A 55,087-nucleotide genomic window follows, 5' to 3' on the forward strand; every position below is an offset into this window, starting at 1 on the left:
GAGTCGCGCGAAGAAGATGAGACGACAATGCGGTCCATAATGCTCTCTCTTATCAAGCCATAACAAAATAATCCCGATAATAGGCAGCGCAAGCGGTTGATTAAAGTTTGTTTACCAATCTTTACCCTTAGTTATCATTACGGCAACAGCGGGGATGCGGACGCGTGTTTGTTCGCCGTTTGCCGCGCCTTCGCTGATTTTTCGCGCGGTTGAACGCGCCCGGGCTTTACAAGCGAATAAGGTCTGTTTATAGTGCGCGTCGTTGCGGAGGGGTGGCCGAGTGGCTGAAGGCAACGGTCTTGAAAACCGTCGACGGGAAACCGTTCCAGAGTTCGAATCTCTGCTCCTCCGCCATACATTCTGACCCCGTGCTCTCTGAGCACGGGGTTTTTTGCTTTTGCGTGCGGAGAAAACGGCAAGCCTTTCCAGGAAACGCGATCGGCTATTGATAAGGGCCACGCATCGGTGAGATTATGCGTTTATCAAGGTCGGCTGCTCGTGTCAGGCGTGACCGGCGCGATAATCAACGCCGCCTTATCTATTTTCGCTTAATGCTCTATGGAGACAGAGATGAACTGGTATCAAGTCGCCTTATGGACCATGATCTTTCTGAAGTCCGGCGCTTTCCTGGTATTCGTGTGGTGGTGGATGTTCAAACGTGCGACCAAACCTTATGTGCGTCCGCAAGACGTCGTGGTGGATGAGACGCCGTATGACGATAGCCTTACGATGGAAGAAGTGATGAAGAATCACGGCATTGTACGGACTGAAAAGCCGCTCTGATCGTCAAATGTGTGTTTTGCTATAAACCCGAGCCTGTGGCGCTCGGGTTTTTTATTCCTGCCGTTACTTGAGATGCAGCCCTTTTCCCCTATCTTGCTTTACCCTTACGGCGATTTATTTAAATGAATTACCTTTCGGTATATTTTAAAATCTACTTTAAAAGTGGGATTTATATTTATATGGGAGGGTATATTTTTCTCTGAAAGAATTCAGCCTTATCGACTGAACGAAGAAAAGTGTGGGCGCTGTTTTTTGTGTATCTGGATATTGATATGCAAAGAGTGTCGCATTTTCGGGCTGCTCCTATAGCGGTGGGTCGGAAAATTTTTAAGGTAGAGGAAAACTAAACTTTACGTGGGAGGAGAAGGGGGGAAGGAATCTAAGATTTTTCTTTATGTGTTTTTTTCTTTTTATTTCAATGGTTTTTTGTTTTTATGCCACAAGCGCTTTATGAGGAAACGGCGACATTTATTTAACCTGCGCAGCAAGTATCCTGTCGTACTCACTCTTTTAAGGCGCGTATCTTTCCGCTCATTGCGCGATTCGTTTTTTTATGGTCATGAAAATTATTTGATTCGATGTTGCATTTTTTTTGTCTTTGGAATTAATATGTTCTGCATCTGGCGGTGAATGAGATTTTTCCCATTGCCGGATATCTTTTAGAATACACTTGGATATATATAAATATATACCGCCACATATAAACTTTTAGATGGCAGGATGCTGTCAATACTCTGCTATTGCCTAAGCTTCGTTAGCCTCTAAACGGTTTAATGGTGTAGGTCATTTTATATATGCTCTCTCAGCGAAGAAAGTAATGGGGTTTATTATGATTAAGCAAGGCATCTCTTTGGCGGTATTGGCTGCCGCGTTAACATCTGTGGGCGCAACGGCGGCAGATAATTCCGCCGGTGGCGTTATTTCGTTTAGCGGTGCCGTTACGGATACCACTTGTACCATCAATGGCGGGAAAAGCGCCGATTTTACCGTTGCGCTCAGCCCGATTTCCGTGACGGATGCGGGCACCGTTGTCGGCCCCATCACCAAAAACAAGAAATCTTTCTCGCTGACGTTCTCCGGCTGCACGCCGGCGGCGGGAACGGCCGGTACGCCGCTGAAGATCTATTTCTCTTCGGCGAATAATATCTCTACCGACGGAAAATATCTGCTGAACAGCTCCGTGAATGAAAGCGACGCCGCCGTAGCGAAAAACGTCGGTTTTTCTCTGGCCGAGCCGGGTTCATCCACGCCGATTCCGTTGAACGTGCCTTATGTCACCAAGATCAAAGGCGATAAAACGGCGCCAGATGCCGAAACGCTGACGCTGGATGCCTATTACTACAAGACCAATGCGTTGGAAGCAAAAGTGGGGGAATTGAGTTCCAACGTGACGTACACCATTTCTTACCTGTAATTGCAATTAAGCCAGGCCTGTGCCCAAGGCAAAGGCCTGGCATCTGGGGTGACTATGAAACAGTGCTTAATCTTTGCTGGATTGTTTCTCAGCAGCTTTTGCGCCGATGCCAATATTGTAATTAATGGAACGCGCGTTATTTATCCGGAAAAAAACAAGGATGTTATCGTTCAGTTAGTCAACAATGGTGACGATCCGGCACTGGTGCAGGCATGGATTGATGATGGTGATATCAACTCGACGCCTGAAACGGCAAACGTGCCGTTCTTGTTATCCCCGCCGGTTGTAAAAGTTGCCGGAAATAATGGCCAGCAATTACGCATACAAAAAATGGGCGCGGCGCTCCCCGGCGGTCGTGAGTCGGTATTTTATTTGAATGTGCTGGATATCCCGCCTACGCCGGAAAATTTGCAAGGGGTCAATACGCTGCAATTAGCCATCAAATCGCGCATCAAGCTATTTTATCGCCCGGCAGGGTTAACCGGCAGCGCAAATAACATCACCGACTTCATTGAACTCCAGGCGGCAGGGAAGGGATTTAAGGTTATCAACAAAGGTCCTTACTTTTTTACGTTGGCCAATGTTGATCAGAAAGGCAAAAAGAATCTGTTGATTGACTCAGTGATGGTCGGGCCATATTCCAGCCTCTTTGTTCCGACCAAAGTTGGTGTGAGCCGGAACATTCCCTACACCCTGCTCTATATCGACGACCTGGGGGCTTATAAATCTAAAGCCATTACAGCCCGCTAACGTGAAGAACGGCCATGAAGCTTAAACTAAAATTGCTTTCGATACTGACCGCATCTGTATTCATACCGTTAAATAAAGCCTCGGCGATGAAATTCGACACTTCTCTATTGGCCGGCGCGTCCAGCGAATCCGACCTGTCGCGTTTTTACCTCAATAATGACATGCCGGCAGGCACGCAAACGGTCGACGTGTATGTCAACCAGAGTTGGAAAGGGCGGTTCTCGTTGCAGTTCGGCGAACATAAAGGCGATATTCGCATCGCCCATCGTGACGCCGCCCTGTTGGGCATCGATATGAGTAGTTTGTCCATCGGGGGGGACAAGGAACCGATCCCCGTCCAAACGTTGGTGCAAGGAGGAAGGGCCGACTTCGACGTGGGGACGTTGAGCCTTAAGCTGACGGTGCCTCAGTCGCGAGTGATTCGCGCAGAGGCCGGCTATGTTGACGCCAAATTTTGGGATCGCGGCGTGCCTGCGCTGCTGCTGGCCTATAACGCCACCTATTACCACGTGCAGTCGTTGCAGGGCGACAAGGCGTCAAACGACGATTTCTATACCGGTTTGGAATCGGGGATCAATCTGGCGGGTTGGCAATTCAGAGACAGCAGCAATTTCCGCAGCAGTTCGCGACAGGGCAGCGATTGGCAAAATAATACTCGCTATGTGCAGCGTGGCTTCGCCGCCATCAAATCGAACCTGACGATGGGCGATTTCTATTCGCCGGGGGACTTGTTCGACTCGATTCGGGTGCGGGGCGGCGCTTTAGCCTCGGATATCAACATGCGGCCCAATTCGCAGCAGGGTTTTTCGCCGATAGTGCGGGGCGTGGCGCAGAGCAATGCCCTGGTGAAAGTATTGCAAAACGGCAACCTCATCTATCAGGAGAACGTGCCGCCGGGCTCCTTTACGCTGGATAACATATTGCCGACCGGCTCTGCGGGGGATCTGTTGGTCGTGGTCAAGGAAGCCGACGGGCGGGAACAATCCTTTACCGTACCGTTTTCCGCCGTTCCCAACATGTTGAAGCAGGGGGTCAGCAAATACGGCCTGGTGGCCGGTAAGGTCAATCAGGCGGATACCGACTATGCGCCCGCTTTCGCGCAGGGCACGCTGCAGTATGGCTTCAATAACCTGGTCACCGGTTACGTCGGTACGATCCTCAGCGAGGACTATCGCGCCTGGCTGCTGGGCAGTGGCTGGAATCTGCCGTTCGGCGCGGTATCCGTCGATGTGACTCAGGCCTCGACGCATTTGCAGGATCGCAATGAAAATGGGCAAAGTTTTCGGATCGCCTACAGCAAGTTTTTGGACGCTACCGCAACAAACTTCACGCTGGCGGCATACCGTTATTCGACCAAAGGTTATTACAGCTTTAACGATGCCATCTACACCCATCAAGGTTACCGCGAGCGTGACAAGCGTTTTCACGATTATTGGAACGATCGGGATGACGATGAGCTTGCCCCGTTGGATTTGAATACCTGGGACGCCGTTCGCGCCGCTCGTCCACGCAATACCTTCAATTTGAACCTGAACCAGAGGCTCGCAGACGGGTGGGGCACGCTCTATTTCTCCGGCACCCAACGCGATTATTGGTCGGATACGAATAAAAGCCGGGAATACCAGCTCGGGTATTCAAACGCCTTCTCGCGCGTCAGTTACAACATTTCCGCGAGTCGCGTGAGAAATTCCGATCGCAAAGAAGAGACGCGGTTTTATCTCTCTCTGAGCGTGCCGCTGTCGATGTTCGACAACAATGCCTATCTCAGCACCAGCTTATCCGCCACCGATTCGCACTATCAGCAAAGCTCGCTGAGCCTGAGCGGCAATGCGCTGGAATCAAACCGTCTGAGTTATGCGCTTGCCGGCAGCAATCAAAGCGGCGGCAACAGCATGGCGAGCGGGAATGCCGCCTATCGCGCCAACGCAACGACCGTCGGCGGCTCCTACAGTGAATCATCAGACTATCGACAATTGGGCATGAGCGCCCGCGGCAGCCTGGTGGCGATCCCTTGGCATTTGCTAGCGTCCAACGAAATGGGCAACACCATGATGGTGGTGGACGCGCCCAAGGCCAAAGGGCTGATGGTGAACGGCGACGAGAGCATCGTCACTAACGACGAAGGGCTGGCTTTGGTGCCTTACGCCACGCCTTACCGGCAAAACTCCGTGACATTGTCGGATACCGGCAACAGCTCCGGCGCCGAGATCGTCGGCAATATCGCCAACAGTGTGCCCTATGCTGGCGCCGTCAACTATTTGAGATTTGAAACCGATCAGCGTCGGCCTTATACGCTGCGCGCCTTTAAGCGCGGCAATAAACCCCTGCCATTTGGTGCGGAGGTGGCGGATCAAAGTGGGAATGCCATTGGCTTCGTCGGGCAGGCCAGCGTCCTGTATCTACGGGTTGAACAGCAGCCAACGTCGCTGGAAGTCAGGCTGAATGACGGTGTCTGCAAGATTGAACGCCCGAAAATATCGATGGACAGCGCAGCCAACACATGTCGATAAAGGATAATTACACCATGCTCAGGATACTCGCACTGACGCTGTCCCTATTGTTCAGCGGTTACAGTTACGCTTCATGCTACGGCAATGGCATCCAATATGCGCCGCCGATCTACGTCGATTTGTCGGATAAGCTCAGCGATAAGACACCGGTCTGGGAAGGCAGTTTTTATACGCAATACAGCGGTTCATTTAGCTGTTCAACCTCGAGCAGCGAATTCGGCTATACGCGTATCCTGTCAACCGACAGCACGAAGGCGACCATTCTGGGATTCAACAGCGGTAAATATTGGATACGCGCGGAAATAACCAACGACATCGCCAACAAAAAGCTTAGCGGTTGGGGATCGCACTCCGCTTCGGAATTGAATCAGCCGATGAATATCCGTTTCAGTCTGGTCAGCAAGACGGGCACATCGATACCCGGCGACACGGTTAGCCTTAAGGACGTGATGTTCGTGACCGATCTGAGCGGGATGTCTTTGCTGGAGATCATTTTGTGGCCCGCCAAGCAGTTGGTGAAGATCTTGACCTGGCTGCTCAACGGCTTCAATTGGCCTTACGATCAGCGCGACATGTACGGACAGCCGATGACCATCAAGTATGCGCCCAAGATGACGACCTGCACTTTCGACAATGCCGGCCTGGCAGTGAAGTTGCCGACGTTGGGGATATCGCAGATTACTCAGGGGGCGCAAAATGGCCTGACGCCCTTTACACTGAATTTCAGCTGTCAGAATCGGCAAAGCGGCGGCACGGCCGATCGGGATATCAATATGTTTTTATCCAGCAATAATCTGTTGGCTTCAGATAATACGGTTTTGATAGATAAAAGCCCTGAGGCGGCAAAAGGCATTGGCATCCGGCTGGTCAAGACGGCTTCGCCTAATAATCCCGTCACGCTGTCGCTTTCCAGCGTGGCACCAGGTGCGGCGACTTCATTATTTCATGTGGGAACCGGCAATGCCTTGGATGCGCAATTTTCCATCGGTATGGCGGCCTATTATTATCCTTACAGCCCCACCACAATGAGCAGTGGAGGAATTAATACATCGGCCACGCTTAACATTATATATAAATGATTCTTTTGTTATTTTTAATAATAAAAAACAGGTTGCCACATATAAGAAAAATCTTAACATGGTAATTGGTGGCGAATATTATTTACTTGAATAATATTGGTGTTTAATCCGGATCTCTATGTTGAGGATGAATTGTATGACGGAACAAATCCAGATCGGTGTCAAAGTGGAAAAATCGCTAAAAGATGAGGTTGACGTCATTCTTCGCGGTTTGGATATTAAGCCGACGACGGCGATAAATGGGCTTTATCAATATATTTCACAGCATGGAGAGCTCCCTTTTGTCATATCAACCAGCGTGAAAACACCGAAGGATATCGCCGGCGGGTTGTTCAAGAGCCTGTTTTCCTTACAAAGCACGCTCAGCGTTTTCTTGGATAAAGTGCAAATGAAGCGGTGTGTCAGCAGGGAGGAAGTATTGATTGTGCTCGATATACTGCGCGATTTTATCGTTGCTTTTCGCCAAAGCGCGCAATATCTCGGCGCTTCGCCTTTCGGGCGGCGTGTAGTTTGGAAGGATGCCGTATGCGCCGTCGAGAGTATTCATGAAATTCTAGATAATAACGTAAAATACAGTGAAGATGGCATTATGAATTTGGATGAAAAATATCTTTCATCGCTGTCTGCATTGCTGATCTCATTATGTTCTTCACTTAAGTAAGTCGAACCAATAAAGTTAATTGGCATGACTGCCATGGGGGCGTTGTTAAAAACGCGCCCATGACAAATAGCAATGGGGTGATCCTGTGCGAGTGGCTATATTTTCTGATGATTACTATTTATTCTATGGCATATCGCAGATCTTGAAGTCGTTGGAGGGCGTTGAAGTTATTGGTCTGCATTCATCTGCACGTCGTGGATTACATGCCATGTCTTGTCATGCAGAAGTGGTCATCGTCTCTTTCTCGTCTATCTGTCGGGTTATGAATTTCTTATCGCATATTATCGACAGGCCTGACAATACGATCGTCTTAACCGGCGTGGAAACGCCGCGCCTGGCGAATTTTAACTGTCTGAAAAAAAACATCGGTCTTACGACGTTCGTTGAGGCGATAAAAATGTTCACCGCGAGCTGCAAAGGGCAGAGCCTGTCGCCGCGCGAGCTTTCGGTGTTGGCCATGCTGCTGGCGGGAAAACCGAATACCGGCGTCGCTAAGGCGTTGGGTATTTCCGAGAAAACCGTCAGCCAGCATAAAATGAACGCCATGCGTAAGCTGGAGATTCAACGTTTTCATCAGTTCATTTTGGCAGCGGATGAGCGAGTGTAATCGCTATTCCACAGGCGGGTGCGTTGGCCCGCAGGGAGAGCGTCTGCTCACCCATGATCGGCCGGGCGTTCGAAAATATGCGCGCCGGCCCCTTGCCGGCCCAATATATCGTTCGGGTTGCGCAGCGGGCAGTCGGTGAGCGACAGGCAGCCGCAGCCGATGCAGCTGTCGAGATGGTCGCGCAGCACCGTTAGCCGTTGAATACGCTCATCCAGCGTTTTGCGCCAGGCGGAGGACAGCACTCCCCATTGTTCTGAGGTCAGCTTGCTGCCGATGGGGAAGCGGCTTAGTGCGGCGCGGATTTCTTCCAGCGGAAGGCCCGCGCGCTGCGCGATCTTGATCACCGCGATATAGCGTAATACCACCGACGGATAACGCCGCTGATTGCCGGCGTTGCGCGTCGCCTGAATCAACCCTTTACTCTCGTAGAAGTGCAGTGCGGATACCGCCACGCCGCTGCGTTTCACCACTTCCCCGACGGTCAATAGCCGATTGGCGTCAATCGGTTCATTTCTTGCCATTTTATCTTTCCTCAACTTGACCTCAAGTTAACCTGAGGTTTTATAGTTCAGCCTGCCGGGCTTGGCAACCGGCATCTCTCAAGACCTGCCCCCGTCTTATCGGGGAGAAGGATGGCTCGGCTGTAAAATCAGGAAGAAACCGTTATGCAACGCTTTATCAACACCGCTCTGGACAGTTATTGGCTTTGGCTGCTCGCACGTCTGTGCTTGATGGTGATTTTCATCTCGTCGGGGCTCGCCAAGCTGTTCGACATCGAAGGGAGCCTGGCGGAGATGCGCGCCGCCGGTTTGCATCCGGCCTGGCTGTTCAACCTGGCGTCGGCGTCGGTGCTGCTGACAGGTTCGGTATTGATCTTGCTGAACCGCTGGGTGTGGCTGGGCGCCGGCATGCTGTCGGCGTTCCTGATCCTGACTATCGCGATCGTACACACCTTCTGGAATATGTCCGCTCCCAACATGCAGATCTCCCTCTACTTCGCGCTGGAACACATCACGGTGATCGGCGGGCTGTGGGTGACGGCCATCGCCAGCCGTTTGCGTCAACGGCTGGCCAACACGCGTGAGGCTGCATGATGAAACGATACCTCATTATTGCCGCGCTGCTGGCGGCACTCGCCGTCGCCGCCGTTGCGATGCGTTCCACCGCGCGACAAAGCGAAGGCGCGCCGGCCTATCCGCCGGTTAAAGTGGCGCTGGCGCCCGCCCTGCGTGAGCAGGCGGCACGCAGCTATGCCGGCGTGGGCGAGCTGGAGGCGGCCAGCCAGGTGGAAGTGGCGGCAGAGACCAGCGGCCGCATCACGCGCATTCTGTTCGAATCCGGCCAAACGGTGCGGCAGGGGCAACTGCTGGTGCAGCTTAACGATGCGGTTGAACAGGCTGAGCTGGTGCGCCTGCAGGCGCAATTGCGCAATGCCGATCTCCTGCTGGCGCGCATGCGCAAGCTGATGAACCTCAACGCTACCGCGCGGCAACAGCTGGACGATGCGCTGGCCGAGCGGGATATGGCGTTCGGTGCGGTGCAGGAAACGCAGGCCAAAATTGCGCAAAAGGCGGTCCGAGCGCCGTTCTCCGGCACCATCGGCATTCGCCGCGTGCATGAAGGGCAATACCTCAACGCCGCCGAGGCGGTGGCGAACCTGGTGGACGCCGATACGCTGCGCGTCAATTTCTCGCTGGACGAACAAAGCAGCGCCGGGCTGGCGTTGGGGCAGGCGGTGTCGGTGCAGGTTGGGGCGTATCCCGATCGCGCTTTCCCCGCCGCCATTACCGCTATCGACCCGATGATCGGCAAATCCCGCACCGTGCAGGTACAGGCGACGTTGAGCAACAGTGAGGGATTGCTGAAGGCGGGCATGTACGCGGGCATTCGCGTCACGCAGCGGCAACGCGTGGCGGTGCTGACGGTGCCGGAAACGGCGCTGACCTATACGGCGTACGGCGATACCGTGTTTCTGGCGCAGCAGGGTGAAAAGGGCATGACGGTCAAGCGCGCCTCGGTCACCGTGGGGGAGCGCAACGACGGGCGCGTCGAGATAGTCAGCGGCCTGCAGGAAGGCGATCGGGTGGTGACTTCGGGCCAGCTCAAGCTGAGCGACGGCATGGCGGCCGAGCCGGTGGCGCAGGATACCCTGAACGCCGCCCCGGCCGGTTCCTGAGGAGAGACCGATGACATTTACCGATCTGTTCGTGCGCCGGCCGGTGCTGGCGCTGGTGGTCAGCACCCTGATCCTGCTGTTCGGCGCGCTGGCGCTCAGCAAACTGCCGATCCGCCAATACCCGTTGCTGGAAAACTCCACCATTACCATCAGCACCGACTATCCCGGCGCGTCGTCCGAGCTGATGCAGGGCTTTGTCACGCAGCCGATCGCCCAGGCGGTGTCGTCCGTCGAGGGCGTTGACTACCTTTCTTCCTCGTCGGTGCAGGGGCGCAGCGTGGTGACGGTGCGCATGGCGCTGAACCGCGATTCCACCCAGGCGCTGACCGAAGTGATGGCCAAGGTCAACCAGGTGCGCTACAAGCTGCCGGAGCAGGCTTACGATCCGGTGATTGAGCGCTCCGCCGGTGAAGCTACTGCCGTGGCCTATGTCGGTTTTTCCAGCAAAACGCTGTCCACGCCGGCGCTGAGCGAATACCTGACGCGGGTGGTGGAGCCGATGTTCACCACCATCGACGGCGTCGCCAAGGTGGAAGTGTTTGGCGGGCAAAAAATGGCGATGCGCCTGTGGCTGGACAGCGATCGGCTGGCTGGCCGCGGCCTGACTGCCGCCGACGTGGCCGACGCGGTGCGGCGCAACAACTACCAGGCGGCGCCGGGCAAGGTAAAAGGGCAGTACGTGGTTGCCAACGTGCGGGTGAATACCGATCTCACCAGCGTGGAAGAGTTCCGCAATCTGGTGGTGCGCAACGACGGCAACGGCCTGGTGCGCTTGAAAGACGTTGGCACCGTGGAGCTAGGCGCCGCGGCCACCGAAACCAGTGCCCTGATGGATGGCGAACCAGCGGTGTTCCTCGGCGTCTTCCCTACGCCGACCGGCAACCCGCTGGTGATCGTCGACGGCATTCGTCACCTGATGCCGGCGATCGACAAGATGCAGCCGCCGGGCGTGAAGATGGCGCTGGCGTTCGAGACCGCGCGCTTTATTCAGGCCTCGATCGATGAAGTGGTGCATACCCTGCTCGAAGCGCTGGCGATCGTGGTGGCGGTGATCTATCTGTGTCTGGGGTCGCTGCGCACCGTGTTGATCCCGGTGGTGACCATTCCGCTGTCGATCCTTGGCGCTGCAGGGCTGATGCTGGCCTTCGGCTTCAGCGTCAATTTGCTGACGCTGCTGGCGATGGTTCTGGCGATCGGTTTGGTGGTGGACGACGCCATTGTGGTGGTGGAGAACGTACATCGCCATATCGAAGAGGGGAAAACGCCGCTGGCGGCGGCGATGATCGGCGCACGCGAGGTGGCGGGGCCGGTGATCGCCATGACGCTGACGCTGGCGGCGGTCTATGCGCCGATCGGCCTGATGGGCGGGCTGACCGGCGCGCTGTTTCGCGAGTTCGCGCTGACGCTGGCCGGGGCGGTGGTGGTGTCCGGCGTGGTGGCGCTGACGCTGTCGCCGGTGATGAGCTCGCTCCTGCTGCCGGCCAAACAGAGCGAAGGGCGCGTGGCGCACGCCGCCGAGTGGTTCTTCGGCGGCCTGACGCGGCGTTATGCGCGCGCGCTGGACTTCTCGCTGCACCACCGTTGGTTGACTGGGACGCTGGCGCTGTTGGTGATGATCAGCCTGCCGCTGTTGTACCTGATGCCGCAGCGCGAGCTGGCGCCGACCGAGGATCAGGCCATCGTACTGACCGCCATCAAGGCGCCGCAGCACGCCAACCTGAACTATGTCGAACGCTTCGCCTACAAGCTGGATGAGGTCTACAACCGCATGCCGGAAACCGAAAGCCGCTGGATCATCAACGGCAGCGACGGCACGGCGTCCGGCATTGGCGGCATCAACCTGACGCTGTGGCAGGCGCGCCAGCGCTCGGCGTCGGTGGTGCAGGCCGATCTGCAACGGGCGGTGAACGATGTCGAAGGCACCAGCATTTTCGCCTTCCAACTGCCCGCCTTGCCGGGTTCCACTGGAGGGCTGCCGGTGCAGATGGTACTGCGTACGCCGCAGGACTACCCGCAGCTGTACCGCACCCTGGAAGAGGTGAAGCAGAACGCCAGAAACAGCGGCCTGTTTATGGTGGTGGACAGCGATCTGGACTACAACAACCCGCTGGCGGAGGTGCATATCGACCGCGCCAAGGCCAACAGTCTGGGGATCCGCATGAGCGACATCGGCGAATCGCTGGCGGTGCTGGTGGGGGAGAACTACCTCAATCGCTTCGGCATGGACGGGCGCGCCTATGACGTCATCCCGCAAAGCCTGCGCGAACAGCGGCTGACGCCGCAGGCGCTGGCGCGGCAGTACGTCCGCACCCAGGACAATACGCTGGTGCCGCTCTCCACCGTAGTATCGGTGGCCGTTAAGGTCGAACCGAACAAGCTGACTCAGTTTAACCAGCAGAACGCCGCCACCCTGCAGGCCATTCCCGCCCCCGGCGTTTCGATGGGCGAAGCGGTGGCCTTCCTCGAACGGCAGGCGAATGCGTTGCCGGCCGACTTTAGCCATGACTGGCAAGGGGATTCGCGCCAATATACCCAGGAAGGCAGCGCGCTGGCGTTCGCGTTCCTGGCGGCGTTGGTGATCATTTACCTGGTACTGGCGGCGCAGTACGAGAGCCTGAAAGATCCGCTGATCATCCTCATCACCGTGCCGCTGTCGATCTGCGGCGCCTTGCTGCCGCTGGCGTTGGGTTACGCCACGATGAATATCTATACCCAGGTCGGGCTGGTGACCCTGATCGGGCTGATTAGCAAGCACGGTATTTTGATGGTGGAGTTCGCCAACGAACTGCAGATGCATCAGGGGCTGACGCGGCGCGACGCGATTTTGCAGGCGGCGCAAATTCGCCTGCGGCCGGTGCTGATGACCACCGGGGCGATGGTGTTCGGTTTGATCCCGCTGCTGTTCGCCAGCGGTGCCGGTGCCGCCAGCCGCTTCGGGCTGGGGCTGGTGATCGTCTCCGGCATGCTGGTGGGCACGCTGTTTACCCTGTTCGTGCTGCCGACGGTGTACACGCTGTTGGCGCGCGATCATGCGGTGGCGTCGCCCCGGCAGCGTGAGTTGGCCGCCGCGCAAAAGGCGCTGACGGAATAAACCGCCGGCGCCCGTATGAAAAATAAACCCGCCTCGGCGGGTTTTTTCGTCAGTTTTTGCAGCCCATCAACTCCGGCAGGACGCCGGGCTTGCTCTTCAGCGAAGCCTGCACGTCGTCCGGCAGACCGGCCCAGATGATCAGGCCAGTACGCTTCTCGATCTCGTCCACCGTCACGCGGAACTGGCAGAAATCGGCGCCCTTCGGCGTGTTCTGATCGAACAGGAAGGCGGCATAGTGGTTCACCGCCGGGCTGTTGTTGATGAAAATCACCTTCCAGTAGGCGCTGGGGATGGTATGCGCTTTCTGGGTGCCCGGCAGTTTGCCCATATCGCGTTCATACAGCGGCCCGGTCACGGTATAGACCGAGGAGATATCGGCGCGATCGATCAGCTTGCGTTCCTGATCTTCCAGCCGCGCCCAGGCGCCCTGGTTAAGATCGGACTTTTGCGGCGTGATGTTGGACAGGTAGTTCAGCGATTCCCAGTCGGAAACGCCCGCCAGCGAAGCCAGCGGCGCCTGATGACCGCGATCGACCTTCAGCGCCGCATTGGCGCCGGTGTAATCGGCGGGCGCTAACGTGTCCGCCGGGTTGAGCGCCGGATCGGTTTTCCAGTTGCGCGTCTTGCCGCTGGCCGGTGTGTCTTTGGTGATGTGATAGGCCACCCAGTTGGCGAACTTGGTGGTGCTGTTGTTGTTCAACGTATAAGCATGACGCACGATAGACACGTTGCTGCTGCCACCAGTCGGGCAGCCGACCGCGCAGTTGTCGATGGATTCGAGCGTGTCGGCCGACGCCTGAGCGGCGAACAGCAGGGCGGCCAGGGCCAACATCTTGTTGTTAAAGCGCATATTCATATCCTCAATAAGTTAAAAAGTACTGTATATATTTACAGTAAAATAAACTTATCGCAGTGAAACGAATACAACAATGCAACATATTCATGTTGCGAATGTGTCAGTCATGGTACAGCCAAGCCGCACGTGAAATGCGGCAGAAATGAAAACGGCGTCCAACAGACGCCGTTCCAAAGGGGGGAGGATTACTCCAGCAGGTCGTTGACCGTGCGGCGAACGTAATGCGTCATCTGCGCCAGATCGTCCGGTGATACCGGGCCGCCGCCGGCGCGCACCACCTGCTGTTCGATCTGCGCGATTTCCTGCTCGACCTTGTTGGCGATCTGTACTTTGACTATCTTGTCCACCGAAGACAGCAGCACCTTCAAGACCACTTTTAGCGCGATGTTTTCGCAGAACGAGTCGTAGTGATGAACCGGCGGCGGCGGGGCCGGAGCCGGCTCGGGCGCGCGCGGAGCCAGAGCCTTGAAGCTGTCTACATTTTCAATAATAAGATCCATGTCTCTTATTAGTTCATCAAAATCTTTAGACACTGACTTATTCCCTTCGCTGTGCGCAAAAAACAGAACGCCCGTCCTCGGGCTGAAAGCGGATGAGCGACGGGCAGAACGAATTCGGGCCTGGCCTTCAGACGCTGAATGGCCGGGGGAGGGGCATTCTAACCTTGCGGCGGGTTGGCAACAAGATGGGGCCGTGCGAATGCGCGGCCCTTTGGATCACGGGGGCTGGAGGGTGCTTAACTTTTCAGCTTGGCGGTGATTTTAGCCACGTGTTCGCCCTGGTAGCGGGCAATGGTCAGCTCTTCGTTACTCGGCTGCCGCGAACCGTCGGCGCCGGCGATGGTGGTGGCGCCATATGGAGTGCCGCCTCGCACCTGCGAAACGTCAAACAGCTCCTGCGTCGCATAGCCGATCGGTACGATGATGAAACCGTGGTGCGCCAGCGTGGTCCAGGTCGAACTGATGGTGTGTTCCTGGCCGCCGCCGGTGCCGGTGGAGGAGAAGACGCTGCCTACCTTGCCGTACAGCGCGCCGGAAGCCCACAGCCCGCCGGTTTGATCGAGGAAGGTGCGCATTTGCCCGGCCATATTGCCGAAGCGGGTTGGCGTGCCGAAGATAATGCCGTCATAGTCCGCCAGTTCTTGCGGGCTGGCGACCGGCGCCTGCTGGTGTTGCTTGCCCCCGGCTTTGGCGAAGGCCTCCGGCGTCATGGTTTCCGGCACGCGTTTAATCGTCACGTCCACGTCGTTGACACGGTTCGCCCCTTCAGCCACCGCCTGCGCCAGGCGTTCGATGTGGCCGTACATTGAGTAATAAAGCACCAACAGTTTCGTCATGTTTCGTACTCCCGCTCAGATGATTAACAAAAACCCCTGATAAGCATAGAAGCGAATGACGAACTTGGCGTCGTGGCGTTACCTGATGCCGGCGATCGCCAACAGGGCGCCAAAGACAATCAGCAGCCCGCCAAAGGTGCGGTCGATGCCGCGGCGTAAACGCAAAAAGCGCGCATTGACGCCAGGCGCGGAAAACAGCAACGCAACGGCAGCGAACCAGAACACATGGACGGCGGCAATAAAGAGGCCATAGCCAATTTGTACACCGAGCGGGGTGTGCGGAGAGACGACCTGCATGAATAGGCTGACGATGAAAATGGTGGTTTTCGGGTTTAACGCGTTGGTGAAAAAGCCGGTTTTCAGCGCGCCGAAATCGCTGATGGCGGCCGGCGCGATGCTGGGCGTGGCATCCTGATGCGCCGCGTTGCGCAGCAGCGTAAAGCCGAGATAGATCAGATAAGCGGCGCCGATGCCTTTGAGCAGGTTAAACAACCAGGGCGATTGTTGAATCAACACGCCGACGCCAATCAGCGTATAGCTGACATGGACCAGTACGCCGGCGCCGATGCCGCAGGCGGTCAAGATGCCGGCGCGGCGTGAGAGCAGCAGGCTATTGCGCGAGACCATGGCGAAGTCTGGCCCCGGGCTTATCACGGCGAGTAAAGTAATGGTGACGACAGCGATGAGTTCAGTCATAGTAATCCTTGCGATGTTTATCAATAGAGTGACTGATTTATAAGAGTAATTTTTATCGGTGACAAACGATGAATAGTGACAATATCGGTGAGAAAAACTCACGCAAAACCGGCAGGCCATTGCCACTGGGCGGGCTGCGCTGCTTCGAGGCCGCTGCGCGGCTGGAAAGTTTTACGCAGGCGGCGCAGGGGCTGAATTTGACGCATGGCGCCGTCAGCCGGGCGGTGCGGGCGCTGGAAGAGGAACTGGGCGTGGCGTTGTTTGAGCGCCGCCATCGGCGGGTACTGCTCACGGCGGCGGGGCGCAAGCTGTTTCAGGCGACGCAGCAGGCCTTCGGCATTCTGGATCATACCGCGCTGGAACTGCGTCAGCAGGCGCTCGACGCGCCGCTGGTCTTGTCCTGTGAACCGACCTTATTGATGCGTTGGCTGATCCCGCGTCTGCCGGCTTTTCAGCAGGCGCATCCGGACATCAACTTACAGCTGGTGGCCGGTGGCGGGCCGTTTTCGTTCCATGACGGCATTACGGCGGCGATCAGGCGCAATGACTTCGATTGGGGAAAGGAGGTGCATAGCCTGGCGCTGTTCAGTGAAAAGGTTGGGCCGGTGTGCCAACCCGGGGCATTGGCAAGGATGACGATCGCTGAGGGCAGCCTGCTGAGTTTGCGGCCCGGCGCGAAGCTGCTGCATGCCGCCACCCGGCCGGATGCCTGGTGGCATTGGGCGCAGCAACAGGGGATGGCCTTGGTGGGGCATCCAGAGCAGCGCTTTGATCATTTCTATTTCAGCCTGCAGGCGGCGGTCGCCGGTCTTGGCATTGCGATGGGCCCGTGGCTGCAAGTGCGAGACGATCTGGCCGCCGGCTTGTTGAGCGCGCCGTTCGGTTTTATGCCCGACGGCAGCGGCTATTACCTGCTGTCGCCGCAGCCGATCGTGCCCGGCAGCGCGCTGGCTCGGCTGGCCGAGTGGTTGAGGCTCACGGCAGACGCCTGAGTTTTTGCGCCAGCCGCTGTTCCTGCCAGCGGCTGAAGACGTTACGAAGCAGCAGAGTGCGCACCGCCCGCATGACCAGCGCGAGGCTCATGCCGCCGATCGCCCACAGCGACCAGAGATAGTGCGGATGGGTAAAGACGTTGACAGCGAGCAATATCGCACCGATGACGGCGAAACGCACCGCCATGCTCAGCAGTTTGCCTTCTGCCGCGACCTGGCGACGAAGACGTTGTTCGTCAGGCGTCTCCTCCCCCATTGTCGTCTGTTGCGGCTGTGCGTTGAGATTGCTGACCTGCACGCCCAGCGCGGCGGCGATCGCGGTCAAGGTTTCCAGGCTGGCCTGTTCGCCGTTTTCAATCCGCTGTACGGTGCGGGTGCTGAGGCCGGCGATGGTCGCCAGCTGCTCCTGCGACCAGCCTTTTTCCAGACGTAATGGCCTGATGCGATACTTTTGCATGGTGCACTCCTGAGTTCGCTGTCACTGTCATTCAGTGTAGGGCGGGCGGGGTAGCTGCGCCACGACAGCGGCACGACAGCGACACGACACCCGCCGCCGGCGCGGGCTGGCGAGCAGTCAGAAGGCGACGTTGCGGATAAAGCGCAGCGGGAGATCGCCGTGGTTGGCGTAGGCGTAGCGTTGATCGCTGTTGAAGGTTTGTGCGGTGCCCGCGCTGAGCGTCAGCGTGCCTTGTTCCAACTCCAGCGTCAGGGTACCGGCAATCACGTAGATCATTTCATTCCAGCCTTCCGCGTCCGGCGCAGAGTCATAGCGCTCGCCCGGCATCAGCGTCCATTCCCACAGCTCGGCCCGTTGGCGCGCCGGCACGCTGGCGGCGAACAGCGCCTGGCTGCCCGGTTGCGCGCCTTGCCAGGCCAGTTCCCCCACCAGATGGTTGCCGCGCGCTTCCGGCGCCTGGATCAGATCGGTGAACGAAATCTTCAGGGCAGCGGCGATCTTGTCGAGCACCGCCAGGCTGACGTTGCGATCGCCGGCCTCGATGCCCGCCAGCATGCGGCGGCTGACGCCGGAAAGTTCGGCCAGCGCCATCTGGCTCAGGCCCGCCTGTTGGCGGTAGCCGCGCAGATTGCTGCTCAGGTACTGCAGCACCTTGGGGGGATCGGTTTTCGCGTTATGCGCCGTATTGCTCATCGCCGGACTTTATCTCATACTGGCAGGATCTGTGCATTATATTGCACTCAGCAGGAAGGGCAAGCCGGTGTCAGCAGCAAAAAAATCCTTTATTTCCGCCGTGGTTCCGCAAATCAGGTTGCCGGAAGCGGTGTTGATTTTCATCACCATGATCTGGGGCGGCACCTTTTTGGCGGTGCATCACGCGATGCAAGTCAGCGGGCCGTTCTTTTTCGTCGGTCTGCGTTTCGCCACCGCCACGCTGGCGTTGACGCTGTTTTCGCTGCGCGTGCTGCGCGACCTGACCCTGTATGAACTGAAGGCGGGCGTACTGATCGGGCTGGCGATCATGTTCGGCTACAGCATGCAAACCGTCGGTCTGCAGACGATTACCAGCAGCCAATCGGCGTTCATCACCGCCATGTACGTGCCGATCGTGCCGCTATTGCAATGGCTGGTACTGGGGCGGTTCCCCGGCATCATGTCGTGGATCGGTATTCTGCTGGCCTTTACCGGCCTGATGCTGCTGGCGGCACCGAGCAGCACGGACATGACGCTGAGCCTTGGCGAAATGCTGACGCTGGCCGGCACGCTGGGCATGGCGGCAGAGATCATTCTGATCGGTGCCTTTGCCGGCAAGGTGAATATCCGCCGGGTGACCATTGTGCAGCTGGCGACCGCCTCACTGGCCTCCTTTTTGATGATGGCGCCGACCGGCGAGTCGCCGCCGCCGTATTCGGATTACCTGCTGTACAGCGCCATTGGGCTGGGGCTGGCCAGCGCCTTGATTCAGCTGACTATGAACTGGGCGCAGCGCAGCGTTTCGCCGACGCGGGCCACGGTGATTTACGCCGGCGAACCGGTCTGGGCGGGCATTGTCGGGCGGCTCGCCGGTGAACGTTTACCGGGCGTGGCGTTGTTGGGGGGCGCGTTGATCGTGATTGGGGTGGTAGTCAGCGAGCTGCGCATACGGCGCAAGGGGAAAGCAGCGGTGGCGACGGAAGCGGATTAGCGCAGAGGCGTAGAAAGAAAGGGGCGGAGAGATCCGCCCCTTTTTGCATCACGCGGTTTTCTTCTTGCGCAGGAACACGTAAGACAGGCCGAGCACGATGAACCACAGCGGGGTGACGATCAGTGCCTGGCGGGTGTCTTCGCGCAGCGACAGCAGCACCAGCACGAACACGAAGAACGCCATGCATACCCAGCACATCAGCTTGCCGGCAGGCATCTTGTAGATCGATTTCTGGTGCAGCGCCGGGCGCTGTTTGCGGTAAACCAGATACGAGCACAGGATGATGGTCCAGACGAACATGAACAGAATCGCCGACACGGTGGTCACCAGGGTGAAGACCGTCATCACGTTCGGGATCAGGTAAATCAGCACCACGCCGCCCAGCAGGCAGATGCAGGAGAAGGTGAGGCCGTTGGCCGGCACCGCGCGCTTGGACAGGTTGGCGAACGATTTCGGCGCGTCGCCTTCCTGCGCCAGCCCGAACAGCATGCGGCTGGTGGAGAACACCCCACTGTTGGCGGAGGAGGCGGCGGAGGTTAGCACCACGAAGTTGATCACGCTGGCCGCGGCCGGCAGGCCAATCAGCACGAACAGTTCAACGAACGGGCTCTTGTCCGGCACCACGGAGTTCCACGGCGTCACCGACATGATGACGATCAGGGCGAACACGTAGAACATGATGATGCGGATCGGAATCGAGTTGATGGCGCGCGGCAATGACTTCTCCGGATCCTTGGTTTCCGCGGCGGTAGTGCCCACCAGCTCAATGCCGACGAAGGCGAATACTGCGATCTGGAAGCCGGCGAAGAAACCGCTGATGCCTTTCGGGAACATGCCGCCGTCATTCCACAGATGGGTGAATGAGGCCACGGTGCCGGTCGGCGATTGGAACTGCATGGCGATCATCACCAGCCCGGCGACGATCAGCCCGACGATGGCGACGATTTTGATCATCGCAAACCAAAACTCCATTTCGCCGAACATTTTCACCGTCGCCAGATTAAGGCCGAGCAGCAACAGCACGCACAGCAGTGAAGCAATCCACTGTGACAGTCCGGGGAACCAGAACTGGGCGTAGGCTGTGATCGCCACAACGTCGGCGATGCCGGTGACCACCCAGCAGAACCAGTAGGTCCAGCCGGTGAAGAAACCCGCCCACGGGCCGAGCAGATCCGCGGCGAAATCGCTGAACGATTTGTATTCCAGGTTAGACAGCAGCAGCTCACCCATGGCGCGCATCACGAAGAACAGCATAAAGCCGATGATCATGTACACGAAGATGATCGAAGGGCCGGCCAGGCTGATGGTTTTACCGGAGCCCATAAACAGACCGGTGCCGATGGCGCCGCCGATGGCGATCAGTTGAATATGTCGGTTAGTAAGGTTTCGCCGTAGATGATCTTCTGAAGCGGGCGTCGCGTCAGTCGCTATTTTAGAGTGATCTACCATCTGATGATGTCCTGTTTTACCTGTCATTAGTGAAGTCGTGAGCTCTGAAGTGGCTCTTTTTTATACATTTATCCGGTTGGTCCGGCTTTAGTAAGGTAGTGCAATAACGCCACCTTTGTGCAACATGTTTACAACATTTATACGTGGGATAAAAGTCGATCAATCTTTACACGGAGGAGGCAAATCGGACGTTCAGGGAGCGGAAGATTACTCTTCAAAAGGTGGGATTAACAGACCTTATGCGGCTTATCTCGTTGATTAAACAAAGAGTTGTAAAAATCGCATGAGAAAAAGTAATGAGTGGAAGCGTTTGACAGCGGCACTGGCGAGGAGGACAATTTATCGCGTTGGGTCGTTAGCTCAGTCGGTAGAGCAGTTGACTCTTAATCAATTGGTCACAGGTTCGAACCCTGTACGACCCACCAACCAAATCAGCGTGTTACGCACAGACTTTTCTCTGTTTTTTCCCTCATGGCGCCGTTTTAAGCGTGCATTCTGCAAAAAAATTCGCATTTTTCGACTGATGTTCAGAAAGGTGATCTGGCGCAAACTGCGATGTTGCACCGTACTTTATACGGCAAGGGAGGCTGTGCGCTGGCGCAACGTCGGCGCAGGGATGGGGTATTTGCCCAAGAATCTTTCAGGTCAAGAAGCGGGGAATAAATGCGCGGCCGACATCAAGAGGAGTGCCCAAACGGCGGCTGAAAGCGCGGCGGTGGCATAGACGTGCCTCGCCGGCAGTTGCAGCATGCCGGCCATCAGCGGCACGGTGTAGCGCATCACCGCCAGGAAACGCGAGGCGAACAGCAGCGGTAGCCCGCGCTTTTGCAAGGAACGTTGCGCTTTGTGCAGCGGAGTGTGAAAGCGTGCCGGCAGCCGGCGGCCAAGATCGTGGCGGCACAGCAGCGCGCCGCCGTGGAACGACAAGATCGATCCCAACGTGGCGCCGAGGGCGATGGCCGCCCAAACGGCACCGAGGGGCAGCGTGTGTTTGCCTGCAAGGATGCCTACCAGCAGCGTCACCGAGGCGGGCGGCAAGGCGGAAGACACCACGATCACGGATTTTCCTAGCGCGAACAGGAAAATCAGCAGCAGCAACATCTCCGGTTCCGGGCTGTATTTAGCGATAATGTGCGTCAATTCATCCATTTAATACCTGCGGGGGAGAGGGCTGAGTGCCAGTGTCCCATCCGCAGGTTCAATAATGGCTAAATAACGCGCCGCTATCCGGCAATCTCTGCGTCTTGCTTGCTCACGTCGGCGCGCCGGTTTCTGAGCGCCCACAACAGCGTGGCGCACAGCAGTGAAAAGGCGGCCAGCACCAGCGGCCCGGCATGCGGGCTGTGAAAACGCTGTTCCGCCTCCGTGCGGATCAGCGGGGCTAAGAAGCTGAATGCGGCGCCGAGCGTGGTGCAAAAACCGATGCCGGCCGCCAGCGCCGGGCCGGTGAGCACCTGCGCGGGAAACGTCCAGAAAATCGGCTGTACCGCCAGGAAACTGACTGCGCAGCAGCTCAGGGCGACGATAGCGAGCAGAGGGCCGGCATAGGAAGAAACGACCAACCCCAGCGCTGCCGCGACCATGCACCCCACGGCGATCGGTAATCTTCTGGCGGTTTTTCTGTCGGCATAGCGCGGCAGGAAATAGACGCCCAGCGCGGAGAACGCCCAGGGAATGGCGGCCACCAGCGAGGCCTTGAAACCGAGATGGGTGCCCATCAGCGAGGCGACCTGCGACGGCAGGAAAAACATCAGGCCGTACACGCCGATTTGCAGGGTGCCGTAGATCAACGCCAGATGCCAAACGGTGCCGCTTCTCATTGCCGCTTTGACGCTGCTGGTTTCGGTCTGCTGCTGTTCGTCAGCCAACTGTGTGACCAATGCCGTGCGTTCTTCCTCGGTCAAAAAGCGAGCCTGCCGAGGGTTATCGTCGAGATAGAAAAAGGCGAAGACGCCGAGGGCGACGGCCGGCAGCCCTTCCAGCACGAACATCCAGAACCAGCCGGGTTTACCCAACACGCCGTGCATCTCCAGCAATGCCCCCGACAGCGGTGAGCCGAGCGTCAGGGCCGCCGGCACGCCGAGCACGAAAATGCCAATGACCGAGGCGCGCACCTTATTGGGAAAATAGATCGACGCCAGCAACAGGATGCCAGGGTAAAAGCCGGCTTCGGCGATCCCCAGCAGAAACCGCAGGATGATAAATTGCTGTTCGTTGGTCACCAGCCCGGTACAGGCCGACAGCGCCCCCCACAGTGCGGTGGTGGCGCTAAGCCAGCGTTTGGCGCCCCAGCGGTTCATCAGCAGATTGGCCGGGATGCCGAACAGCGCATAGGCGGCAAAAAATATCCCGGCGCCCAATGCGAAGGCGGATTGCGACAGCGCGATGTCGATAGCCATCGCGTCCTTGGCAAAGCCGACGTTAACCCTGTCGATAAACGCGATGAAGTACATGGCGAACATTAAGGGCACCAGTCTGCGCCAGGTTTTGCGGATGGCGGCGTTGAGCGCTGGAGCGGCATAGGTGGCGTGATTCACTGGCGATAACCTCTCTTCTGAGAATGACAAGCGTCGGTCATAAGGACCGTCCTGGCGCCGTTGCCCTCAACACGACGGTCACAGCGGATTTTCTTCGTGAGATATAAAGGTCTAAAGGACTAATGGTCAGGCCTTTAAGGGCGAAAAAAATGCCGCGTATCGGGTCGGCAGGTTGATGCAGACATCACCATAGTGAATGGTGTGTTGCTTTTTTGTTAATCAAACGTTCACACAGGGCTATGGCGCGTTCAAGCGTTTTGATCGAGATCTGTGTGCGTTATCACCGAATTGGCAACCCGGTGATAGACCTGGAGTAGGGCGCTTTCATCTCGGGAGTGAGGACGATAAGGTGAAGCACGGCAAAACAGAATGCAGGAGCGCAACATGCTGAAGGTCATCGCTGAAGATTTTATCCATCCGGAACACATTGACACCGTTATGCCATGGTATCGCGAGCTGGTGGCGAAAACCCGTCAAGAGCCGCTGTGCATCAGTTATGAACTGTGCATCGACCAGCAGGATCCCGGGCACTTTATTTTTATCGAAAGCTGGCCGGACCGCGCCGCCCTGGACGTGCATTGTCAGACCGAGCATTTCACCCGGCTGGTGCCGCAGATCAATCAGTATCAGCGCAAGCCTTGCACCTTCTTGTTTATGCAGGTGTTTCCTGAAACAGGCGATAAATAGGCGAAAAAATCCCCGCAGGGGGCGGGGTTAATGGCTTCTCAACACTATCTTGTTGTGATTAAAAAATAGGCTGATAATGATTTTCATTCTCTAAGAATGCTCTTAAATTAATCAATCAGGTGAATGATTCGCCGTCTGCTTTTCGCTGGCGGCTTTAATGGCGCGCAGCATGCGGCGTCTTATCAACCCACTCACCAGGCGAATCGCATACCAGTAGGGGGTAAACCGCCGCCGGCTGGCGCTGTCGGGGCAGAAGATGCGCGTTTCCGTTACCAGGCGGCAGCGCCCGCCCTCCAGCGGGCTCGCGGCATACCCCAGCGCCAGTTTGGCAACGCCGGGCTGAGCGAAGGCGAGAAAGCCCGCCCCGTCAGCGACCTGCTCCAGACCGTATTCAGCCTGCCAAAAGCGGCCGATCAGGCCATAGACCAACGCGCTGTCATCTTGCTCAAGCAGGCAAAAGTTATGCAGGCCAAACGGCGGCGGGCTGGGCTTATCGCGTGGCATCAGCCGCGCGGGCAATTCGCGCAGCGCTATCATGCTGCGGAAGAAACGATCGTGCTTGGGATCGTAGGCGGCCACGGCCGCCAGGATCCGCGCCTGCGGCGCGGCGATGGCGATCGCATGCCGTTCCGAGAACTGGTATTGCCCAAGGTATTTATTCAGCAGCGTCATGCCTTGCATTCTCCCGCCATTCGCTTTGCAGCAGGGCAAAGCCGAATTCGTCGCCCCATGCGCCTTTGAAAAACACGTTTTGCCGCCAATAGGCCTCGCGGCGAAAACCCAACTTGCCGAACAGTGTGGCGGCGCCAAGATTACGCGTGTCCACCACCGCAGTAATACGGTGCTTCGCCAGCGCCCCGAACAGCAGAGCGATGACGGCGCTCAGCGCCTCGCGCGCCAGCCCTTGCCGCTGGTGGCTGGGCGCGAAGGTCACGCCCAGTTCAGCCTGGCGCCCCTCATCGAAGAAATGCACCGCGACATCGCCGAGCAACGCGCCGTCCTCACGGCGCTCGACCGCCAGCTGGAACCAGCTGTCGTCACGGTTGAACGCGAGCTGCCGTTGCCGTTCGAAAAAGGCCTGCGCATCGGTGGCGCTGTAGTCGCTCCAGCTTTGATAGCGCGCCACGTCAGGGTGACTGCGGTAGGCGGTAAAGTGGGGCAGATCGTCGGCCGTGAACGGGCGCAGGATCAGTCTGGGGGTCTGCAGAGGCAAAAGGCGCATTATTTTTCCTTATCAGCGCATTAGGACTACCGGCAGTGTAACCCAGCGCCGAGAAGCGGGCTGCGTAAAATGAGCGGTGGAGGACAAACGGGAAATGCCGGTTCAGACGAACCGGCAGGGGCATTATCGGCGGGCGGCGGCCTGACGCAGGCGCTCGACCGGGCCTTGTTGAAAATCGAATGAGGGGGCTTCTTGCCGTGCCAGCCCCTGGCGCACGATGGCCTTCACCGCTTGGCTGGCAGCAAGATCTTTTCCGGCGATCTGTTCGGCGATGCGCAGCGCTTCTTCCCGGGCCGTCCCCTCGCTGATACGGGAAATGGCGCCGTGTGACAGCGCCTCCTGTGCGCCGACGGTTCTGCCGGTCAGCAGCCAGTCGAGCGCGACATAGGGGGAGATACGCGTCGGCAAGCGCGCGCACCCACCTTGTGCGGCGACTAACCCGAGCCCGGTTTCGGGGAAGCTGAAGCGTGCGTTCTGGCCGGCGACGATCAGATCGCACGCCAGCGCCAGCTCAAATCCGCCTCCGTACGCGATGCCGTCAACGGCGGCGATGATCACCTTGGCAATCTGTGCATGGATCAGCCCGCCAAACCCCTCCGGCGTGACGATGGGCAGTTCACCCTGATGAAAGGCGTTGATATCCATGCCGGCGGAAAATACCGCCGGTTGGCCGGCCAGCACGATCGCTCGCACCGAGTCATCGTTATCCGCCTGCCGCAGGTAGGTGCGGATCAACTCGGCCATCTGCAGGTTGATGGCGTTCTTTTTTTCCTGCCGATTAAGGGTGATGACCGCAACCTGCGCGCCATGGCGCTCATAAAGCACTGGAAGAACTTCACTCATCGCTGGCTTCTCCCCGGAAAAACAACAGCGTCAGCAGCAGGGCGATGGCGCCGAGCGGCAGCGAAAACAGCGGCAGGTAATAGGCCGGCAGCGCGTAGAGCGTCAGGCCGCCCAGCATCCCGCCCGCCGCGATGCCGGCGTACAACACCGAGCTGTTGAGCGACACGGTCAGCGCGCCAAAGCGTTTCGATAGCGACAACAGGTGATGCTGGATCGGTACTAGGTACATCCAGCCGGTAATGCCCCATACGAGGAAGATGGCCAGTACCCACCAGGGCGAGGTGACATAAAAGGCCAGCAAAAACAGAGACAGCGTCTGGATCGCCACGGAAAACAGCAGCACGAACTTGCTGCCGAGGGCATCGGTTAACGCGCCGGAGGCAAAATTGCCGATCACCGCGCCAATGCCGAACACCAGCAGCGCGAGGGGCAGGATCGCCTCAGGGCCGAACTGGGTGTTTTTCAGCAACACGCTGACGTAGCTGTAGACGATGTGTTCCGAGCAAACGGCAAAAAAGGTGATCAGCAGCGTAGTCAGTACCGCCTTTTGCCGCAGCGGGGCGAGCCGCTCTTTCAGCGAATGCTTGCCCGATGGCGCAATGGCGCGCAGCGCCAACGACAGGCCCAGCAGCGCAATCGCCCCCAGCAGGGCGATGAACAGAAAGATTTCACGCCAGCCGATCAGTTTGGCGAGAAAGGTACCGAACGGAATGCCGAGCGCAATAGCCAACGTCATGCCGCCATAGACGATGGAAATAGCCAGGCCGCGGCGTTTTTCCGTCACCAGCCCCACCGCGGCGGCGGCGGCCTGCGGCGTGTAACAGGCCGCCCCCAATGCCGCCAGCACTCTGCCGAACGCGATCTGCAGATAGCTGGTGGCCCAGGCGCAGGCCAGGTTGCCGGCGATGAACAGCACCAGCGCCAACTGCAGGATATGCTTGCGGTTGACGTTGCCCAGCAGCCAGGCGGTGAGGGGGGCGAACAGCATATAGGCCAGCGCGAATACCGATATCAACTGCCCCGCTTGCGCGGGGCTGACGGCAAAGGTGTCGGAAATATCGCTGAGTACGCCGGCGACGATAAAAGCGTCGGTGCCGATGGCGAAGGTACCGGTCGCCATCAGGCAGAGCGTGATCAGATGGCCGTTATAATCCGCTAACTTCATCCTGCCCTCCGCAGATCGTTCGCTGCCCAGACCCGGCCTAGTGCCGCCAGGAAGGTCTCCACGTCGGCATGGGAATGTGCCGAGGTCGGCGTTACCCGTAGTCGCTCGCTGCCTGCGGGCACCGTCGGGGCATTGACCGGTTGCACGTAAATATCATGCTCATCGAGCAGCACTTTACTGATGTGTTTGTTGCGGTGCGGATCGCCGACCAGCAGCGGCAGGATATGGCTGTCTGCCGACACCAGCGGGATGCCGGCGGCGCGCAGGCCGGTCTTCAGGTGATCGACGATCGCCAGCAGGTGCTTGCGCTGGGTGTCATGCTCGAGGTTGTATCTAAAACTGGCCAACGCGGCGGCTACCACCGGCGCCGGTGACGAGGTGCTGAAGACGAATGCCGGCGCCCAGCTGCGCACCGCTTCCACCACCGAGCGGGGCGCGGCGATATAGCCACCCGCCGCACCGTAAGACTTGCCGAATCCGCCTTGGATAATAGTGATTTTATCCAACAGGCCCAGCTGTTCGGCATAGCCCAATCCCCGTTCGCCATACACGCCGGCCGAATGAATTTCGTCGAGATAGGTCAGCGCCTGATACTGTTCCGCCAGCGCCACGATCTGCGCCAGGGGAGCAAAGTCACCGTCCATGGAATACAGCGACTCGAAGGCAATCAGCTTTGGCCGCGCCGGATCGGCGGCCTGCAGCAGCTCGGCGAGGTGTGCTACATCATTGTGGCGGAAGATTTTTTTCTCCGCTTTACTGTAGCGAATCCCGTAAATCATCGAGGCGTGATTCAGTTCGTCGGAGAACACGATCAGATCGGGAATGGCGTCGCACAGGGTGGATAAGGTGGCGTCGTTGGCGCCGAAACCGGTGGTGAACAGCAGCGCCGACTCTTTGCCGTAGGCGCTGGCCAGCAGCGTTTCCAGCTCGCTGTGGTAGACCGAGGTGCCGGAAATGCTGCGGGCGCCGCAGGTGCCCAGCCCGACCCGGTTAACCGCGTCGGTGGTGGCCAGCAGCACTTTGGGGTGGTGGCTCATTGCCAGATAGTCGTTCGAGCACCAGACGTTGAGACGGCGCTCGCCGTGGTGCCCGTGGCTGGTGGCCCAGGGTTTGTCCTGCACGCCGCGTTCAAGGTTGAGAAACTCGCGAAAACGCCCCTGTTTTTTGGTTTCCGCCAGCTTTTCTTCAAGAATGTTCAGTACGCTCATCGTATGTTCCTTGTGTTAAACGGCTTTAAGGTTTAATGACAGGCCCTGACCGACGCCGACGCACATCGTCACCAATGCGTTGCTTGCCTGTCGGTCGCGTAATTCCAGCGCCGCCGACAGCACCAGGCGCGCACCGGACATCCCCAGCGGATGACCGAGCGCGATGGCGCCGCCGTTCGGGTTGACCCGCGCGTCGTTGGCGTCGATGCGCCAGTGTTTCAGCGCCGCCAGAACCTGTGAGGCGAACGCTTCGTTAATCTCGATGATGTCGAAGTCGTTCAAGGTGAACCCGCCGCGCTGCAGTAAGCGCTCGGTGGAGGCGATCGGCCCCAGCCCCATCAGCGCCGGTTCAACGCCGGCGGCCGCGCTGTCGCCGATCTCCGCCAGCGGTTGCCAGCCCTGGCGTTTCACGTAGCGACCGGAAGCCAATAGCAGCGCGGCGGCGCCGTCGTTGATGCCGGAAGCATTGCCCGCCGTGACCGAACCGCCGGCGGAGAACGCCGGTTTCAGCGCCTGCAGCTGTTGCAACGTGCTGAGCCGGGGAAATTCATCCTGCGCGAATGTGCGGGTGGTTTTACGATCCGCCGGCACGTCCACGGGCGTGATTTCCCGCGCCAGCCGACCGCTGTCGATCGCCCGGCGGGCCTTTTGCTGCGAGGCCAGCGCGAACAGGTCCTGTTCCTCGCGTGAGATATGTTGCCGTTGGGCCACGTTTTCCGCCGTGATGCCCAGCGGGTCGCTGCCGTAGCGCTCCGCCAGCCGCGGATTGACGAAGCGCCATCCCAACGTGGTGTCATACAGCTTCACGCCTTTGTCGAACGGCGTTTCGCCCTTGCTCAGCACATAGGGTGCGCGGCTCATGCTTTCCACACCGCCGGCCAAAACCAGTTCGCTAAGACCGCTGCGGATTTTCGCCGCGGCGTAGATCACCGCATCCAACCCGGATGCGCAAAGGCGGTTGAGGGTGATGGCCGGCACCGACGGGTCCAACCCGGAAAGCAGCGTTGCCATGCGGGCGACGTTGCGGTTGTCCTCGCCGGCCTGGTTGGCGCAGCCCAGAACCACTTCGTCCAGATTCGCTTCCGCCGCCGGATAGCGCTGCAGCAGGCCGCGAAGGATCGTCGCCGCCATGTCGTCGGGGCGGGTATGCGCCAGGCTGCCGCCATAGGCGCCGATCGCCGTGCGCGTGCCGTCGATCAGATAAACGCCGTCATCGTTAATGTTCATCATGGCTCCTCAAGGCGTGGTCGTCAGCGCCGGTTGCGCGGCGTGCAGAAGGGTGTAATGCGGCGCATAGCGCGCTGCGTGCAGCAGCTGCGCCAGATTGCTCAGCGTCGTCCTGACGTTTTTCTCCCCCAGTTTGCCGAGCCAGTCGAAAATGCCGCCGGCGTAGTTAACGCCCGCGACGGCGGCGACATCAATGTCTTCCCGGCTGCAAACGCCGCTTTCCACCATGATCACCGACTCATTGATCAGGCTGCTGAGGACACGAGCGACGATCAGCGCCGGGGAGTCTTTGATAAATTCAACCTGCGGGATCGCAGTGTGCAGTAGGCGTAAAAACAGCGCCTTATTGGCCGCAGAGGCATAGCGATTGTGCGCCGCAACCAGATACGCCGTGTCGGCGTAGTTCAGGGCGATGTCGATCACAAAAGCGTCAGCCGTCGTCTGCTCGGCTAACTGGCTCGCCGTGCGGCCATCGGTGATGCTGACGGTGAATGCGCCATTGATCTGGACGGCCGGCCCCAGGCTCGGTAAGGCCGGCCGTTGTTCCACGCGCAGCTGTGGCCACTGACGTGCGGCTTGCTGTTGCAACAGGGTAAAAAAAGGGTGTTCGCCGTAAACGCGCAGCGTCTCGACGTCTGCATCGATGGCGGCCGTCACTGGCGGGGCGGTTTCTTCGGCGGCAAAATAGGAGCGGCCGTTCTTTTTCCCCAACAGACCGGCATCGACCAGCGAACGCTGCAGATGGCCGGGGGTATAGCGCGGGTCGTATTGCATGTCCTGCCAGATTTGCCGGCTGACCTGATAGTTGATGTCCTGGCCGATAAAATCGGTCAGCTCGAGCGGCCCCATGCGGAAGTGTCCGCCGGCCTTGAGGGCACGGTCGATCTGCGGCGCGCGCGCCACGTGTTCTTCCAACAGGCGGAACCCTTCCAGGTAGTAGGGGCGGGCCATGCGGTTAACGATAAACCCCGGCGTGGCCTGACAGACGACATCGCGTTTCCCCAACGCGGCCACCAGTTGACGGCAACGTTCCGTGGTGGCGTGTGCGGTAAAGTAGGCCGGGATGATTTCAATCAGTTTCATCAGCGGCGCAGGGTTGAAAAAGTGCAAACCGATAAACCGCTCGCTGTGCGTCACCGCGGTTGCCAGCTTGTTAAGCGACAGTGAGGAGGTATTGGTGGCGATCAGCGTATCGGGCTTGACCACCGCGGCGATGGCCGCCAACACCTCAAGTTTGGTTTGTTCATGCTCGGCGATGGTTTCTATCACCAACTCGCTGTCGGCGATAGCCTCAAGCGCCGTCGAGAACACCAGATTGGCCAGCACTGAGCTTTTATCCTGCAGCGCGATCTTGCCCTGTTCGACTTTCTTGTTCAGGTCTTGCGCGATATATTCGCGAGCCTGATTGAGGGTATTGCCGTTGCGATTATAAAGCACCGTACGAATGCCTTTTTGCGCGAAAAGATAAGCGATGCCTCTGCCCATCGTTCCCGCGCCGATAATCGCAGCCGATTGAATTGCCGCATTACTTTCTGCCATAGAAAATCCCCGTCACTGTATGCCATGCGAAATTCGCAAATGCTTATTATCTCTTTGGATTTACGGCGGCACCGGGTGCCTGTTTGGAAAGTAATTGGCGGTGTCCTGGCTGTCTAACGGTAGAAATGACAGGTTTACGTCCTGAAGGGATTATGCTATTCGCGTAGTTTTCCTGTTCGGCGCAATAAAAAGGCTTATTTTAAGGGGAATAGCTGTTTTCGTTATAGCGTTGGTATTTTTTATTATATGAAACGGCTACTGGCGCCGGGCGGCGATATTCTATAGTGAGTCTGACCTATCGATAATCGGCATCGCTATATGGAGAACCTGCGTTATGGATACCCGCACTCAACGGCTCATGGCGGAGGTGATTGGCAGCCTGGCCGATCGCGAATGCTTTCTGACGCAACTGGGGCCCTGCGCCGAGGCGTTGGGGTTTGATTATTTCTCCTACATCGTGTTTTCCTGTTATCCGGCCAGCCGCCCCAAGATGCTGATCGAAGGTAATTTTTCAGCAGAGTATCTCGAAGATTATCGGCGGCAGCGGGTGTATTTGCAGGATCCGGTCATTGAGCGCGCTCACCATTCCACGCTGCAGTTCCAGTGGGACGAACGTTTTTATCACGATCGGCCGACGCTTTGGCGACGTATGGCGCAGTTTGGCCTGTGCGCCGGTTGGTCGCAGTCGGTCAAGGATTGCTATGGCAGGCTGGGGATCCTGACGTTTGCCGGCACAGCGCTACCGGAGCAAACGCCACAAGCGCGTGCGGCAAATGAAACCTTTTTCCTTTGGCTGGCGCAAACCGCCCATAAAACGCTGCGTGAAGCCTTGATATCGGTGAACGACGACGCGATAAAAGACGTGCTGACGCTGCGCGAAAAAGACATTTTACGCTGGTGCAGCGAAGGGAAAACGGCGGAAGAGATCGCGCTGTTGATGGGGGTGAGCGAGCGCACGATCAATTTCCACATAGGCAACTCGATTAAAAAACTTTCTGTCGCCAATAAGACCGCCGCCACCGCCAAAGCGGTTTATTTACAGCTGATTTAATCTCGAGAAATAAATAATTAATCGCCTATCCGTTATCGGTGTGATGTTTATATTTTGTTAAATTAAAAGCTATCCTTATCAGTATTTACCCCCCGATCACAAAAGCGTGATAAAGCGATTCACCGCGCCCGTGCGCGGCAGTATTCTGTTGGCACCCGGTTTACATAGAAAGGATGTGATATGTACAAGACTATTTTAGTGCCGATCGATATTGAAGAGGATCTGTTGACCGAGCATGCGCTGAAGCATGTGGAATATTTGGCGAAGATGTCCGGCGCTAAAGTGCATTTCTTCCATGCGCTGCCGGATGCCTCGGCTTTTGTTACTGCCTATTCGTTCGGTCTCAAGGAATTTGAGAATCAGGCGGAGGTGAAGGCGGTGGACAAACTGAAGAAAATCATGTCGGAAATCGATCTGCCGTTGGATCGCCTTAATTACACCGTCAGCTTCGGTTCTGCGCGCGATCAGGTGTTGGAACTGGCGGAAGAGATCGACGCCGACCTGATCATTATCGGTTCACGGCGCCCGAGCGTGAAAACCTATCTGCTAGGATCTAACGCCGCCGCCATCGTTCGCCATGCCAATATTTCGGTGATGGTGGTCAGATAATCCCTCTTAAGCCCACCGTTTTCGGGCGCGCTCTGCGGTTGCCGGTCTGCGGCAGAGCGTGCCTTGCGTTTTATTGCCATCTCAGTGTGAGCTGCTACGATTTTAGCTGACGTTTTTATGCCACCCGGGCCACCGGCCTTGCGCATATTCTTCATCTCAGCCAGAAGAGGGGCAGCTATGCCATTAGAAGTCGATGGGATCATTAGAGGCGATCGGGGCAGTGAACCGAGCCGTTGGCAACATGCGTCAACCAAACCGCTTATCACGCTGACCTGGCATCACACCATTCCTTGGAACTGTTTGCGTAATGTCTGGAATGGTCTGGTGGCGGGGCAGCATTGGAACGCGCTGGACGAGTTTATGAACCTGATCGGTGTGCCAAACCGTGCCGAGGTGATCACACAGATCAAGAATAAAAACCTGCAGGATCGCGATGGATTACACACTCTGGTGACCTGGCAAGGATGGAACATCGTCGAGGGGCCTGGTAATGAGTATCGTGCGCAGGGGGACGATCCCGGTGAAAACTTCGACGGTTGGTCGGGTGAGGGGATGAGCACTAATCAGCAAGCGACGCTGCAGCAGGTCAACGTGTTGTATCAGGTGATGGCGCCGCTGGGAAGCCGTGCGCTGGACGCCGCCAGACAGGCGCCGAACATTTCTGCGGAAGAAGCGAGCGTCTTGCAACGGACGATTAAACAGACCCGTCCAACGTTGCGAGGAAAGGAACCGATCCGGTGGCAAGAAGACATGTGGCATCAGGTGCAGCCGGGTAAAGAGGCGAAACACTTCGCCCGTTGGGACACCAAACCGGTGTGGCGCAAGCGCCTGCACAGCGATCTGGCTCAGGCTGGATAAGCCTTTTCCCGCGCCGGGTTGCCGGCGCGGGGCATCAATCCGGCGCTAATCGCACAGCGCCATTATTTCGTCGTACAATGTCCTGGGAATTTCCACGCCGTATTGCTCGCTCTGCCGCCGCTGTCGATAACGCCGCTCGCCGGGGATGCGTGCGCCTTGCGCCTGCATATCGGCAAACATCGCTTCTGCTCCGGCGAAATATTTCGCCTTATCCGCACCGAGAAAACGCTCGGGATCCAACGCGATGATCAACTCACCGCCGTAAGGCGACGAACCGGTGCCGTTGTCATAGGCCAGCGATTCCTTGCTGGTCATATCGCCGATCAGCGGCCCTGCCAGCAATTCAACCATCGCCGCCAGCGCCGAGCCCTTATGCCCACCGAAGGTCAGCATCGCGCCCTCCAACACGCTGGCGGCATCGGTGGACGGATTGCCTGCCTTATCAATGCCCCAGCCTTCAGGCAGCGGGGTGCCAGCGCGGTGGTGCAGTTCGATTTCGCCGCGCGCCGCCGCGCTGGTGGCCATATCGAATAAAAACGGCGGCCGATCCGGGCGTGGCCAGCCGAAGGCGATGGGGTTGGTGCCAAACAGCGGACGCGAACCGCCGGCCGGCGTCACCCACGCGTGGCTGGGTGTGCAGGCTAAGGCCACCAACCCCTGTTCGGTTAGCGGTTCTATGTCGGCCCACAGCGCGGAGAAATGCACGCAGCGGTTGATCGCCAGCGCGGCGATGCCATTGGCGCGCACCTTACCGATAAAGGCCGGCAGAGCGGTGCGGTAGGCCAGCAGGGAAAACGCGCCGCCGGCGTCGGCACGCAAGATGGCCGGCGCCTGGTCGAACAACTTGGGTACCGCATCGGCAGAGACCTTGCCTACCCGCAGCGATCGCACGCAGCCCAACAGCCGGTATAAGCCGTGAGAAGCGCAGCCGTCGCGTTCGCCCTGGGTGACATTTTGCGCCACCGCTTCGGCATGTGCCTGATTGAAACCGTTGCTGCGCAGCGTACGCAGCGCCAGTTGATAAGCCTGTTCCAACGACAGAACGTGCATGGATGTCATCTCGATCTCCCCCCTGGGTTCATTCTTCTTCATCGCCGATAAAATTGGCCTGGGGTAAACAGGTATAGGCGCCCCAGTAGTAAATCGCCAGCGCAATCACCGCCATGGTGAAGGTGTCCCACGGATGGGCAATAGCGCCGATGCCGCCGAAGCTGCTGAGGTAGGAAAGCCCGATCACCAGCGCATAGAAGACGATCAGCCACAACGAGGACCAAATTTGCTGCCGAAGGCTAACGGCGTGGGTCGGCACCTGATTTTTGAACAGGATGTAGATGAAGAACATCAGGATCTGCAAGCCGAGCAGCCAGGAGACGGTGTCCCAGCCGGACCAGAAGACGATCAACGCCGAAATGATAAACGACAGCGGGCCGAGCACGCAGAAAGCGCGCACCCGGAACGGACGCGGCATATCGGGCGCATTGCGCCGCAGCCCGGCGGCGGTGACCGGGGCGATGGCGTAGCTCAACACCAGTGCGGCGGACACCACGCCGATCAGCTTTTCCCAGGACGGGAATGGCAGCGTCCAGAATACCGAGAGAGCGAAGGTCAACCACAGCGCCGGACGCGGGATACCGGACTCGCTATCCACCCGGGTGAACAGTTTGAAGAAGGTGCCGGCGCGCGCCCAACCGTAGATCACGCGAGGCGTGGCGTTCATATAGATGTTGCCGGTGCCGCTCGGCGAAACGATCGCGTCGCTGACTACCAGAAACGCCAGCCATCCCATGCCCAGCGTGATGGCGATGTCGCGGAACGGCAGGGAGAACTGTTGGCTGATGCCGGCCCAGCCACCGCTCAGCATCTCGCTGGGGATACTGCCGAGAAACGCTATCTGCAGCAGCACATAGATGATGGTGGACAGCACCACCGACAGGATCAGCGCGATAGGAATGGTGCGCTGCGGCCTTTGCACCTCGCTGGCGACCGAAATGATCGGCGTCAGGCCGAGGTAGGCGAAGATGATGCCGCCGGCGGAAATGGCGGCCTCAACCCCGGCGGAACCGAAAGGGGCAAAGCCCTGGCTATGCAGGTTTTCCGGTTTGAAAAAGCTGAACAACACCACGATCACCAGCAGGGGCACCAGAAACTTCAGCACGCTGATCAGGTTATTGGATTTGGCGAAGGTTTTGACGCTGTAGTAGTTGAGCGCGAAGAAAAAACACAGCAGCGCCAGCTGCACCAGCCAGCCGATCGCTGTTGGATCGCCGGACCCCGGCTGGCTGAGGAACGGGAACCAGGCGGCAGCGTACTGCCGGGCGGCGACGACTTCGATGGCGATCAGGCTGGAGAAGGCGATCAGCGTGATAAACCCCAGCAGGTAACCCATTAGTTCACCGTGCGAGAATACCGGATAGCGAATGATGCCGCCGGCGCGCGGCAGAGCGGCGCCCAACTCGCAGTAGACGATGCCGAGCAGCAGCACCGCCAGGCCACCGATCAGCCAGGAATAGATGCCGGCCGGGCCGGCGATGGAGGAGACGTGGCTGGCGGCGAACAGCCAACCGGAGCCGAAGATGGCGCCCAGACCGATGAATGTCAGATCGGTGAGCGTAAGCTGCTTCTTGAATTTGCCTTGGGTTGTCATGGTATTACCCTTTTGTTATTGAGTGGCAGGCAGATGCGGCCGGGCTAATGTTGGGCAGGTGAAACCAGGGGATCTCGGGTGTAAGCGCCGTTAACCAGTCGCAGCAGGTTGAGCGGGTTGGCGTCCTGCAGCGCCGGCGGCAACAGCGCTGCAGGGGTGTTTTGCAAACAAACTGGCCGCAGGAAACGCTCGATCGCCAGCGTGCCTACCGAGGTGCCGCGTGCGTCGCTGGTGGCCGGGTAAGGGCCGCCGTGCACCATGGCGTCGCACACTTCCACCCCGGTCGGGTACCCGTTGAATAGCACCCGACCGGCTTTGCGCGCCAACAGAGCCGTTAGCCCGGCGGCCATATCGAGATCGTCGTCGTCCGCCAGCAGCGTGGCGGTCAACTGGCCTTGCAATGCCGTTAGCGCCGCATGCAGCTGCGCTTCGTTATCCATCGCCACCAGGATGCTGGCCGGGCCGAAGACCTCCTGTTGCAGCAGCGGGTCGGCCTGCAGCAACAGCGCCCTCTCCGCCTGATAAAGCTGCGCCGCCGCCCGAAGAGCAGGCGTTTCGCTTCGGCCTGCCAGCCGCCGCATACCCGGGTGGGCATCGAGGGCCGCCAGCCCGTGACGGTAGTGCTCCAGGGTGCCGGCATTCAGCATCGGCTGCGGCTCGGCGGCGTTGACCAGGGCGCTCATCGTTTCGGTTAACCGATCGAAGGCGGCGCCGCGCAGCGCGACGATCACGCCGGGCTTGGTGCAGAACTGACCGCAGCCGAGCGTGAAGGAAGAGACCAGTTCCTGCGCGATGTGCTGCCCGCGCCGCGCCAGCGCCTTGGGTAGGATCACTACCGGGTTGATGCTCGACATTTCGGCGAAGACCGGAATAGGTTGGGGACGTTGCATCGCCAGATCGAACAGCGCCCGGCCGCCTTGCAGCGAGCCGGTGAATCCCACCGCTTGAATCGCCGGATGTTGTACTAAATCGGCCCCCACGCGGTTGCCGAAGAGCATGTTGAAGACGCCAGAGGGCATCCCCGTGCGTTCCCGTGCGCGCTCGATCGCCTGAGCGGTTAGCTCGGCGGTGATCATATGGCCGCTGTGCGCTTTGAACACGACCGGGCAGCCGGCGGCGAGCGCGGCGGCGGTATCACCGCCCGCGGTGGAGAACGCCAGCGGGAAGTTGCTGGCGCCGAATACCGCCACCGGGCCGATCGCCGTGCGGTATTGACGCAGATCGGGGCGCGGCAGGGGGGAACGCTGCGGCAGCGCGCAGTCGATGCGCACGCCTTCGACATCGCCGCGCCGCAGCAGCGTGGCGAACAGCCGCATCTGACCGCTGGTTCTGGCGCGTTCGCCGCTCAAGCGCGCCGGCGGCAGGGCCGTTTCCTGTGTGGCGAGGGCGAAGAAGGTTTCGTCCAAGGCATCTAGCTCCTCGGCGATGGTGTCCAAAAAGTTCGCGCGTTGCTCGGCGCTGAGTTGCGAATAGGGCACAAAGGCCGTGGCAGCGGCTTCGGCGGCGGCGGCGGTTTCAGCCGCCGTGGCTTGGTGGAAGCGGTAGCCGGTCGGCTGACCGTCGTCGGCGCGCAGGCTGAGCAGCGCAGCTTCCCCTGCGGCGCGGCGCTGGCCGCCGATAAATTGTTGGCCGCTGATGGCGACGTGGCGTTCGTTGGGCATGGATTCCCCCGGTAAATAAAGAGCGACGCCCGGCCTGGCCGGGCGGTGAAGGCGTTACAGGCCGACGTTCGGCAGCGCCGGACGAGTGGCCAGCGCTTTATCGATCACGGCATTGATCTCGGTGAGCGTTTCCCCCTGCAGCGCCAGGCGCGGTGGGCGAGTGACGGCGCTGCCGCGGCCAACCCGCTGTTCGCAGAGCTTGATGCATTGCACCAGATCGGGACGGGCATCGAGGTGCAGCAGCGGCATGAACCAGCTGTACAGCGCCAATGCTTCCTCATAGCGCTTTTCCTTAGCCAGACGGAACAGGGTTTCCCCTTCGCGCGGGAAAGCATTGGACATGCCGGAGATCCAGCCTTGCGCGCCGACGGCGATGCTTTCCAGCACCACATCGTCCAACCCGGCGAACAGCACGAAGCGATCGCCGACTTCGTTGCGTAGGTCGATAAAGCGGCGCGTATCGCCCGAGGAGTCTTTGAAACACACGATGTTCTCGCAGTCGACCAGCGAGGTCAGGATGTCGGGTGTGACGTCATTTTTGTAAATGGGGGGGTTGTTGTAGACCATGATCGGCAGATCGGTCGCGCCGGCGACGCTGCGGAAGTGTGCGGCGGTTTCGTGCGGCTTGGCGGAATAAACCAGCGCCGGCATCACCATAATGCCATCGACACCGGCCTTTTGCGCTTCACGCGCCATGTTCTGCGCGAAGGCGGTGGTGAACTCGGCGATGCCGGCGATCACCGGCACTTTGCCGTCGGCGGCGTCTCTCGCCACTTCGATCACCGCCAGCTTTTCCTGCATCGTCATCGAGGTGTTTTCACCGACGGTGCCACACACCACCAGACCGGAGACGCCGTCGCGCACCAGGTTTTTGATCACCGTATGGGTGGCGTCGAGGTCCAGAGAGAAATCGTTGCGGAACTGGGTCGTCACCGCCGGGAATACGCCGCTCCAGCTTATGGCTTTATGGCTCATAGTGTTTGTCCTGTCGTCCGAAAGTGTTAATGAAAAGTGAATCTTTAGTAAGGCTCACCGACAGATTGACCGGTATTGCGCAGGGAGGCTTGACGCTTTTCGCCGATTGCCGCGACGAAATTGGCACAATGGCGGCGGAAAGCGGGCATGAAAAAAACCAGGCGCCGGTGCGCCGTGAGGAGAGGGAGGTAACCAGGTAAATCAGCGCGTTAAGCGGAAAGCGTCAGGCGGAAATCGCGCGGCGTGGAGCCGGTCATCGCTTTGAACTGACGGCTGAAGGCGCTGTGATCGGTATAGCCGCACTGTAGCGCGATGTCGGTGATTGGCAGATCGCCGGCCAGCAGTTCCGTGGCCTTTTCCAGCCGCACTTTATGGATCATCTGGCGCGGGGTGAGGTGGAAGATACGTTTGCAGTAGCGTTCAATCTGCGCCACCGACAACCCGGTCAGCGCCGTCAGCTCTTCAAGCGCGATCGGTCGCGCGTAGTGGCGGCGGATATGCACATCGATCGCCGCCAGCCGTTGGTAGGCCGGGTGATTGGCCCTGGCCTCCTGCAGGTCGTGAGAAATACCCGCCATACCGATGATTCTTCCCTGCGCGTCATACAGCGCCAGCTTTTGCGTCAGGCACCAGCCGGTTTCTCGGCCATTGTACAGGTGCATCTCCAGTTGATCCTGGATCAGCACGCCGTGGCGCAATACCCGCAGATCCTGCTCGGTGTAGCCGGATCCGAGCTGAGCGGGAAAAACGTCGGCGGAGGTCTTGCCCAGCAGCGGCGTGACGGTTTTGAAACCGCAGCGCTTGGCCAGCGTGAGGTTGGCCAGCAGGTAGCGAGCCTGGGCGTCTTTGATAAAGAACACCACGTTCGGGATCGCGTTCAGCAACGGCGCGATCAGCGCCAGCGTATTCAGCAGATCGCGCAGGTTGTTCGGGCGCTGTTGCGCCAGTCCGTCGCACAGACGCGACAGATGTTCGACGGCAAAAACGTCCTCCTGCTCCGGCAACCCAACAAGCGAAGGCGGCGAGAGAGAAACCGGAGGCTGATAGTCTGAAGTGGATCGCATAACAGTCCCTTTTCGGTCGTTAGCCGGAAAAACAGGCGGGCCAGGTTGGCACTTTCGCATCAATATTAACTTTTCTGTAACGAAGCAAGCGCTATTTCCGGCCGGCTGCTAAATATGCGGATTGCCGCATACTTTTGCCGGGCGGAGTTTGGCAGTTGCTTGAAAACTGCGGTGTTTCTCGCTACATAAAGGTTTAGCATGGAAATAACAGTATGATAAATAAGTCATTATTATGGCATTCGTTAAGCGTATACCCGCGCCGCGTCAGACCTGACTTTTATCACTGTGCTGATTTCTTCATTCGCCGCGCCGAAACGCATCAAGCCGCCATGCTCACATTCGTTCAGGCTAATGCCATTGGTAACATCTCATTAACTCAGGAGACGCCGATGGCACTTTCTGCGCATATCACCGTTTTGCGGGCGATCGATTCTCATACCGGCGGAGAGCCGACACGTCTGATCGTGGAAGGGTTTCCCGATCTCGGCGAGGGCAGCATGGCGGAACGGCGGGCGCGTTTCGCGCAACATTATGACGATTGGCGCTGCGCGGTGATGCTCGAACCGCGCGGCAATGACGTGCTGGTGGGGGCGCTGCTGTGTCGCCCCTGCTCGCCGCAGGCCACCGCTGGGGTGATCTTCTTTAACAACAACGGCTATCTGGGTATGTGCGGGCACGGCACTATCGGGCTGATCGCTTCGCTGGCGCACCTGGGGCGCATCCACGCCGGGTGCCATCTCATCGAGACCCCGGTCGGCACGGTAAACGCCACGCTGCATGACGACGGCAGCGTCACGGTGGAGAACGTGGCGGCTTATCGTTACCGTCGCCAGGTGCGGCTTGAGGTTGGGGGATACGGGCCGGTGACGGGGGATATCGCCTGGGGCGGTAACTGGTTCTTCCTGATCGGCGAGTCGCCGTTACCTATCGATAGACAAAATCTGGAGGCATTGACCGCGTTCACCTGGGCGGTGCGGCAGACATTGGAACAGGCGGGCATCTGCGGTGAAGACGGCGGAGTGATAGACCATATCGAACTGTTCGGTGACGATCCGCAGGCCGACAGCCGAAGCTTCGTGTTGTGCCCCGGCAAAGCCTATGATCGTTCTCCGTGCGGTACCGGTACCAGCGCCAAACTGGCGTGTCTGGCGGCGGACGGCAAACTGCCACCGGAAACGCAGTGGCGGCAGGTCAGCGTGATCGGTAGCGAATTCCAGGCCTATTACCGCTGGAATGGCGAACGTATTACTCCTTTTATTCGCGGGCAGGCCTATGTGTGTGCCGATAGCCAACTGCTGCTCGACGAACGCGATCCCTTTGTCTGGGGAATACGCTGATGGGCACCGGACAGAAAGCCGATGTCATCGTGATCGGCGCCGGCATCATCGGCGCTGCCTGTGCCTGGCGGTTGGCGCGGGAAGGGTATCGTGTCTCGGTAGTGGACGATCGTCGCGCCGGTGCGACCGCCGCCGGCATGGGGCATCTGGTATGCATGGACGATAATCCGGCTGAGCTGGCGTTGAGCGCTTATTCGCTGCGGTTATGGCGTGAAGTGACGGGGCGGATGCCGCAAGCGTGTGCCTGGCGCGGCTGCGGAACGCTATGGCTGGCGGATAAAACGGATGAAATGGGCATTGCCGAACAAAAGCGGGCGCGGCTGGCGGAGCAGGGTGTGACTGCGGAACTGCTGACGGCGGAGCAGATCGCCGCCGTGGAGCCGATGCTGCGGCACGGCCTGGCCGGTGGGCTGCGGGTGCCGGCCGACGGCATTGTGTATGCGCCGCTCGTGGCTCGCTGGCTGTTGGACGACGGTAGTGCCGCGATCGACGTGGTACATGGCGAAGCGACAGCATTGGAGGAAGGGGCAGTGAGGCTGGCGGATGGCAGGCGCCTGGCTGCGCCACTGGTAGTCCTGGCCTGTGGCCTCAGGGCCAATAGCCTATTGCCGCAGGCTTTGCTGCACGCCAAGAAGGGCCATCTGGCGATCACCGATCGCTACCCGCCGCGGGTGCGGCATCAACTGGTGGAGTTGGGATATGGCGCCAGCGCGCATGCCAGCGACGGTACGTCGGTGGCATTCAATGTGCAGGCACGGCCCACCGGACAATGGCTGATCGGCTCTTCCCGCCAGTTTGACGCCGTCGATTCGGCGTTGGACATGCCAGTGTTGGCGGCGATGCTCAAGCGTGCGCAGCATTTCTTGCCCGCACTGGCGCAGATGAACATCATTCGCTGCTGGACCGGGCTGCGCGCCGCCTCTGCCGACGGGCTGCCGTTGTTGGGCGCACATCCGCGGCATTCCTGGCTGTGGTTGGCGCTGGGGCACGAGGGATTGGGTGTCACAACCGCCCTTGGTAGTGCCGCGCTGATTACTGCGCAGATCGGCCGGCAAACGCCGGAGATTGATGATTCCCCCTATTTGGCGGCGCGCGCGTTTGCCGTCGAGGAGCTGCCTGTATGAATGAAAGACAAAATACGCTCTCGTTGAGTATCGATGGAGAGCACCGGCGGGTGCCGGTTGGCCTCAGCGTTGCTGCGGCACTCAGCCTGTGCGGTGACGATCGTTGCCGGTTGTCGATTTCACACCAACCACGGGCCCCCTTTTGCGGCATGGGCATTTGTCAGGAGTGCCGGGTGACCATTAACGGTCTGCGTCGCCTGGCGTGCCAGACGCTGTGCCAAGCCGGCATGCGCATCGAGAGGAGCGATGATGAGTAACTTCGACTGTGAGGTGCTGATCGTCGGCGCTGGGCCGGCCGGCATGGCGGCGGCGCTGGCCGCTGCGGAAAGTGGTGGTCAGGTACGAATGATTGATGATAATCCACATCCAGGCGGACAAATCTGGCGAGATGGACCGCAGGTGGCATTGCCTGAAATGGCGAACCGCTATCGGCAGGCGGTGGTGACGAAGGAAAATATTGCGCTGCAGTCCGGCTGCAAGCTGGTGGCGCAGTGTGGCGCTAACCGATTGGCATATGAAGATGCCGAAGGCTGCGGCGTGATTCGCTATCAAAAGTTGATTTTATGCAATGGCGCTCGTGAACTCCTGTTGCCGTTTCCCGGCTGGACGCTGCCGGGGGTGACCGGCGCCGGTGGTCTACAGGCGCAAATCAAGCAAGGGCTGACAATCCGCGGTGAGCGAGTAGTGATAGCAGGCAGTGGTCCACTGCTGTTGGCGGTGGCGAACAGCGTAAAACAGGCCGGCGGCGAGGTGGTGCTGGTGGCTGAGCAGGCACCGCTTTGGCGGTTGGCGGCGTTTGCGGGCGGCTTGTGGCGCTGGCCAGCCAAGCTGCATCAGGCGTTTTCTCTGATGCCGCATCGTTATCGTGCCGGTAGCCGGGTGCTGGCGGCGTTGGGGCAAGACCGTTTAACCTCGGTGCACGTCAATAACGGTGGGCGGCAAAGAACGATCGCCTGCGACAGGTTAGCCTGCGGTTTTGGATTGGTGGCGAACATCGAGTTGGCCATGCTGCTGGGGTGTCGGATAGAACACGGTGCCGTAGCGGTGGATCATTGTCAGCAAACCAGCCAGGCGCAAATTTATGCCGCCGGGGAATGTACCGGCATCGGCGGCAGTGAATTGGCGCTCACCGAAGGCGCCATCGCCGGTTATGCCGCCACCGGTCAGAAGGAAAAAGCCGATTTTATGATGGCGCAGCGGCAGCGGTGGCGGCGTTTCGCCACGGCGACAGCGGCCGCTTTTACGCTCGATGAACGCATGAATTCTCTGGCCAAACCGCAGACGCTGCTGTGCCGCTGCGAAGACGTCGCGCTGGAACAGGTCCGCCATCAGCCGGATTGGAACACGGCTAAGCTAAGTAGCCGCTGTGGCATGGGGGCATGCCAGGGTAAAGTCTGCGCGGCGGCGGCGAGGCAGCTTTTGGGCTGGCCTTTACCGCTACCGCGTGTGCCTTTAACGCCGGTCAGGGCGGAAACACTGGTTGCGCTGGGGCTGAACCGAAGTGATGACGACGGCTGAATGGATTAGCGGCATGTCACCCTAGGCAAACGCCGCCACATCACCATTGCGGCCAATAGTAGGTTTTCTCTCGCCAACCTTTGCTGTACATACAGGCTTCGATGGTGGCGTTTCGGGCGGACTGATTGCGGTCGGTCTGCACCGTCTTAATCGACGGCTCTTTGTCATAGCGGTATCCCGATGGGCAATCTTTCTTATTTTTCTCGCAAGGGATGTATTTGTTTTCGTAGCTGAACTCCACGTCCCGCACCACGTCCGGCGGAAAACGATCGTAGCCGCGGCTGCGGCATTCGGCATATTCGGCATCCCGGGTACTCTCGACCGCGCCGGGCCTTTCCCATTGGGTGCAGGCGGTCATCATCAAAAGCGGCAAAACAATCAAACAACGGTAATTCTTCATGGTGTCCCTAACTCTTTCTCTGTCCTGAGGCTCTCCGACTAGGAATGTTCCTAACTGGCGAGGTAGGAAAGTGTAATAAACTGGCGGAATAATTGGAAATGATAATGGTTATTGTTTAGGTATGATTGAGGAAGTGCCGCGTTGAGAGAGGATGTGGCACATTGGGGAAGTCTGTAGGGATCTGCGACCACACGACGAAGGTGGGTCGATGTGGTGCTGGTTTTATTCATTCTTTTTATGCCGTAATGATCCGAGCGCAATTGCATCGTTTTGATGAGTGAAATAATACGCATGCTAAGTATATTCTTATCTTGCCTGACTATTATTTTTATTTAGGATATTTACCCATGCCAAGGATTTAATACTCGGTATTAATACTCTATTTTTTTATTTCTGTTTTTTTATTGGGGTTTTATTTCCGGGTTTTTTCTGGGGAAGGCTTTTAGTTACAGGGAATTCATTTGCATTTTAAATTTGGATTTTTTAAATTAATTTTAGAGGAAGGGTAATCGTACGCGACAGCGTCAAAAAAGGAGTTTATTTTGTCTGGGATAAAGAAAACGCCTGAAAGTCATGACGGTTTACCTTCACCATCAGAGGATTATGATACTTTCAAGCACCTCTCCGATGTGGGGGCCGTGTTGGGATATGGGCGAACTCGCTTTTATCAGTGGTGCCGCGGACGCGGATTTCTAACCCCAATGAACGTTCCATCACATGAAATGATCAGCCTGGGATATATGGTGGCGGTGTTATCAGAGACCGGTCATACCCGAGTTTACGTCACGCAGGATGGTTTCAGTTACGTCAGTGGTGCTTTTGCGGCAGATATCCAACGTGGCATGGTCAAGTTTTAAATCTGCAAGAATCGCCTTTATTTCAATAGCTTTAATGCAGAATCTTCTTATTCTTTCCGGTTTGTGGGTGAGTGGGAAGTTATCCGATTTTTTCGTCTCTGCAGTATGAATGCTACTGGAGACAGCTATTCTCTTGTTACGATAAGCATTATTTTCTTCAGGAGCCAAGGATGAAGCATTACGCCGCGTTGTTATTTGCCTCTGCACTGTTGACGGGATGTGCGACTCAAGTCGTACCGCCGCAACAGGCTGAATTGCCGCCCCCAAGCCGTCTGATGCTCTATCAGAATATCCCGGATACGCCTTACGCTACGGTAGTGGTGGTGCGCGACAGCGGAATGCTAGCGGGGAGCTGTCGCACCGGCGTCTATGTGAATGGGGAGTTCGCCGCTTCGCTGGGGTCGAAAGAGAAAGCAGAATTTCGCGTGCCGCCAGGCAATATTACGGTCAGTATCGGGCAAGATATGATCGAGAATAATCTGTGTATTTGGCGTGAGACCGGCGGCAGTGTACCGATGACGCTGCGCGCCGGTGAAAGCCGCTATCTGCGTATCGCGGGCGATCGGCAGAGAGGCTTCGTTTTGCAGGCAGGGCGGCCGTAACATTTCCGGCAAGGGCGTTAACGCCCTTGCCACCATCCCCACAGCGTAATGAGTAGCCACGCCGCTGCAATCCAGCACAGTACCGCCGCGCCCAGCGCTAACGACAGCCGCAGACTGTTAATCAGGAAATACAGCGAAATCAAATACACCAGGTAGGGCAACACCGCCCACATGCCGAAAATCAGCGTCGTTTTTAGCGCCGCTATTGAACGTTCGCTGCCGACAACATAATGCGCAATCAAAGCAAAAGTGGGGAAGAGCGGGACTAAACCGGCGATATAATAGTTGCGCGTTTTGGCCAACAGGCCAATCAGAACCACGACCAGCGCGCCGATCAGCGCTTTGACAAGGATGCCCATAACGGTCTCGGGTGTGGGGGAAAGTCAACACACTGCCCGAAAGTCTGTGCAAGATCAATGGCGTGTTGCGTAGCGCGGGGAAAAACAGACCCGCATGAAACGCGGGTCTGAGAGGCAACGCTTACTGGCGGTAAGCGTGCTTGATTTGCTGAATGCTGTTCTTGAAGATTTCCGCCTGAGTCGGATCTTCAATCTGGGCAATGAAACGTTCCATGTTGATGATGACTTTCCCGGCGTCGGCCTGGCCGATCGACTTCAGGATCAGCGTCAGCGTAGCTTTGAGGCAGGCAACCTCGGTCGCCAAGATTTCCGGGTTTGCAGACGTAGTGAAATCAACGTTGCTCATTTTCTCTCCTGATTTTTTGAGGCCGTAGCCTGATACAAGCTGCTTTGGCGCACCGCGCGTGGGCTAAACAGTTGTCGCGCGCGGTGGCGAATTTAACTGGGCGCGGAGTATAGCATAGCATGCGTCCATCATCTGCACCGGGCTTGCTCCGGTCACGCGGGTGGGCAACGTTCGCTCATTGCTTGTCCGAATCATCCTCTATCGGCAAGTTATTTCGAGGTGGTTAACAAGTATTTGTCCGGCACGTTATTGTTGAACGATGGGGTTATTATAATTATTTGGAGCGTAGTACACCGATTTTAGCGGCGTTTGCCGGGAATAATAGTTTCGACCGTGGGTTGCCAGACCCGCGTTGGCAGCGGATTTGGCTACGCCTTTAAATATCAAATGATTACAAATAGCCAATAGCCGTGTTAATATTATTCATGTCGTGATTGCTTACACAGATTTCTCACTCGCAGCATGATTGTCGCGCTATCCTGTGTCTGGTACAGCGCCGCGGAATTATTTTCGTCGCCTGATGTTTTCCGACGTGACGATTTATCGGCGGCATAGACGGCTAAAATTGAAAAATCAGCTCTGCTCCGCAAAGTTATTCGAAAGTATGTATTAATCTGTGTTCATTCTTGTCTGAAAAACAAGTAATATCTCTGGCGAAAACAGAGGCCGATTGCGTTACTCCCTTTTTTTGGAGATTTTTCCTTGATTAGCGTTCTTCTTGTTGATGACCACGAACTGGTGCGCGCAGGGATACGACGCATTCTTGAAGATATCAAAGGTATAAAAGTTGTCGGTGAGGCCCAGTGCGGTGAAGACGCCGTAAAATGGTGCCGTGGCAACGCTGTCGATATCGTGCTGATGGACATGAATATGCCGGGCATTGGCGGGCTGGAAGCCACGCGCAAGATTGTGCGTTATGCGCCCGACGTCAAAGTCATCATGTTGACCATCCATACTGAAAATCCTTTGCCCGCGAAGGTGATGCAGGCGGGGGCCGCCGGTTACCTGAGCAAGGGCGCCGCGCCGCAAGAAGTGATTAACGCCTTGCGTTCCGTGCATGCGGGGCAGCGCTATATCGCGTCTGACATCGCTCAGCAGATGGCCTTGAGTCAGCTGGAGCCGCAGGCTGAAACGCCGTTCAGCTGCCTGTCTGAACGCGAGTTACAGATCATGTTGATGATCACCAAAGGCAAAAAAGTGAATGAGATCTCGGAGCAACTGAGTCTCAGCCCAAAAACGGTGAACAGCTACCGTTACCGCATGTTCAGCAAACTGAATATCAGCGGCGACGTCGAATTGACTCACCTGGCCATCCGACATGGATTGTTCAATGCGGAGACGTTGTTAAGCAGTGAATGATCGTTTTGATGCCAAAGCCTTCCTGAGTACCGTCACCAGCCAACCCGGCGTCTATCGTATGTACGACGCCACGGGGACGGTGATCTACGTCGGTAAAGCCAAAGACCTGAAAAAGCGTCTCGCCAGCTACTTTCGGCAGCAGGTCAGCAGCCGTAAGACCGAGACGCTGGTTAAAAATATCGCGCAAATAGACGTAACGGTTACCCATACCGAAACGGAAGCGCTGTTGTTGGAACATAACTACATTAAATTGTACCAACCGCGATATAATGTTCTTTTGCGAGACGATAAATCTTATCCGCTGATTTTTCTCAGCGCGGATACCCATCCCCGTTTGGCGGTGCATCGCGGCGCCAAACACGCCAAGGGCGAATATTTCGGGCCTTTTCCCAACTCTTACGCCGTACGCGAAACGCTGGCGCTGCTGCAGAAGCTGTTCCCGATCCGCCAGTGCGAAAACAGCGTGTATCGCAACCGTTCACGTCCGTGTCTGCAGTATCAGATCGGCCGCTGTCTGGGGCCTTGCGTCGCCGGCCTGGTGAGTGAAGAAGAATATCGGCAACAGGTGGACTACGTGCGGCTGTTCCTTTCAGGCAAAGATCAACAGGTATTGCACCAGCTGATTGCGCGCATGGAAGAAGCCAGCAAACTGCTTAATTTCGAAGAGGCGGCGCGCATTCGCGATCAAATTCAGGCCGTACGCCGCGTCACGGAGCGGCAGTTCGTGTCGGGCGACAGCGACGATCTGGACGTGATTGGCGTGGCGTTCGATGCCGGTATGGCGTGCCTGCACGTGCTGTTCATCCGACAGGGCAAGGTGCTGGGCAGCCGCAGCTATTTCCCTAAAGTGCCGGGTGGTACGGAGATGAGCGAGGTGGTGCAGACCTTTGTTGGCCAGTTCTATCTGCAAGGCAGCCAGGCGCGCACGCTGCCCGGCGAGATCCTGCTGGATTTCAGCCTGCCGGAAAAAGACCTGCTTGCGGAATCGCTCTCCGAGTTGGCGGGGCGCAAGATCCAAATTCAAAGCAAACCGCGCGGCGATCGCGCCCGTTATCTGAAGCTGGCGCGCACCAACGCGGCAACGGCGTTGACGACCAAGCTGTCGCAGCAGTCGACTATTCATCAGCGGCTGGCGGAATTGGCCAAGGTGCTGAACCTGACGGAAATCAACCGCATGGAGTGCTTCGATATCAGCCATACCATGGGCGAGCAGACCGTGGCTTCGTGCGTGGTGTTCGACGGTAACGGCCCCGTGCGAGCGGAGTATCGGCGCTATAATATCAGCGGCATTACTCCTGGTGATGACTACGCGGCGATGACGCAGGTGCTGAAGCGCCGTTACGGCAAGGCGCTGGAAGAGAAAAAGATCCCGGATGTCATCTTCATCGACGGCGGTAAAGGGCAACTCGGCATGGCGATCGAGGTATTCAAATCGCTGAACGTCACCTGGGACAAGAATAAGCCGTTGCTGATCGGCATCGCCAAAGGCGCCGACCGCAAGGCCGGGTTAGAAACGTTGTTCTTCGTCCCGGAAGGCGAGGGAATTTCTCTGCCGCCGGATTCGCCGGCGCTGCATGTGATCCAACACATCCGCGACGATTCGCACAATCATGCGATTACCGGTCACCGGCAGAGAAGGGCGAAAGTCAGAAATACCAGCGCATTGGAGCTGATTGAAGGCGTAGGGCCGAAACGGCGCCAGGTGCTGTTGAAGTATATGGGCGGACTGCAACCTTTGTTGAACGCCAGCGTGGAGGAAATTGCAAAAGTGCCGGGTATTTCACAAGCATTGGCAGAAAAGATCTACAATGCATTGAAACACTGAGGGCAATGTAGCAACATACTCTTAATTTCCACTCTAGCCAGATAGTTACCGTAGCATTATGCAATTGAATATACCGACTTGGCTTACCCTGTTTCGCGTAGTTCTGATCCCATTCTTTGTGCTGGCGTTTTATCTGCCGTTCAACTGGGCTCCGATGGTTTGCGCCGTTATCTTTGTGTTTGCCGCCGTCACCGACTGGTTTGACGGCTTCCTGGCACGTCGCTGGAAACAAACAACGCGCTTCGGGGCGTTTTTGGATCCGGTCGCTGACAAAGTGATGGTGGCGGTGGCGCTGGTGCTGGTGGCGGAGCACTACCACAGCTGGTGGATCACGCTGCCGGCGGCCACCATGATCGCCCGTGAAATCATCATTTCGTCGCTGCGTGAGTGGATGGCGGAAATTGGCAAACGCAGCAGCGTGGCGGTGTCCTGGATTGGCAAAGTGAAAACCATGGCGCAGATGATGTCGCTGGTGGGCTTGCTGTGGCGGCCGGATCGCTCCGTAGAGTATGTGGCGATTGGTTTGCTGTATATCGCGGCGGTGCTGACTTTCTGGTCGATGTTCCAATATTTGAACGCGGCACGCAACGATCTGCTGGAACCGTGATCGATACGCTGCAAAAATCGGCAAACGATCGTGATGCGCCAACAATTTTATTGACTCATCACGTCAGGTAAGTAGAATGCATCGCATCAGACGACAACGATGAATTGCCGAAAGATAGCAAAGAAATCAGTCAGTTCTGGTAATGCGGGAATAGCTCAGTTGGTAGAGCGCAACCTTGCCAAGGTTGAGGTCGCGAGTTCGAGCCTCGTTTCCCGCTCCAAATTTTGATCTGCAGAGTTCTTTGGAATTCCATTGAGGTTTGTAAATCATTGAAAAAAGGGGCGAAAGCCCCTTTTTTTATTCCAGAGGTTTTCCCTGGAATCCAGCGCCAGCCAACACTTTTTAGTCCATTTTTTAGTCCATCAATACGGACGCGAGCTTGTGCGCCATTGTTGCTGTATGGCACTGGGCGATATGCCGACCATCTGTTCCTGAACCAGGCACAGAGGAGTTAGACATGGCACTTTCCGATACCACCATTCGGCAGGCAAAAGCCGTTGCCAAGGCATGCACACTCGGCGACACTGATGGCCTCGCGTTGGCCGTGTCACCCGAAGGCAACAAAAGTTGGCACTTTCGGTATTCCTGGAACAGCAAGCAGAAATGGTTGTCTCTGGGTACTACCCTGGAATCTCCCTCAAAGAAGCCCGCACTCGTCGCGACATCGCTTGTGAATTGGTTGCCCGCGGCATCAACCCCTGCAAGCAAAGAAACCAGGACCGCAGACACGCCTTTCTCGCTGAGAATCACACCTTCCAGAAGGTGTTCGAGCAATGGTTCGAGTTTCGCAAGAAGAGTCTGAAGGCGGGCCGTTAAAGCACACAGGAGCAGATCCAGCGAATCTTCCTCAGAGATATTCTCCTGACCCTCGGCCCTCAATCTGTCTATGAGATCAAGCGTACGGACTTGTTGGATATCCTCGAGAGCATTGAACGCCGTGGGGCTTTCACAACGGCCGTCACCCGATGTACCGCTATGCCCTGGTTAAGGTTGCGGACCTGGAGCAGAATCCGGCGTCTGACCTTGATGTAGTGGCCGCGCCCAAATCCCCCGTTCGACACAACCCCCTTCCTGCATATGGGCGGACTGCCTGAATTGTTGTAGAAGCTCCGTGCCTACAGGGGACAGTTGCAAACTCAGCTGGTGCTACGGTTGTTGATGTTGACTGGTGTGCACACGGGCGAACTTCGCTTGGCGACGCCTGATCAGTTTCACTTGGATCAAGGTTTCTGGATCATCCCTCCGGAGATCGTCAAGCAACTGCAGCTGGATATGAACAGGGACGGCAAACAATCATCGGATAAGCGTCTGTTGTTGATGGCGATGGCGATGGCGCTGTTCACGCTGGGCAATGAGGTAGTCAGCCTGGCAGTAGAGCGCGACCTGGGATTCGAGTGCCACTCCTATCCCATACCGATCACAACTGATCCGAGTACCCCACTACAGGTTGCGTACGACATTGAGAGCCGCACTGCTCTGGGCCACCGGCATTATTTCTATCGTGTTGATATTCAGATGCTCCGGCTGCTGGATGATCCAGAATACAGTGTTGGCGATGTCCTCAGGACCAATAGCTTTTACATCTTTGTACAGAGCTTCGACCGCTTCCATATTGCCATTGAGTCGTACCACCGAGAATTCAGTCCCAGAACACAGGCCGGGCTCGATATTGGTAACTCTCACATGGGTACCAGCCAAATCGGCGCGCAGATTCAAACTGAATTGTTTAACGAAAGCCTTGCTGGCTCCATATACATTACCTCCCGGATATGGGTAGGTCCCGGCGATCGATCCAATGTTGATGATCAGTCCGCTGTTAGCCTCAACCATCCCTGGCAGAACTCGATGAGTGACGAGGGCAAGACCGGTGATGTTAGTGGCGATCATGCGCTCCCAATTTTGTACATTGCTCTGCTGTGCACGCTCAATGCCCAACGCCAGCCCAGCATTATTCACCAGTATATCAATGGAGAACGGGGCCTCACTCACCTGCTCGAACGCCTTGTCGAGGGACAGCGGATCAGTGACATCCAGCGGCAGCGGGATGAACTGTTCGCCAAGCTCCTGCCGCAGGAGCAAGAGCTTCTCCATGCGGCGTGCAGCGCCTATGACCCGATAGCCTTCGGCAATCAGCCGATGACAGATTGCTTTACCAAAGCCGGCTGAAGCCCCGGTGACTAATGCAGTTCGCATACTATTCCTACCTTTGTTAGAAATATCGTTGGAAACTCAGGCCAGATACTTCACGCCAAGACTGGCGAACAAGCAGAGCATCGAAAATACTAGAGCTTTACGCACGACGTCATTGCCCTTACGAATTGCCAAGGCACTGCCCAGATGGTTGCCAAGGATGTTGCAGGCCACCAACGGCAAAGCAAGCAAATAAATCACCTTGCCGGCAATAACAAATGCCACCAGCGCCCCGATGTTTGAGGCAAAGTTGAATGTCTTGGAGTTTGCGGAACTGGAAACCAGGTCCATTTTGAGCAGGTAGTGAAAGGCAATAATAAACATGCTTCCTGTGCCTGGCCCGAAGAAACCATCATAGAAGCCAATAACCAAGCATGTCAGTGGCACCACAGTAAACAGCATTCCATGAGACAAGACATGTTCCTGTACTGGCCGATCTTTTGGTGTAAGAAAAATCAGAATACCAAAGGGGATCAAAGCAAGAATGATCTTACCGACTGTTTCCTGTGGAATTGAAACAATCAGGTTCGCCCCCAGATACGCGCCCAATAGCGAAAATGGGACGCCTACAAGAGCCACCTTCCAGACCATCTTGCTATTGACCAGAAAATTCCTTATCGCCGCAAGAGTTCCCAAGGTACTGACTAATTTTTCCTGGCCCAGTGCGACTTGCGGCGGCAGGCCAACGAGCAAAAAGCCCGGCACCAAGAACAAGCCTCCACCACCTGCGATGCTGTCGACAAAGCCAGCTATAAACGCAATAGTACCCAGCAAAATAATCGCAAATATCCAATGCTCAGCCCAATAGGCTCCTAGTAGTTCCATGGTAATACCTCTATAAGAAAAAATTCAGGAAAGAACTTCGTAAAGATGATCTGCACGCGCCAAGCGCACTCGGCTCAGGCTATTGACCGCGAACAAACGAATTAGCCAACGATCTGCACCGTCATTCTGCGGCTCGAAAGCATCCCGAGCGTGGAGTACCCGCTGGTTCTTGAAGATCATGAAGTCCCCAGGTAGCAAGAGATGCGGCTTATCGAACTTACGGGTTTCAAGCATCGTTCGCAGGACATCAAGCGCGTGTGCGGCAGGGGTATTTGTGCCGTACGTGTTTTCACTATCGAAACGACACAACCACTCGTTGGCCAACCCTCGGACCAACACAGCCAGGTTAGGCGTCGAACGACGATTACTGGCGAAAGAATCCGGGCGTCGCACTTCAAAATTCGGCAAACTCAGTTCATGCACAATAGAATCCGGAAGGCTGTTGAGGACTTCATCAAGATTGACTAGTGTGGTGTTGATTCGTGGGTCGCAGCGTATGCCGACGAACGACAAGTACTCCGGGCAGCACGAAATATCGCCGACAGCCTCAGACGACAACGGCAAATCTGGGTTGTCTACGTGGTAGGAAAAGCGAAGACGGGAACCGTGAGAACTTTTCTGACTAGCTGATGCTCGTGAAGGAATCACATGCCGAAATAAACGACCGTCATTTTCACCTTCGTATACGACGGGGTGAATACCTAACAGGCTTTGCAGCGAGAGGTTCACGAGGCAGGCAATGGGGGTGCTCTCCGGGCTCAACACGCCAGAGTACGGTGTCGGCGGAGTATCACGATCTCGTGGGCAATTCCTTATCACCATTGCAGTAATCGTCGGGTCTTCAACGAATGTACGGATCTGGCGAGTTAGTTCGGCTCCAATTATGTCCTGGGCCTGCTCCTTAAGCTGAAAATAAATATCCTTGGTGGATTCAAAATCCAGCGGAGTCTGGCTTAACACCGTTTGCCATGCGCTGGAGGTGACCCATGGCAGGCGGATCTCCAACGTTGTCACAGACTCGGTGTCCTGATTGTGCTGTGTGCATTCCATTTCAACTAAGTTTCCATATTTCGGTGCTCGACTCGCTTGATTTGCGGACAGCACTCCCTGTTGTTGTTTTTTGTGATTTAAATCACGTTTTTTTTGCTTTGTCTCAAGCAGACGCCATTAATGAATCGATCAATTCAACCTAATTGCATCGATTCAATTACTGTAATTGAATCGATTGCGGAAATTCAATTAATTTCCGTCACACTGATTTAACTAACACATGCTTTGGTATTAATTTTTTGATTTTAAACTATTTATTTTTATTTTAATTCTCTGGCTACCTGCGGTTTTTGCGAGAATTAGGGTGGGCTAAGTAATGAAATCAAGGAAATATTCTGAAAATAGCTCGATAACCTTTAACGGGTTCCTCGATTACACCCATAACGCTTGCATATACTTTTATGCTAGGATTTGGCATTCATGAAGATATCTGGTGCTTTACCTATGTGGGTCCCTCAATACAGCGATCATGAGAAACCGGTTTACCTGATGATTGCCGATGCCCTGGAGCAGGACATCAATTCCGGGCGCCTGCAGCCTGACGAGCGGCTGCCAACGCTCAAGGATCTCGCTGGAACTTTGAAAGTCACTCCTGGGACCATTGGCCGTGCCTATGACGAAGCGGCCAAACGTGGGCTAGTGATCGGTGAGGTCGGTCGCGGGACCTTTGTCCTGCCTGCCCAAACCAAGGCTGCGCCACGCGCGATAGGCGAGCGCTCCCCCGAAGACAATGCACAGATTGATCTTTCAATAATTAAGCCTAGTGACGCCGACATAGACGGTTGGTTGCGGCAGTCAATTATTGAACTCGCGCACTCAGCGGATTTGGGCCGTGTGATGGACTACACCAGCGATGG

The 55,087-nt window shown here is 57.4% G+C and carries 56 protein-coding genes, 3 tRNA genes and 1 pseudogene (2 of these 60 cut by a window edge); 31 read left to right on the plus strand and 29 right to left on the minus strand.

The window, feature by feature from the left end; genetic code table 11:
* Window positions 1-38: the 5' end (the start) of an FtsH protease modulator YccA gene (gene yccA / locus ACJ8J4_RS14000; RefSeq protein WP_004928091.1), read on the minus strand. It extends 622 nt beyond the left edge of the window; only the first 38 of its 660 coding nucleotides appear in the window; the start codon lies at window positions 36-38; its stop codon lies off the left edge, out of view.
* Between the two features lie 228 nt (window positions 39-266).
* Here yccA and ACJ8J4_RS14005 point away from each other — a divergent pair.
* From ACJ8J4_RS14005 to ACJ8J4_RS14040, 8 genes are all read left to right on the plus strand, one after another.
* A tRNA-Ser gene (locus ACJ8J4_RS14005) sits at window positions 267-354 on the plus strand.
* Window positions 355-570: 216 nt separating this feature from the next.
* Complete coding sequence (locus ACJ8J4_RS14010) at window positions 571-783, plus strand: hypothetical protein (RefSeq protein WP_025302319.1); 213 nt, start codon at window positions 571-573, stop codon at window positions 781-783.
* An 817-nt stretch (window positions 784-1,600) separates the two neighbouring features.
* Complete coding sequence (locus ACJ8J4_RS14015; protein WP_369825806.1) at window positions 1,601-2,197, plus strand: fimbrial protein; 597 nt, start codon at window positions 1,601-1,603, stop codon at window positions 2,195-2,197.
* A gap of 54 nt (window positions 2,198-2,251) precedes the next feature.
* Complete coding sequence (locus ACJ8J4_RS14020; RefSeq protein ID WP_025302321.1) at window positions 2,252-2,947, plus strand: fimbrial biogenesis chaperone; 696 nt, start codon at window positions 2,252-2,254, stop codon at window positions 2,945-2,947.
* A gap of 14 nt (window positions 2,948-2,961) precedes the next feature.
* Window positions 2,962-5,457, plus strand: coding sequence for a fimbria/pilus outer membrane usher protein (locus tag ACJ8J4_RS14025; RefSeq protein WP_197835397.1), 2,496 nt, complete (start codon window positions 2,962-2,964; stop codon window positions 5,455-5,457).
* Between the two features lie 14 nt (window positions 5,458-5,471).
* Window positions 5,472-6,536: a fimbrial protein gene (locus tag ACJ8J4_RS14030; RefSeq protein WP_043143820.1), complete on the plus strand. Its 1,065-nt coding sequence runs from the start codon at window positions 5,472-5,474 to the stop codon at window positions 6,534-6,536.
* Window positions 6,537-6,672: 136 nt separating this feature from the next.
* Window positions 6,673-7,197 carry a hypothetical protein gene (locus ACJ8J4_RS14035; RefSeq protein WP_049204270.1) on the plus strand — a complete coding sequence of 175 codons (525 nt, stop codon included), beginning with the start codon at window positions 6,673-6,675 and terminating at the stop codon, window positions 7,195-7,197.
* A gap of 91 nt (window positions 7,198-7,288) precedes the next feature.
* The gene (locus ACJ8J4_RS14040) at window positions 7,289-7,804 is read left to right on the plus strand and encodes a response regulator transcription factor (RefSeq protein ID WP_197538605.1); all 516 of its coding nucleotides are present in this window, start codon (window positions 7,289-7,291) and stop codon (window positions 7,802-7,804) included.
* 47 nt (window positions 7,805-7,851) lie between these two features.
* On the opposite strand, the gene soxR is transcribed toward ACJ8J4_RS14040, so the two are convergent.
* Complete coding sequence (gene soxR, locus ACJ8J4_RS14045) at window positions 7,852-8,325, minus strand: redox-sensitive transcriptional activator SoxR (protein ID WP_264383907.1); 474 nt, start codon at window positions 8,323-8,325, stop codon at window positions 7,852-7,854.
* 144 nt (window positions 8,326-8,469) lie between these two features.
* Between soxR and ACJ8J4_RS14050 the strand changes: the two genes are divergently transcribed.
* Genes ACJ8J4_RS14050 through ACJ8J4_RS14060 form a run of 3 tightly spaced genes read left to right on the plus strand, consistent with a single transcriptional unit; the run spans window position 8,470 to window position 13,071 of the window.
* Window positions 8,470-8,898: a DoxX family protein gene (locus ACJ8J4_RS14050; RefSeq protein ID WP_033633411.1), complete on the plus strand. Its 429-nt coding sequence runs from the start codon at window positions 8,470-8,472 to the stop codon at window positions 8,896-8,898.
* Window positions 8,895-9,980: an efflux RND transporter periplasmic adaptor subunit gene (locus ACJ8J4_RS14055; protein WP_060432840.1), complete on the plus strand. Its 1,086-nt coding sequence runs from the start codon at window positions 8,895-8,897 to the stop codon at window positions 9,978-9,980. The genes ACJ8J4_RS14050 and ACJ8J4_RS14055 overlap by 4 nt, the downstream gene beginning before the upstream one ends.
* 10 nt (window positions 9,981-9,990) lie before the next feature.
* Entirely contained in the window at window positions 9,991-13,071 is a 3,081-nt protein-coding gene (locus ACJ8J4_RS14060) for a MexW/MexI family multidrug efflux RND transporter permease subunit (protein ID WP_049295354.1), read from the plus strand.
* A 49-nt stretch (window positions 13,072-13,120) separates the two neighbouring features.
* Here the strand turns inward: ACJ8J4_RS14060 and ACJ8J4_RS14065 are convergent, their stop codons facing one another.
* The 4 genes from ACJ8J4_RS14065 to ACJ8J4_RS14080 all read right to left on the minus strand — a co-directional run bounded on the left by ACJ8J4_RS14065 (window position 13,121) and on the right by ACJ8J4_RS14080 (window position 15,959).
* Window positions 13,121-13,921: a DNA/RNA non-specific endonuclease gene (locus ACJ8J4_RS14065; protein ID WP_015377376.1), complete on the minus strand. Its 801-nt coding sequence runs from the start codon at window positions 13,919-13,921 to the stop codon at window positions 13,121-13,123.
* Between the two features lie 191 nt (window positions 13,922-14,112).
* Window positions 14,113-14,427 carry a hypothetical protein gene (locus tag ACJ8J4_RS14070; protein WP_016928271.1) on the minus strand — a complete coding sequence of 105 codons (315 nt, stop codon included), beginning with the start codon at window positions 14,425-14,427 and terminating at the stop codon, window positions 14,113-14,115.
* Window positions 14,428-14,663: 236 nt separating this feature from the next.
* A complete protein-coding gene (gene wrbA / locus ACJ8J4_RS14075) occupies window positions 14,664-15,263 on the minus strand; it encodes an NAD(P)H:quinone oxidoreductase (protein WP_025302329.1) in 600 nt (199 codons plus the stop codon).
* 78 nt (window positions 15,264-15,341) lie between these two features.
* Complete coding sequence (locus ACJ8J4_RS14080) at window positions 15,342-15,959, minus strand: LysE family translocator (protein WP_264383909.1); 618 nt, start codon at window positions 15,957-15,959, stop codon at window positions 15,342-15,344.
* 68 nt (window positions 15,960-16,027) lie between these two features.
* Here ACJ8J4_RS14080 and ACJ8J4_RS14085 point away from each other — a divergent pair, with 68 nt between their 5' ends.
* The gene (locus ACJ8J4_RS14085; protein ID WP_043141837.1) at window positions 16,028-16,951 is read left to right on the plus strand and encodes a LysR family transcriptional regulator; all 924 of its coding nucleotides are present in this window, start codon (window positions 16,028-16,030) and stop codon (window positions 16,949-16,951) included.
* Here ACJ8J4_RS14085 and ACJ8J4_RS14090 read toward each other — a convergent pair.
* Together ACJ8J4_RS14090 and ACJ8J4_RS14095 are read right to left on the minus strand one after the other, a co-directional pair.
* Window positions 16,935-17,408, minus strand: a complete 474-nt coding sequence (locus tag ACJ8J4_RS14090) for a helix-turn-helix domain-containing protein (RefSeq protein WP_025302332.1) — start codon at window positions 17,406-17,408, stop codon at window positions 16,935-16,937. The two genes, ACJ8J4_RS14085 and ACJ8J4_RS14090, sit on opposite strands and share 17 nt — an antisense overlap.
* Before the next feature lie 117 nt (window positions 17,409-17,525).
* Window positions 17,526-18,101 carry a helix-turn-helix domain-containing protein gene (locus ACJ8J4_RS14095; RefSeq protein WP_043141833.1) on the minus strand — a complete coding sequence of 192 codons (576 nt, stop codon included), beginning with the start codon at window positions 18,099-18,101 and terminating at the stop codon, window positions 17,526-17,528.
* 67 nt (window positions 18,102-18,168) lie between these two features.
* Here ACJ8J4_RS14095 and ACJ8J4_RS14100 point away from each other — a divergent pair, with 67 nt between their 5' ends.
* Window positions 18,169-19,092 carry a DMT family transporter gene (locus ACJ8J4_RS14100; protein WP_142590566.1) on the plus strand — a complete coding sequence of 308 codons (924 nt, stop codon included), beginning with the start codon at window positions 18,169-18,171 and terminating at the stop codon, window positions 19,090-19,092.
* Window positions 19,093-19,140: 48 nt separating this feature from the next.
* Here ACJ8J4_RS14100 and cycA read toward each other — a convergent pair whose 3' ends face one another.
* Window positions 19,141-20,541 carry a D-serine/D-alanine/glycine transporter gene (gene cycA, locus ACJ8J4_RS14105; RefSeq protein WP_043141829.1) on the minus strand — a complete coding sequence of 467 codons (1,401 nt, stop codon included), beginning with the start codon at window positions 20,539-20,541 and terminating at the stop codon, window positions 19,141-19,143.
* Window positions 20,542-20,890: 349 nt separating this feature from the next.
* Here cycA and ACJ8J4_RS14110 point away from each other — a divergent pair.
* Window positions 20,891-20,966: transfer RNA gene (locus tag ACJ8J4_RS14110), tRNA-Lys, on the plus strand.
* A gap of 220 nt (window positions 20,967-21,186) precedes the next feature.
* On the opposite strand, the gene ACJ8J4_RS14115 is transcribed toward ACJ8J4_RS14110, so the two are convergent.
* Window positions 21,187-21,690, minus strand: a complete 504-nt coding sequence (locus ACJ8J4_RS14115) for a DedA family protein (RefSeq protein WP_025302336.1) — start codon at window positions 21,688-21,690, stop codon at window positions 21,187-21,189.
* Window positions 21,691-21,764: 74 nt separating this feature from the next.
* Window positions 21,765-23,078, minus strand: a complete 1,314-nt coding sequence (locus tag ACJ8J4_RS14120) for an MFS transporter (RefSeq protein ID WP_049204277.1) — start codon at window positions 23,076-23,078, stop codon at window positions 21,765-21,767.
* 384 nt (window positions 23,079-23,462) lie between these two features.
* Here ACJ8J4_RS14120 and ACJ8J4_RS14125 point away from each other — a divergent pair, with 384 nt between their 5' ends.
* Entirely contained in the window at window positions 23,463-23,765 is a 303-nt protein-coding gene (locus tag ACJ8J4_RS14125; protein WP_049204287.1) for a putative quinol monooxygenase, read from the plus strand.
* Window positions 23,766-23,876: 111 nt separating this feature from the next.
* On the opposite strand, the gene ACJ8J4_RS14130 is transcribed toward ACJ8J4_RS14125, so the two are convergent.
* The 7 genes from ACJ8J4_RS14130 to ACJ8J4_RS14160 form a co-directional block, all read right to left on the minus strand.
* Window positions 23,877-24,437 carry a hypothetical protein gene (locus ACJ8J4_RS14130; protein ID WP_049204288.1) on the minus strand — a complete coding sequence of 187 codons (561 nt, stop codon included), beginning with the start codon at window positions 24,435-24,437 and terminating at the stop codon, window positions 23,877-23,879.
* On the minus strand, window positions 24,421-24,987 hold the full coding sequence (locus ACJ8J4_RS14135) for a GNAT family N-acetyltransferase (protein WP_049204278.1): 567 nt from the start codon (window positions 24,985-24,987) through the stop codon (window positions 24,421-24,423). The genes ACJ8J4_RS14130 and ACJ8J4_RS14135 overlap by 17 nt, the downstream gene beginning before the upstream one ends.
* A 123-nt stretch (window positions 24,988-25,110) precedes the next feature.
* On the minus strand, window positions 25,111-25,830 hold the full coding sequence (locus ACJ8J4_RS14140; RefSeq protein WP_025302341.1) for an enoyl-CoA hydratase-related protein: 720 nt from the start codon (window positions 25,828-25,830) through the stop codon (window positions 25,111-25,113).
* Window positions 25,823-26,995: an MFS transporter gene (locus tag ACJ8J4_RS14145; RefSeq protein ID WP_049208080.1), complete on the minus strand. Its 1,173-nt coding sequence runs from the start codon at window positions 26,993-26,995 to the stop codon at window positions 25,823-25,825. Before ACJ8J4_RS14145 ends, ACJ8J4_RS14140 begins: the two co-directional genes overlap by 8 nt.
* Window positions 26,992-28,203 carry a 5-aminolevulinate synthase gene (hemA, locus tag ACJ8J4_RS14150; RefSeq protein ID WP_025302343.1) on the minus strand — a complete coding sequence of 404 codons (1,212 nt, stop codon included), beginning with the start codon at window positions 28,201-28,203 and terminating at the stop codon, window positions 26,992-26,994. The genes ACJ8J4_RS14145 and hemA overlap by 4 nt, the downstream gene beginning before the upstream one ends.
* Before the next feature lie 15 nt (window positions 28,204-28,218).
* Window positions 28,219-29,430: an acetyl-CoA C-acyltransferase gene (locus tag ACJ8J4_RS14155; protein ID WP_049208426.1), complete on the minus strand. Its 1,212-nt coding sequence runs from the start codon at window positions 29,428-29,430 to the stop codon at window positions 28,219-28,221.
* A 9-nt stretch (window positions 29,431-29,439) separates the two neighbouring features.
* Window positions 29,440-30,969: a 3-hydroxyacyl-CoA dehydrogenase NAD-binding domain-containing protein gene (locus ACJ8J4_RS14160; RefSeq protein WP_089195743.1), complete on the minus strand. Its 1,530-nt coding sequence runs from the start codon at window positions 30,967-30,969 to the stop codon at window positions 29,440-29,442.
* 334 nt (window positions 30,970-31,303) lie between these two features.
* Here ACJ8J4_RS14160 and ACJ8J4_RS14165 point away from each other — a divergent pair, with 334 nt between their 5' ends.
* From ACJ8J4_RS14165 to ACJ8J4_RS14175, 3 genes are all read left to right on the plus strand, one after another.
* A complete protein-coding gene (locus ACJ8J4_RS14165) occupies window positions 31,304-32,020 on the plus strand; it encodes a LuxR family transcriptional regulator (RefSeq protein WP_025302346.1) in 717 nt (238 codons plus the stop codon).
* Window positions 32,021-32,200: 180 nt separating this feature from the next.
* Entirely contained in the window at window positions 32,201-32,629 is a 429-nt protein-coding gene (locus ACJ8J4_RS14170; protein ID WP_025302347.1) for a universal stress protein, read from the plus strand.
* Between the two features lie 177 nt (window positions 32,630-32,806).
* Entirely contained in the window at window positions 32,807-33,487 is a 681-nt protein-coding gene (locus ACJ8J4_RS14175) for a hypothetical protein (protein WP_264383911.1), read from the plus strand.
* A 45-nt stretch (window positions 33,488-33,532) separates the two neighbouring features.
* Here ACJ8J4_RS14175 and ACJ8J4_RS14180 read toward each other — a convergent pair whose 3' ends face one another.
* From ACJ8J4_RS14180 to ACJ8J4_RS14195, 4 genes are read right to left on the minus strand one after another with little or no spacing between them, the layout of a single operon-like run.
* Window positions 33,533-34,546, minus strand: coding sequence for an Ldh family oxidoreductase (locus ACJ8J4_RS14180; protein ID WP_025302349.1), 1,014 nt, complete (start codon window positions 34,544-34,546; stop codon window positions 33,533-33,535).
* A gap of 19 nt (window positions 34,547-34,565) precedes the next feature.
* Window positions 34,566-36,131, minus strand: a complete 1,566-nt coding sequence (locus tag ACJ8J4_RS14185; protein ID WP_025302350.1) for an APC family permease — start codon at window positions 36,129-36,131, stop codon at window positions 34,566-34,568.
* Between the two features lie 44 nt (window positions 36,132-36,175).
* Window positions 36,176-37,792 (minus strand): aldehyde dehydrogenase (NADP(+)), encoded by a 1,617-nt coding sequence (locus ACJ8J4_RS14190; RefSeq protein ID WP_197835411.1) that lies wholly within the window; start codon window positions 37,790-37,792, stop codon window positions 36,176-36,178.
* Between the two features lie 54 nt (window positions 37,793-37,846).
* Complete coding sequence (locus ACJ8J4_RS14195; protein ID WP_049204282.1) at window positions 37,847-38,767, minus strand: dihydrodipicolinate synthase family protein; 921 nt, start codon at window positions 38,765-38,767, stop codon at window positions 37,847-37,849.
* A gap of 29 nt (window positions 38,768-38,796) precedes the next feature.
* On the opposite strand from ACJ8J4_RS14195, the gene ACJ8J4_RS14200 reads away from it, so the two are divergent.
* Window positions 38,797-38,967, plus strand: a complete 171-nt coding sequence (locus tag ACJ8J4_RS14200) for a hypothetical protein (RefSeq protein WP_153266251.1) — start codon at window positions 38,797-38,799, stop codon at window positions 38,965-38,967.
* A 9-nt stretch (window positions 38,968-38,976) separates the two neighbouring features.
* On the opposite strand, the gene ACJ8J4_RS14205 is transcribed toward ACJ8J4_RS14200, so the two are convergent.
* The gene (locus ACJ8J4_RS14205) at window positions 38,977-39,831 is read right to left on the minus strand and encodes an AraC family transcriptional regulator (RefSeq protein WP_025302353.1); all 855 of its coding nucleotides are present in this window, start codon (window positions 39,829-39,831) and stop codon (window positions 38,977-38,979) included.
* 389 nt (window positions 39,832-40,220) lie between these two features.
* On the opposite strand from ACJ8J4_RS14205, the gene ACJ8J4_RS14210 reads away from it, so the two are divergent.
* The 4 genes from ACJ8J4_RS14210 to ACJ8J4_RS14225 are packed head-to-tail and all read left to right on the plus strand — an operon-like array spanning window position 40,221 to window position 43,810.
* Window positions 40,221-41,168 carry a 4-hydroxyproline epimerase gene (locus ACJ8J4_RS14210; RefSeq protein WP_148123308.1) on the plus strand — a complete coding sequence of 316 codons (948 nt, stop codon included), beginning with the start codon at window positions 40,221-40,223 and terminating at the stop codon, window positions 41,166-41,168.
* On the plus strand, window positions 41,168-42,292 hold the full coding sequence (locus tag ACJ8J4_RS14215; RefSeq protein ID WP_025302355.1) for an NAD(P)/FAD-dependent oxidoreductase: 1,125 nt from the start codon (window positions 41,168-41,170) through the stop codon (window positions 42,290-42,292). Before ACJ8J4_RS14210 ends, ACJ8J4_RS14215 begins: the two co-directional genes overlap by 1 nt.
* Window positions 42,289-42,549, plus strand: a complete 261-nt coding sequence (locus ACJ8J4_RS14220; RefSeq protein WP_025302356.1) for a (2Fe-2S)-binding protein — start codon at window positions 42,289-42,291, stop codon at window positions 42,547-42,549. The genes ACJ8J4_RS14215 and ACJ8J4_RS14220 overlap by 4 nt, the downstream gene beginning before the upstream one ends.
* Window positions 42,542-43,810, plus strand: a complete 1,269-nt coding sequence (locus tag ACJ8J4_RS14225) for an NAD(P)/FAD-dependent oxidoreductase (RefSeq protein ID WP_197835413.1) — start codon at window positions 42,542-42,544, stop codon at window positions 43,808-43,810. The genes ACJ8J4_RS14220 and ACJ8J4_RS14225 overlap by 8 nt, the downstream gene beginning before the upstream one ends.
* A gap of 40 nt (window positions 43,811-43,850) precedes the next feature.
* Here the strand turns inward: ACJ8J4_RS14225 and ACJ8J4_RS14230 are convergent, their stop codons facing one another.
* Window positions 43,851-44,210, minus strand: a complete 360-nt coding sequence (locus tag ACJ8J4_RS14230; protein WP_025302358.1) for a hypothetical protein — start codon at window positions 44,208-44,210, stop codon at window positions 43,851-43,853.
* A gap of 542 nt (window positions 44,211-44,752) precedes the next feature.
* Here ACJ8J4_RS14230 and ACJ8J4_RS14235 point away from each other — a divergent pair.
* Window positions 44,753-45,067: a hypothetical protein gene (locus tag ACJ8J4_RS14235; protein WP_127146676.1), complete on the plus strand. Its 315-nt coding sequence runs from the start codon at window positions 44,753-44,755 to the stop codon at window positions 45,065-45,067.
* A gap of 170 nt (window positions 45,068-45,237) precedes the next feature.
* Window positions 45,238-45,669 (plus strand): hypothetical protein, encoded by a 432-nt coding sequence (locus ACJ8J4_RS14240; protein WP_025302359.1) that lies wholly within the window; start codon window positions 45,238-45,240, stop codon window positions 45,667-45,669.
* Between the two features lie 17 nt (window positions 45,670-45,686).
* Here ACJ8J4_RS14240 and ACJ8J4_RS14245 read toward each other — a convergent pair whose 3' ends face one another.
* Together ACJ8J4_RS14245 and ACJ8J4_RS14250 are read right to left on the minus strand one after the other, a co-directional pair.
* Complete coding sequence (locus tag ACJ8J4_RS14245; protein WP_025302360.1) at window positions 45,687-46,028, minus strand: GlpM family protein; 342 nt, start codon at window positions 46,026-46,028, stop codon at window positions 45,687-45,689.
* Between the two features lie 121 nt (window positions 46,029-46,149).
* A complete protein-coding gene (locus ACJ8J4_RS14250; protein WP_004927950.1) occupies window positions 46,150-46,374 on the minus strand; it encodes a DUF2594 family protein in 225 nt (74 codons plus the stop codon).
* Between the two features lie 702 nt (window positions 46,375-47,076).
* Here ACJ8J4_RS14250 and uvrY point away from each other — a divergent pair.
* From uvrY to ACJ8J4_RS14275, 5 genes and pseudogenes are all read left to right on the plus strand, one after another.
* A complete protein-coding gene (uvrY, locus tag ACJ8J4_RS14255) occupies window positions 47,077-47,733 on the plus strand; it encodes a UvrY/SirA/GacA family response regulator transcription factor (RefSeq protein ID WP_004927947.1) in 657 nt (218 codons plus the stop codon).
* The gene (gene uvrC / locus ACJ8J4_RS14260; protein ID WP_025302361.1) at window positions 47,726-49,558 is read left to right on the plus strand and encodes an excinuclease ABC subunit UvrC; all 1,833 of its coding nucleotides are present in this window, start codon (window positions 47,726-47,728) and stop codon (window positions 49,556-49,558) included. The genes uvrY and uvrC overlap by 8 nt, the downstream gene beginning before the upstream one ends.
* 58 nt (window positions 49,559-49,616) lie before the next feature.
* A complete protein-coding gene (pgsA, locus tag ACJ8J4_RS14265) occupies window positions 49,617-50,165 on the plus strand; it encodes a CDP-diacylglycerol--glycerol-3-phosphate 3-phosphatidyltransferase (protein ID WP_004927937.1) in 549 nt (182 codons plus the stop codon).
* A 144-nt stretch (window positions 50,166-50,309) separates the two neighbouring features.
* Window positions 50,310-50,385: transfer RNA gene (locus ACJ8J4_RS14270), tRNA-Gly, on the plus strand.
* A gap of 237 nt (window positions 50,386-50,622) precedes the next feature.
* A pseudogene (locus ACJ8J4_RS14275) lies at window positions 50,623-50,981 on the plus strand (Arm DNA-binding domain-containing protein).
* Window positions 50,982-51,605: 624 nt separating this feature from the next.
* On the opposite strand, the gene ACJ8J4_RS14280 reads toward ACJ8J4_RS14275, so the two are convergent.
* The 3 genes from ACJ8J4_RS14280 to ACJ8J4_RS14290 are packed head-to-tail and all read right to left on the minus strand — an operon-like array spanning window position 51,606 to window position 54,194.
* Window positions 51,606-52,358, minus strand: a complete 753-nt coding sequence (locus ACJ8J4_RS14280) for an SDR family NAD(P)-dependent oxidoreductase (RefSeq protein ID WP_072008267.1) — start codon at window positions 52,356-52,358, stop codon at window positions 51,606-51,608.
* A gap of 36 nt (window positions 52,359-52,394) precedes the next feature.
* Window positions 52,395-53,180 (minus strand): sulfite exporter TauE/SafE family protein, encoded by a 786-nt coding sequence (locus tag ACJ8J4_RS14285; protein ID WP_025302363.1) that lies wholly within the window; start codon window positions 53,178-53,180, stop codon window positions 52,395-52,397.
* Between the two features lie 24 nt (window positions 53,181-53,204).
* A complete protein-coding gene (locus ACJ8J4_RS14290) occupies window positions 53,205-54,194 on the minus strand; it encodes a TauD/TfdA family dioxygenase (RefSeq protein ID WP_264383912.1) in 990 nt (329 codons plus the stop codon).
* A gap of 456 nt (window positions 54,195-54,650) precedes the next feature.
* Here ACJ8J4_RS14290 and ACJ8J4_RS14295 point away from each other — a divergent pair, with 456 nt between their 5' ends.
* A protein-coding gene (locus ACJ8J4_RS14295; RefSeq protein WP_225735594.1) for an aminotransferase-like domain-containing protein crosses the window boundary here: on the plus strand, window positions 54,651-55,087 show its 5' portion. The gene runs 970 nt beyond the window's last position; 437 of the gene's 1,407 nt are visible here — the first part of the coding sequence; its start codon is at window positions 54,651-54,653; the stop codon falls past the right edge of the window.

It is taken from the genome of Serratia sp. CY47280, assembly GCF_052168655.1.
GTDB classification, from domain to species: domain Bacteria; phylum Pseudomonadota; class Gammaproteobacteria; order Enterobacterales; family Enterobacteriaceae; genus Serratia; species Serratia bockelmannii.

Coding starts and splice junctions, on each gene's coding strand:
- ACJ8J4_RS14010 (WP_025302319.1), top strand. CDS start 571: ATGAACTGGTATCAAGTCGCCTTATGGACCATGATCTTTCTGAAGTCC.
- ACJ8J4_RS14015 (WP_369825806.1), top strand. CDS start 1,601: ATGGGGTTTATTATGATTAAGCAAGGCATCTCTTTGGCGGTATTGGCT.
- ACJ8J4_RS14020 (WP_025302321.1), top strand. CDS start 2,252: ATGAAACAGTGCTTAATCTTTGCTGGATTGTTTCTCAGCAGCTTTTGC.
- ACJ8J4_RS14025 (WP_197835397.1), top strand. CDS start 2,962: ATGAAGCTTAAACTAAAATTGCTTTCGATACTGACCGCATCTGTATTC.
- ACJ8J4_RS14030 (WP_043143820.1), top strand. CDS start 5,472: ATGCTCAGGATACTCGCACTGACGCTGTCCCTATTGTTCAGCGGTTAC.
- ACJ8J4_RS14035 (WP_049204270.1), top strand. CDS start 6,673: ATGACGGAACAAATCCAGATCGGTGTCAAAGTGGAAAAATCGCTAAAA.
- soxR (WP_264383907.1), bottom strand. CDS start 8,325: ATGGCAAGAAATGAACCGATTGACGCCAATCGGCTATTGACCGTCGGG.
- ACJ8J4_RS14050 (WP_033633411.1), top strand. CDS start 8,470: ATGCAACGCTTTATCAACACCGCTCTGGACAGTTATTGGCTTTGGCTG.
- ACJ8J4_RS14055 (WP_060432840.1), top strand. CDS start 8,895: ATGATGAAACGATACCTCATTATTGCCGCGCTGCTGGCGGCACTCGCC.
- ACJ8J4_RS14060 (WP_049295354.1), top strand. CDS start 9,991: ATGACATTTACCGATCTGTTCGTGCGCCGGCCGGTGCTGGCGCTGGTG.
- ACJ8J4_RS14065 (WP_015377376.1), bottom strand. CDS start 13,921: ATGCGCTTTAACAACAAGATGTTGGCCCTGGCCGCCCTGCTGTTCGCC.
- ACJ8J4_RS14070 (WP_016928271.1), bottom strand. CDS start 14,427: ATGGATCTTATTATTGAAAATGTAGACAGCTTCAAGGCTCTGGCTCCG.
- wrbA (WP_025302329.1), bottom strand. CDS start 15,263: ATGACGAAACTGTTGGTGCTTTATTACTCAATGTACGGCCACATCGAA.
- ACJ8J4_RS14080 (WP_264383909.1), bottom strand. CDS start 15,959: ATGACTGAACTCATCGCTGTCGTCACCATTACTTTACTCGCCGTGATA.
- ACJ8J4_RS14085 (WP_043141837.1), top strand. CDS start 16,028: ATGAATAGTGACAATATCGGTGAGAAAAACTCACGCAAAACCGGCAGG.
- ACJ8J4_RS14090 (WP_025302332.1), bottom strand. CDS start 17,408: ATGCAAAAGTATCGCATCAGGCCATTACGTCTGGAAAAAGGCTGGTCG.
- ACJ8J4_RS14095 (WP_043141833.1), bottom strand. CDS start 18,101: ATGAGCAATACGGCGCATAACGCGAAAACCGATCCCCCCAAGGTGCTG.
- cycA (WP_043141829.1), bottom strand. CDS start 20,541: ATGGTAGATCACTCTAAAATAGCGACTGACGCGACGCCCGCTTCAGAA.
- ACJ8J4_RS14115 (WP_025302336.1), bottom strand. CDS start 21,690: ATGGATGAATTGACGCACATTATCGCTAAATACAGCCCGGAACCGGAG.
- ACJ8J4_RS14125 (WP_049204287.1), top strand. CDS start 23,463: ATGCTGAAGGTCATCGCTGAAGATTTTATCCATCCGGAACACATTGAC.
- ACJ8J4_RS14130 (WP_049204288.1), bottom strand. CDS start 24,437: ATGACGCTGCTGAATAAATACCTTGGGCAATACCAGTTCTCGGAACGG.
- ACJ8J4_RS14135 (WP_049204278.1), bottom strand. CDS start 24,987: ATGCGCCTTTTGCCTCTGCAGACCCCCAGACTGATCCTGCGCCCGTTC.
- ACJ8J4_RS14140 (WP_025302341.1), bottom strand. CDS start 25,830: ATGAGTGAAGTTCTTCCAGTGCTTTATGAGCGCCATGGCGCGCAGGTT.
- ACJ8J4_RS14145 (WP_049208080.1), bottom strand. CDS start 26,995: ATGAAGTTAGCGGATTATAACGGCCATCTGATCACGCTCTGCCTGATG.
- hemA (WP_025302343.1), bottom strand. CDS start 28,203: ATGAGCGTACTGAACATTCTTGAAGAAAAGCTGGCGGAAACCAAAAAA.
- ACJ8J4_RS14155 (WP_049208426.1), bottom strand. CDS start 29,430: ATGAACATTAACGATGACGGCGTTTATCTGATCGACGGCACGCGCACG.
- ACJ8J4_RS14160 (WP_089195743.1), bottom strand. CDS start 30,969: ATGGCAGAAAGTAATGCGGCAATTCAATCGGCTGCGATTATCGGCGCG.
- ACJ8J4_RS14165 (WP_025302346.1), top strand. CDS start 31,304: ATGGATACCCGCACTCAACGGCTCATGGCGGAGGTGATTGGCAGCCTG.
- ACJ8J4_RS14170 (WP_025302347.1), top strand. CDS start 32,201: ATGTACAAGACTATTTTAGTGCCGATCGATATTGAAGAGGATCTGTTG.
- ACJ8J4_RS14175 (WP_264383911.1), top strand. CDS start 32,807: ATGCCATTAGAAGTCGATGGGATCATTAGAGGCGATCGGGGCAGTGAA.
- ACJ8J4_RS14180 (WP_025302349.1), bottom strand. CDS start 34,546: ATGACATCCATGCACGTTCTGTCGTTGGAACAGGCTTATCAACTGGCG.
- ACJ8J4_RS14185 (WP_025302350.1), bottom strand. CDS start 36,131: ATGACAACCCAAGGCAAATTCAAGAAGCAGCTTACGCTCACCGATCTG.
- ACJ8J4_RS14190 (WP_197835411.1), bottom strand. CDS start 37,792: ATGCCCAACGAACGCCACGTCGCCATCAGCGGCCAACAATTTATCGGC.
- ACJ8J4_RS14195 (WP_049204282.1), bottom strand. CDS start 38,767: ATGAGCCATAAAGCCATAAGCTGGAGCGGCGTATTCCCGGCGGTGACG.
- ACJ8J4_RS14200 (WP_153266251.1), top strand. CDS start 38,797: ATGAAAAGTGAATCTTTAGTAAGGCTCACCGACAGATTGACCGGTATT.
- ACJ8J4_RS14205 (WP_025302353.1), bottom strand. CDS start 39,831: ATGCGATCCACTTCAGACTATCAGCCTCCGGTTTCTCTCTCGCCGCCT.
- ACJ8J4_RS14210 (WP_148123308.1), top strand. CDS start 40,221: ATGGCACTTTCTGCGCATATCACCGTTTTGCGGGCGATCGATTCTCAT.
- ACJ8J4_RS14215 (WP_025302355.1), top strand. CDS start 41,168: ATGGGCACCGGACAGAAAGCCGATGTCATCGTGATCGGCGCCGGCATC.
- ACJ8J4_RS14220 (WP_025302356.1), top strand. CDS start 42,289: ATGAATGAAAGACAAAATACGCTCTCGTTGAGTATCGATGGAGAGCAC.
- ACJ8J4_RS14225 (WP_197835413.1), top strand. CDS start 42,542: ATGAGTAACTTCGACTGTGAGGTGCTGATCGTCGGCGCTGGGCCGGCC.
- ACJ8J4_RS14230 (WP_025302358.1), bottom strand. CDS start 44,210: ATGAAGAATTACCGTTGTTTGATTGTTTTGCCGCTTTTGATGATGACC.
- ACJ8J4_RS14240 (WP_025302359.1), top strand. CDS start 45,238: ATGAAGCATTACGCCGCGTTGTTATTTGCCTCTGCACTGTTGACGGGA.
- ACJ8J4_RS14245 (WP_025302360.1), bottom strand. CDS start 46,028: ATGGGCATCCTTGTCAAAGCGCTGATCGGCGCGCTGGTCGTGGTTCTG.
- ACJ8J4_RS14250 (WP_004927950.1), bottom strand. CDS start 46,374: ATGAGCAACGTTGATTTCACTACGTCTGCAAACCCGGAAATCTTGGCG.
- pgsA (WP_004927937.1), top strand. CDS start 49,617: ATGCAATTGAATATACCGACTTGGCTTACCCTGTTTCGCGTAGTTCTG.
- ACJ8J4_RS14280 (WP_072008267.1), bottom strand. CDS start 52,358: ATGCGAACTGCATTAGTCACCGGGGCTTCAGCCGGCTTTGGTAAAGCA.
- ACJ8J4_RS14285 (WP_025302363.1), bottom strand. CDS start 53,180: ATGGAACTACTAGGAGCCTATTGGGCTGAGCATTGGATATTTGCGATT.